Source organism: Pseudomonas crudilactis (assembly GCF_013433315.1).
GTDB classification, from domain to species: Bacteria; Pseudomonadota; Gammaproteobacteria; order Pseudomonadales; family Pseudomonadaceae; genus Aquipseudomonas; species Aquipseudomonas crudilactis.
This window is the reverse complement of sequence record NZ_WXVV01000027.1, coordinates 1-57,671: the sequence shown is the minus strand read 5'-3', so window position 1 is coordinate 57,671 and position 57,671 is coordinate 1. Positions and strand designations below refer to the sequence as shown.

Here is a 57,671-nt window from a genome sequence, read left to right as displayed (position 1 = left end):
ATACGCTGGGCGCTGTCCGCGACGATGCCTTGCAGCAGATTCGTCCAGTGTTGCGACAGACGCTCGATAGTCTCGACGTCGAACAGGTCGGTGGCGTAAGTCAGCTCGGCCCAGACATTGTCGGTCGATTCAAAGGTGTTCAGGGTCAGGTCGAACTGCGCGGTATTCGACGCCCAGGGCAAGCCTTCGATATGCAATTGCGGCAGGCGTGTCGCGCCCTGCGCCTGACGCGCCTGGCTCTGGTGGTTGTGCATCACCTGGAACAGCGGGCTATGGCTGAGGCTGCGTTCCGGTTGCAGCGCGTCGACCAGTTGCTCGAACGGCAGATCCTGATGGGCCTGAGCGCCGAGCACGGTGTTCTTCACTTGCTGCAACAGGCTGCGGAAGGTCTGCTGACTGTCGAATTCAGCCTTGAGCACTTGGGTGTTGACGAAGAAGCCAATCAGCCCTTCCGTCTCGACCCGATTACGGTTGGCCACGGGCACGCCAACACGGATGTCGGCCTGACCGCTGTAGCGGTGCAGCAAGGTCTGGAACGACGCCAGCAACAGCGCGAACAGGGTGACGTTTTCACGCTGCGCGACTTGCTTGAGGGCAGCGGCCAGATCGAGGCTCAGCGGGATGTCGCGACGCGCGCCGCGATAGCTTTGCTCGGCCGGGCGTGGACGGTCGCTCGGCAGCTCCAGCAACGGCTGATCGCCATCGCCGAGTTGCGCGGTCCAGTAGCTCAACTGACGCTCGCGCTCACCAGCGTCCATCCACTGTTTCTGCCACACGGCGTAGTCGGCGTATTGCACCGGCAGTGTTGGCAATTGCGCGGTCTGGCCCTGGCTGTAGGCGGCATAGAACGCCACCAGTTCATCGACCATGATGTTCATCGACCAACCGTCAGAGACGATGTGGTGCAAGGTAATCACCAGCGCATGGTCATCGGCGGCCAGGCGCAGCAGTTTCACTCGCAGCAACGGGCCTTGCTGAAGATTGAACAGGTGCAGGGTTTCTTCGGCGACCAGCGCTTGCAGCGCTGCATCGTCCAGCCCGGCAACGTCCTGCACTTGCAGATCCAGCGTGCCTTGCGTCTGAATCACTTGCAGGGTTGTGCCCTGCTCTTCGACGAAGCAGGTGCGCAGGGATTCGTGGCGCTCAATCAACGTATTGAAGCTTTGCTGCAATGCCGGCAGATCCAGTTCGCCACGCAGACGCAGTGCGGCCGGAACGTGATAAGCGCTGCTGGTCGGTTCCAGTTGCCAGAGGAACCACTGGCGTTCCTGCGCATAGGAAAGCGCCAACGGTTGCAGACGCGGCAGCGCGACAATCGCCGGTTCCTGCGTCGCCTGATCGACACCCAATGCAGCAACGAAATCTTCCAGCGTGCTGTGTTCGAACAGCGTGCGCAGCGGCACCTGAACGTTCAGCGCCTGACGCACACGGGAGACCACTTGCGTTACCAGCAAGGAATGGCCGCCCAATTCGAAGAAGTTGTCACTGAGACCGACACGTTCAAGCTTGAGCACTGCTTGCCAGATCTCGGCGACGGCATGTTGAGTCGCGGTTTGCGGCGCGATGTAGCTTGATTGCAACTGGCTGGCATCGGGGGCCGGCAAGGCTTTGCGGTCGACTTTGCCGTTAGGGGTCAGCGGCAGTTGCGCGAGGAACAACAGCTGTGCCGGCACCATGTATTCCGGCAGTTCAGCCTTGAGGCTGGCTTTCAGCGCGGCACGCAGTTCGACTTCATCAGTAACGCTGGCGGATGGCACCACATAGCCGACCAGTTGCGCACCGGTCGGGCCGTCCTGAGCGACGACGACGGTTTCACGCACGCTGTCCAATGCAAGCAAACGCGCTTCGATCTCGCCAAGTTCGATACGGAAACCACGGATTTTCACTTGATGGTCGATGCGCCCGATGTACTCGATCACGCCTTCTGCGCGATAACGGGTCAGGTCGCCGGTGCGGTAAAGACGTGCGCCGTTTTTCGCGAACGGATCCGGTACAAAACGTTCAGCGGTCAGGCTCGGACGCTGGAAATAACCGCGCGCCAGACCATCACCGCCAATCAGCAATTCACCCGGTGCGCCGAGCGGATTCAGCTCAAGGTCGCTGCCGAGGATGTACAGCGCGGTGTTGTCGATCGGCGTGCCGAGGAACGGACGGCTGTGGTCCGCGCTCAGTGCGTGTTGCGCCGACCAGATCGTGGTTTCGGTCGGGCCATACAGGTTCCACACGCTCGGCGTCAGCGCCAGCATGCGCTTGGCCAATTCCTGCGGCAGCGCTTCACCGCCACAGAGGAATGTGCGGCCATTGAGAATCGCCGCGTGTTCGTTGTCGAGCAGCATGCGCCAGGTCGATGGCGTGGCTTGCAGCACGCTGACGGCGTGACGTTCGATCAACGCCAGCACCGCTTGCGGATCCTGATGCACGTCCTTGCCGGTCAGCACCACGCAGGCGCCAGCCAGCAGCGGGCCATAGATTTCCAGGCCAAAAATATCGAACGAGAACGTGGTCAGCGACAGCATGCGATCCGCAGCGGCAATCCCCGGCTGCTTGATCATGCTCGCGACAAAGTTGCTCAGCGCCGCGTGGCGCACCATCACGCCTTTCGGTTTGCCGGTGGAGCCGGAGGTGTAGATCGTGTAGGCCAAGTGCTCGCCATTGACGGCGACGCTCGGCGCGGTCTGTGGATAAGCCGCCAGCCAGGCACCTGGCTGATCGAGCAACAGGGTTTGCACACCCGCCGGGATCGGCAACTGCGCTTGCAAATGCGTTTGAGTCAGCAGCAATTGCAGGCCGCTGTCCTCGATCATGTAAGCCAGACGATCTTCTGGATACGCTGGGTCCAGCGGCACATAAGCGCCGCCGGCCTTGAGGATCGCCAGCAGGCCGACGATCATTTCGACGCTGCGCTCGACCGCGATGCCGACCAGCTGATCCGGGCCGACGCCGGCCTCGATCAGATGATGCGCCAGTTGATTGGCCCGGGCATCCAGCTCGCCATACGTCAGTACATCGTCGCCGATGATCAGCGCCGTCGCCTGCGGGTTTTGCTGCGCCTGCAAGGCAAAGTCCTGCTGCACGCACTCGGCCTGCGCGCTGTGATCCGCTGCGCGGAACCAGTCCTGCAACAACACGCCGTGCTCGGCACTTTCCAGCAGCGGCAGTTCGCCAACCCGTTGAGTCGGTGCGGCCACAATTCCTTGCAACAGGTTTTGCCAATGACGCGCCAGACGCTCGACCGTTTCCGGCTTGAACAGATCGGTGGCGTAGGTCAGCTCGGCGGCGAAACCATCCTTCGATTCGTAAGTATTGAGGGTCAGGTCGAACTGCGCGGTGCGCCCTTCCCACTGCACATCCTCGACACTCAGTTGCGGCAGTTGCACCGCGCCACGCCCCTGATCACGGCTGGTCTGGTGGTTGAACATCACCTGGAACACCGGGCTGTGACTCAGGCTGCGCTCCGGTTGCAGCGCTTCGATCAACTGCTCGAACGGCAGATCCTGATGCGCCTGGGCGGCCATCGCCGCTTGCTTGACCTGGGCCAGCAATTGATTGAACGGCAACTGCCCATTCACTTCGGCATTCAAGACCTGCGTGTTGACGAAGAAGCCGATCAGGCCTTCGGTCTCGACCCGGTTACGGTTGGCCGTGGGCACGCCGACACGAATCTGCGCCTGGCCACTGTAGCGATGCAGCAACGCCTGGAACGACGCCAGCAACACCATGAACAGGCTGGCGCCTTCGCGCTGGGCCAATTGCTTGAGCGCATCGCCGAGGGCGACTGGCAGGTCCAGTTGCAGACGTGCACCGCGCAGGCTTTGCACTGCCGGACGCGGGAAATCGATCGGCAATTCCAGCACCGGCTGCTCGCCGTCCAGCGTCTTGATCCAGTAAGCCAGTTGCCGCTCGCGCTCACCTGCTTCCAGCCAGTGACGCTGCCAGATCGCGTAGTCGGCGTATTGCACCTCCAGTTCCGGCAGGCTCAACGGCTGCCCGGCGGTGTCGGCGGCGTAATGCTGGATCAGCTCGTTGACCAGCACTTTGATCGACCAGCCATCGGCGATGATGTGGTGCTGGATCAACACCAGCACATGATCGTCATCGGCGACCTTGAGCAATGCCACGCGCAGCAGCGGGCCTTGTTGCAGATTGAACGGGCGCGCGGTTTCGCTTTCGACAAACGCCTTGATCGCCGCCTCTTCGCCAGCGCTGTCGAGGCCTGCCGGCAGCGGTGCCATGGAGATGCTCAGCGGCAACTGAGGGTGAATCACCTGGCAGAAGGTTTCGCCGTGCTCGGCAAACGTGGTGCGCAAACTTTCATGGCGCGCGGCCACGGCATTGAAGCTGCGTTCCAGCGCCGCCACGTCCAGCTGGCCCTTGAGGCGCAAGGCGCTTGGAATGTGATACGCGGTGCTGTGCGGGTCCATTTGCCAGAGGAACAGTTGGCGTTCCTGAGCGTAAGACAGAGGAATGGCGGCGAACCCGGAGCGTGTTTCCGGAATCGGCAGGTTGGCCGGGGAGACGCCCTCTTCGAGCATCTTTTCCAGGTACAGCTTACGTTTGTCCAGCGGCAGAGTGATAAAGCGCTTGGCTACCCTCAAAGCAACACTCTTGTCCATCAGACTTCCTCCATATCGTCAAGCAGGGCTTCCAGCTTGCTCAGTTTCTGTTCGTTGATTGCCCCGCCTCCTGTATCGAGTCGAGCGACAAAGTCACTCAGGACGGGGTGCTGGAATAACAGTTGCGGGGTCAGCGTCAGGCCCAGTTCGAGGGCGATGCGCGACACCACGTTGACCGCCAGCAGCGAGTGCCCGCCCAGTTCGAAGAAGTGATCGTTCAGACCAATGCGTTGAACCTCGAGCACTTGCTGCCAGATCGCCGCGACCTGCTGCTCAAGCTCACTCTGCGGCGCGACGTACGCGGCCTGCATCTGGCTGGCATCCACCGCCGGCAGGGCCTTGCGGTCGAGTTTGCCGTTGGGAGTCAGTGGCAACTGCTCAAGGAACAGCAGGTGCGCGGGAATCATGTAGTCAGGTAACGAAGACTTGAGGCCAGTCTTTAGTCCGTCGCGCAGTTGCCGCTGCGCTTCGCCGTCGTACAGATCCAGTTGTGGTGCGACCACGTAGGCCACCAGTTGCGCACCGGTTTCGCTTTCGATGGCCAACACCGCTGCTTCGGTGACTGCCGGTTGCGCGAGCAATCGTGCCTCGATCTCCCCCAGTTCGATGCGGAATCCACGAATTTTCACCTGATGGTCAATCCGGCCCATGTACTCCAGCTCGCCCTCTTCGCGTTCACGAATCAGGTCGCCGGTGCGGTACATGCGCTCGCCGTTGCTGGCGAGTGGATTGGGCACAAAGCGCTCGGCGGTCATCGCCGCACGCCCCAGATAACCACGGGTGATGCCGGCGCCCGACAAGTACAGCTCCGCCGAAATCCCTTGCGGCACCGCTTGCAGATCGGCGTCGAGCAAGTGGCTGGCGCTGTGCTCGAGCGCACGACCGATGCGCGGCTGGCCACCGGCGATGCGACGGGTCCAGGTCGAATAGGTGGTGTCTTCCGACGGGCCGTACAGGTCATAGACGTGCTCGACCGTCGACTGCTGATACAGCGTGTCGACCAGGCCTTGCTTGAGCGGCTCACCGGCCAGATTGATGATGCGCACACTCGGCGGAATCTGACCGGCGCGTTGCAGTGCAGCAATAGCCGACGGCACGGTGTTGATCAGGCGTACCTGATCACGCGCTGGCAGGCTCGCCAGCTCCAAAGCATTACGCGCAATGATCAGCGAACCGCCGTTGGCCAATGTGACAAACAGCTCCCATACCGACAGGTCGAAGCAAACCGAGGTCGAGGCCAGCACGCCTTGAATATCGTCGTGGCTATAGACCTTGGCCGACCAGTCGATCAGCGCCATGACGTTGCGATGGGCAATCGCCACGCCTTTCGGTTTGCCGGTGGAACCGGAGGTGTAGATCACGTAAGCGAGGTTGTCCGGTGTGACCGATGTTTGAGGTGCGCTAGCCGGATAAGCGCTCAGCGAAACCAGATCCATTAGCAGCACTTGCGTGTCACCCGGCACGCTCAGGGTTGCGGCGACCGCTTGCTCAGTGAGCAGCACCCGCGCGCGGCTGTCTTCGAGCATGTAGGCAACGCGGTCAGCCGGGTAATCCGGGTCCAGCGGCACGTAAGCGCCACCCGACTTGAGCACCGCCAGCAAGGCAATCAGCAACTGCTCGGAACGCGGCATCGCCACGCCCACCCGCACTTCCGGGCCGACACCCAGTTCGATCAATTTGTGCGCCAGGCGATTGGCCTGCGCATCCAGTTCGGCGTAGCTCAGTTGCGTATTGGCGAAGGTCACCGCCAGCGCGTCCGGGGTTGCTGCCACTTGGCGGGCAATGCCTTGATGAATGCACAGTTCGGTGACGAAGTCGGTCTCGACGTTCGTGACGTGGTCAATCAGGTTCAACTCACTCAACGAGTGCTCACCTGCTGCAGCCATCTGCGTCAGCAAACGCTGCAAATGGGCGCCCAACTGCGCCACGCTGGCCGCCGCAAAACTGTCGCGCTGGTAACTGAAATGCACCGACAGTTGCGCGCCCATGCTCACCAGCAAGGTCAACGGATAGTTGGTCTGTTCCTGATTGACCACCGCGCCGAAACGCAAACCCTGCGGCGCGCCGCGCTCCAGCGCTTCGCCAATCGGATAGTTCTCGAACACCATCAGGCTGTCGAACAACGCGTCACCGCCCTGCCCGGCCCAACGCTGAATGTCCGCCAGTGGCGTGTGTTCGAACTCACGGGACGCGAGGTTCTGCGCCTGCACGGCTTGCAGCCAACTGGCCAGACTCTGCTGCGCTTGCGGCGCGGCCACCACTGGCAAGGTGTTGATGAACAGACCGATCTGTTCTTCAGCCCCCGGCAGATCCGCCGGACGTCCGGCCACGGTTGCACCGAACGCCACGCAGTCTTTGCCGGTGTAACGCTGCAACAGCAACAGCCATGCGGCTTGCACCAGGGTGTTGACGGTGACTTTCGAGGCACGGGCGAATTCACCCAGACGCAGACTCAGATCAGCGTCGAGAACTTGGTAATGGTCGCCATAACCGACACTTGGCAAACCGTCGACTGGCCGCGCGAGCGCATTGGCCAGACGCGTCGGCTCTTGCAGATGTTCCAGCGTTGCCAGCCAGTAACTCTCGGCAGCCGCCGCATCCTGACGTTGCAGCCAGCCAATGTAATCGCGATAGCGACCCGCCGGACGCGGTACCGCTTCGCCGCGATAATGCTGCAACACTTCGCCAAGCAACTGCGCGCTGCTCCAGCCGTCCATCAAAATGTGATGGTTGGTGTAGATCAGGTGATGACGATCAGTCGCCGTGCGCACCAGCACCAGACGCAGCAGCGGCGCACAGGTCAGGTCCAGGCCCAGTGCGCGCTCCTCGTCAGCGAGGGTTTGCAACGCCGAATCCAGATTAGCCTTGCCGTTCCAGTCGAGCACGCTGAACGGCACCTCGACCTGGCGCTGCACCACTTGCACCGGTTGCGGCAAGTCGCCCTGCCAGAAGAACCCGGTGCGCAGAATGTCGTGGGCATCCACCACCGCTTGCCACGCGGCGTGGAAGCGCTGCGGCTCGACGCCCTCGACGTCCAGACGCATCTGGTTGATGTAGTCGCCATTGCCATGTTCGAGCAGGGTGTGGAACAGCATGCCCTGCTGCATCGGCGACAGCGGGTAAATGTCATCGATACCTTGCGGCTCCAGCACCAGCGCATCCAGTTGCAGCTGCGACAGTTGCGCCAGCGGGAAGTCCGATGGCGTCACGCCACGGTTGCCGCTGTCGCAACAGTGGCCGATCAGTGCTGTCAGCTCCTGCACATAATCATCAGCCAGACGCTGGATGGTCGCCGCGTCGAACATGGCGCCGCTGTAGGTCCAGCTCATGTCCAGTTCGCCGCCGAAGACTTTGCCGTTCAGCGCCAGCGGATTTCCCAGCGGCCCTTGCATATTGACTTCAGCGCCACCGGATTCGCTGGTCGGTGCGAACAAGGCTTGATCGGCCGCATCGAAGCTGCCATCGAACTGGCCCAGATAGTTGAAGGTCAGGCGCGGTGCCGGCAAGGCCTGCAGCGTTTCGCGAGCCTGCTCATCGCCCAGATGTGCCAGCGCACCGAAACCGATACCTTTGTGCGGAATCGCCCGCAGTTGTTCCTTGACCTGTTTCAGCGAAGCGCCCAGCTCAGCCAGCGGCGACAGTCGCGCCGGGAACACACTGGTAAACCAGCCCACGGTGCGGGTCAGGTCGATGTTGTCGAAGAGGTCTTCGCGACCGTGGCCCTCGAGCAGAACCAGCGCATGGTCGTCACCGGTCCAGCGCACCATCACTCGCGCCAATGCCGTCAGCAGCAGATCGTTGACCTGTGTGCGATAGGCGGCCGGCGCATCCTGCAGCAACTGGCGGGTGAGGTTTTTGTCGAGGTTACGGCGGATCGTCAGCGCCTGATCATGTTGCTGCCCACCGTGCGGACGGTCGTAAGGCAAGGCAGCCGAAGCGCCCTGCAACTGTTGTTGCCAGAAGCCCAGTTCGGCCTGCAATGCAGGGCTTGCTGCGTAGTCCTGCAAGGCTGCCGCCCAGGCTTTGACGGCACTGGTTTTCGCCGGCAAGTGCGCGGACGCGCCAGCGCTGAGCTGGCGATAAGCGTTCTGCAGATCCTCGAACAGAATCCGCCACGACACGCCATCAACCACCAGGTGATGGACGATCAGCAACAGACGTTGCGTGCCGTCAGCCAGGTTCGCCAGCACCGCGCGAATCAGCGAACCACCACTCAATTGCAAGCTGCGCTGAGCCTTGTCACCCAGCGCCTCAAGGGCAGCAAGATCAGCCACCTCGACGTGCCAGAGAATGGTCTCGCCGGCTTGCACTGCAACGTCGCGGTACTGCGCGACCCAGCCTTCAGTCTGCTCGACAAACTCCAGACGCAAGCTGTCGTGATGCAGTACCAAAGCATCCAGCGCCTGTTCCAGCAGCTGCGCGTCCAGCGCCTGCATCGGCTTGAGCATCACCGACTGATTCCAGTGATGACGATCGGGAATCGTCTGCGCGAAGAATTCCTGATGAATCGGCAACAGTGCGGTCGTGCCGGTCACCGGTTGCTGATCGATCAATTGCAGCGCTTCGCCGGTCTGTGCCACAACGGCCAACGCCGCGATGGTCTGATGCTGGAACAGGTCTTTCGGTGTAAAGCGAATCCCGGCCTGCCGCGCACGGCTGACCACTTGAATCGAAATGATCGAATCGCCGCCCAGCTCGAAGAAATTGTCGCTGATGCCCACCTGCTCAAGCTTGAGCACGTCTTGCCAGATCGCCGCCAGTTGCAGTTCCAGCGCACTTTGCGGTGCAACGTAAGTTTGTTGCAGTTGGCTGACGTCCGGTTTCGGCAGGTTCTTGCGATCGAGTTTGCCGTTCGGTGTCAGCGGCATGCGCTCCAGACGCAAGACATACGCCGGCACCATGTGCCCCGGCAACGTCGCCTTGAGTTGTGCACGCAGATCGTCGGTGAAGTCGGCACGGCTGGAATCGCCGACCACATAGGCCACCAGACGCTTGCCACTGCCGGCGCTGCCTTCCTGCGCGACGACCACCGCTTCACGCACGCCGTCGAGGGCTTGCAGCGCCGCTTCGACTTCGCCCAACTCGATACGGAAACCGCGAATTTTCACCTGATTGTCGATTCGGTCCAGATAGTCGAACGTGCCATCGACACGCTGACGCACCAGGTCGCCAGTGCGATAAAGCAAACCGCCGTTGGTGCTGAACGGGTCAGCCACAAAGCGCTCGGCGGTCAGCCCCGGACGGTTCAGATAACCCCGCGCCAAGCCCGTGCCACCGAGGTACAACTCGCCGGCCATGCCTTGCGGCAGCAGATTCAGATCGGCGTCGAGCACGTAGGCGCTGCGGTCACCGATGCGGCTGCCGATTGGCGCGTACGCGGCGCCGCATGGCACCTCGCGACCGGCCTTCCAGATCAGCGGCGTGACCACGGTTTCGGTCGGGCCGTAGCCGTTGATGATGTAGTCCGGATCGAGCGCGCGTTTAACCCGCTCGAAACTGGCATTCGGCACTGCATCACCACCGAAGCAATAGATGCGCACTTTCGGCGGGTTACCGACGCGCTCGGCGTGTTCGGCCAGTTGTTGCAGGTAAACCGGCGGGAATGCGACGACGGTCACGCCGTGTTCGATCATCGCGTTGTAGGTCTGCTCCGGCGTCCACAACGTGTCGTCGCGAATCAGCAGCGACGCACCGTGGGTCAGGCTGGTCAGCCAGCGCTCGTGGGCACCATCGAAGGCGAACGACATGAAATGGAATTCACAGTCGCTGTCACGCATTTCATAGCGCTGACCGATGGCCTGGCAGTGCATGGCCAACGGACCGTGGGCGACGCTGACGCCTTTCGGATTGCCGGTAGAACCGGAGGTATAAATCACGTAGGCGAGGTTGTGCGGATCGAGCTGCACGTGTGGCGCCTTGATCGGCAACTCGCGCAAATCGAGACGATCCAGTTCCAGCAGCGGCACCGATTCATCGACCGGCAATTGCGCCGATACCGACGAGTCGCTGATCAACAACGCCAGCCCGGAATCTTCGATCAGATAGGCCAGGCGTTCGCGCGGATAACTGGTGTCCAGCGGCACATAAGCACCGCCAGCCTTGAGCACCGCCAGCAGCGCGACGATCACCGACTCACTGCGTGGCAGGGCTACACCGACGCGGGTTTCCGCGCCGACGCCACGGGCGATCAGGGCATGCGCCAGTTGATTGGCACGCTGGTCGATCTCGCCGTAGCTGAAATGCTCACCGTTGAAGATCACCGCCGTGCGCTGCGGATTTTGCGCAGCCAACGCGGCAATGCGCTGATGTACGCCGATGTCCACCGGGTACGGCTGCGGGTGGTTTTCGGCTTGCTGGCGCGCCTGCTCTTGGGCATCTGCCAAGGCGATTTCACCGAGGTTGCGCTCCGCCGACAGGGCAAACTGCTCAAGCAATTGCAACAGGTGCGCACTGATACCTTTGATGACATCGCTGGCGAACTGGCCGCGATCAAAGCTGTAGTGCAACGCCAACTGCTGACCGAGGGTGACCGCCACGCTCAGCGCGTAATGGGTTTGTTCGAGATTGCCGACATCACCGAATGTCAGCCCTTGCCCGGCCTGACTCAGCGCCTGGGCAATCGGGTAGTTTTCGAACACCAGAATATTGTCGAACAGCGCTTCACCGCCCTGCCCGGCCCAACGCTGGATGTCCGCCAGTGGCGTGTGCTCGAAGTCGCGCAGGCTGAGGTTCTGCGCCTGAACCGCTTGCAACCAGCTGCCAACGGTTTGATCCGGACGCGGCGCGCCGATGACCGGCAAGGTGTTGATGAACAGGCCGACCTGCTGCTCGATGCCCGGCAGATCCGCCGGCCGCCCGGCCACGGTCGCACCGAACGCCACAGCTTCGTGGCCGGTATAGCGTTGCAGCAACAGCAGCCACGCCGCTTGCACCAAGGTGTTGACGGTGACTTTTTGCTGGCGGGCAAAGGTTTCCAGCGCCTGGGTGCGCTGCACGTCCAGCGTCAGGTAGTGATCGCCATGGCCGCTCTGCTTCTCGCCAGCGGTGGCCGCGCGCGCCAGCCGGGTCGGCTCTTGCAGGGCAGCCAATTGGCCGCTCCAGAAATCTTCACTGAGTTGGCCGTCCTGACGTTGCAGCCAGGCGATGTAATCGCGATAACGTCCGCCGCCATTCGCGGGCGTGCGGCCGCTGTAGCGCTGTAACACTTCGCCGAGCAACTGCGAGTTGCTCCAACCGTCCATGAGGATGTGGTGATGGGTGTAAATCAGGTGCCATTGCTCGGCACCGGTTTGCACCAGCAGCAGTCGCAGTAACGGTGCACTGCTCAGATCGAAACCTTGCTGACGCTCGGCATCGGCCAGCGCGGCGAGCGCTGCCGGCTGATCGTCGCGGTCGCGCCAGTCCAGCGTGCTGAACGGCAGTTGCACCTGCTTGTGGACGATCTGCACCGGCTGCGTCAGCTCACCCTGCCAGACGAATCCACTGCGCAGAATGTCCTGCGCATCGACGGTGGCCTGCCACGCGGCGCGGAAACGCTCGGGATCGAGACCTTGCACGTCGACGCGCAACTGGTTGATGTACTCACCCGCCGCTTGTTCATAAAGGGTGTGGAATAGCAGGCCCTGTTGCATCGGCGACAGCGGATAAACATCATCGAGTTGACCTGCCGGCACCGGCAACCCATCCAGTTGTGCCTGGGTCACGCGGGCCAGCGGGAAGTCCGATGGCGTTGCTTGCGCGGCATGCAACGTGCAGCAATGTTCAATCAGCGCATGCAGTTCCAGCGCGTATTGATCGACTAGATGCTGCACGGTCGCGCTGTCGAACATCTCGCGACTGAAGCCCCAGCTCATCGACAGCTCACCGCCATAGACCTGGCCTTCCAGCGTCAGCCAGTTGGCCAACGGCGCGGCCGGATCCTGCGCAACGCCGCTGGTTTCAGCGGACGGCACGAACAGCGCCGCGTCGTCGAACTGACGGTCGAACTGGCCGAGGTAGTTGAAGGTAATCCGTGGCGGCGCCAACGCTGCCAGTTCGGTGCGCACCGATGGCGCCGCCAGATAACGCAGCACGCCGTAGCCCAGACCTTTGTCCGGCACCGCGCGCAGTTGCTCCTTGATCGCCTTGATCGAACCGTCGAGATCATTGGTGGCCGTCAGATTGACCGCGAACAGACTGGTGAACCAGCCCACGGTGCGGGTCAGGTCGATGTCATCGAACAGGTCTTCGCGGCCATGCCCTTCCAGTTCGATCAACGTGCCGGGCTGGCGGGTCCAGCGACTGATGGTGCGTGCCAGTGCAGTCAACAACAGATCATTGACTTGCGTGCGATACGCCGCCGGCGCCTGTTGCAGCAACTGACGGGTACGCTCGGCGTCGAGGCGCCATTCGATTTTCTCGCCATGCAGGTTTTGCAAGCTGCCATCGGGACGCTCGCACGGCAGGTCCGTCGCGCCCTGATGCTGGATTTTCCAGTAATCCAGTTGTTCATCGAAGCGTGCAGCAGCGCTTTCCAGACGCGCGGTCCAGCTCTGGAAGGCATTGGTTTTGGCCGGCAACTGAATGCCGCCGCCCGCCGCCAATTGCTCGTACGCCTGCTGAACGTCTTCCAGCAACACCCGCCAGGAAACGCCGTCCACTGCCAAATGGTGAATGATCAACGCCAGGCGCTGAGTGCCATCGGCCAGCGTCACCAGCAGTGCGCGCAGCAGCGGACCGTTTTGCAGATCGAGACTGCGTTGAGCCTGATTGCACAGCGCCTGCAACTGTTCCGCCGACTCGGCGTCACGCAACCACAGATCAACACTGTCCACCAGCGGGCCATGGTTTTGCTGCCAGCCTTCGGCGCTTTCGACAAAGCGCAGGCGCAAGGCGTCGTGATGATTGATCACCTGAGCGAGTGCGGCATCGAGCCACTGCGCGTTCAATGTGTCGCGTGGGGTCAGCAGCAGCGATTGGTTCCAGTGTTCACGCAGCGGCATCGCGCGGCTGAAGAAATGCTGTTGAATTGGCCCGAGCACGGCGTCGCCGGTCACCGGCCCTTGATCCACCGAGGTCTGATTATCCAGCGTGGCAACCAGCGCGAGGCTGCGCACGGTCTGGTACTGGAACAGGTCGCGCGGGCTGATACGAATCCCGGCCTGCCGCGCACGGCTGACCACCTGAATCGAAATGATCGAGTCACCGCCCAGTTCGAAAAAGTTGTCCTCCAGACCCACGCGCTCGAGTCCCAGCACGTCTTGCCAAATCGCCGCCAGGGCTTTTTGCAGCGCATCCTGCGGCGCGACGAACGCTTCTTGCGGCGCCGCATCCGGTTGCGGCAAGGCTTTACGGTCGAGTTTGCCGTTGGCAGTCACCGGCAGTTTGGCCAGCGTCATCAGGTAGGTCGGCACCATGAATTCCGGCAGGCTGCCGAGCAGCCACGCCTTGACGTCCTGCTGCCACTGTTCGTCCGGCTGAGCCTGTTCCAGCACAAGGTACGCCACCAGGTGCTTGCCACCCTGCACCAGCACCACCGCTTCGCGCACCAGCGGATGCTGCATCAGGCGGGTTTCGATTTCACCCAGCTCGATGCGCAGACCGCGCAGTTTCACTTGATGGTCGAGACGACCGAGGTATTCGATCACGCCGTCGGCACGTTGGCGCACACGGTCACCGGTGCGGTACAGGCGCGCGCCGTGGTGAAACGGGCACGGTACAAATCGCTCGGCGGTCAGCGCCGGACGCTGGTGATAACTGCGCGCCAGACCGGCGCCGCCCAGATACAGTTCGCCAGCCACGCCACTTGGCACCGGCAGCAACTCGGCGTCGAGGACGTGGGTGCGCAGGTTGGCGATTGGCCGGCCGATCGGCACGCTGTCCGAGCCTTCGTCAACGCAGGTCCAGTGGGTCACGTCGATCGCCGCTTCGGTCGGGCCGTAGAGGTTGTAGAGGCCGGCGTTCGGCAGTTTGGCGAACACTTGCAGTTGCGCATCCAGCGGCAGTGCTTCACCGCTGCAGACGATGCGCTTGAGGCCCACGCAGCTTTCGACACCCGCCTCGTGGATGAACGCCTGCAACATCGACGGCACAAAGTGCAACGTACTGATGCCGTGGCGATTGATGATGTCGATCAGTTGTAGCGGATCGCGGTGCGCACCTGGCGCAGCAACCACCAGACGCGCGCCGGTCAGCAGCGGCCAGAAGAATTCCCAGACCGACACGTCGAAACTGAACGGGGTTTTCTGCAACACCGAATCGCTGGCGTCGATCGCGTACGCTTCCTGCATCCAGCACAAGCGATTGACCAGCGCCGCGTGGCTGTTGCCGGCGCCTTTCGGTTTGCCGGTGGAACCCGAGGTGTAAATCACATAAGCCAGGTTCAGCGGATCGACACTGACGTTCGGGCGGCTATCGCTGTAGCGGTCGAGCAGGCCCGATTGATCCAGCGTGATGACCTGCACGCCGTCAGTCGGCAGCGATGCCCGCAAAGCATCCTGGGTCAGCAGCAAGGTGATGCCGCTGTCCTCGATCATGTACGCCAGACGTTCCTGCGGGTACTCCGGATCCAGCGGTACATAAGCGCCGCCAGCCTTGAGAATCGCCAGCAGCGCGACAACCATTTCCACCGAGCGCAAGGCGCAAACACCGACCAGACTGTCGGCCCGCACGCCTTGTTGACCCAGCAGATGCGCGAGGCGGTTGGCGCGGGCATCCAGTTCGGCGTAGCTCAGGGTCTGCTCGCCGAACACCAGCGCCGGCGCATTCGGCGTGCGCGCGACCTGCGCTTCGATCAGTTGATGGATCGGTGTTTCGGTCGGATAAACCGCGTGAGCGTTGTTCCAGTCGTGCACCAGCGTGTGCTGTTCCTCGGCTTCCAGCAGCGGCAATTCGCCGACGCGTTGCGCCGGATCGGCGACCATGGCCGAGAGCAAGCGCAACCAGTGGCGGGCCATGCGCTCGATGGTCGAAGCCTCGAACAAGTCGCTGGCGTACGTCAGCGCCGCGTGCAACTTGCCGCCCTTCTCATAGGTATCGAGGGTCAGGTCGAACTGGGTGGTGCGGCTCTGCCAGTCGAGGCTGTCGAGCACCAGGCCGGACGCCGTGCTGAGACTGGCGATATCGGCCACTTGCGGCTGGTGGTTGTACATCACCTGGAACAGCGGCGTGTGACTGAGGCTGCGCTCCAGTTTCAGTGCCTCGACCAGTTGTTCGAACGGCAGATCCTGATGCGCCTGAGCGCCAAGCGCGGTTTCCTTGATCGCGCGCAGCAGGTCATCGACCCGCGTCTGCCCGTCCAGTCGGGTACGCAGCACCTGGGTGTTGACGAAGAAGCCGATCAGCCCTTCGATTTCGCCACGGTTACGGTTGGCAATCGGCACGCCGACGCGCAAGTCGGTCTGGCCGGTGTAGCGATGCAGCAACGCGTTGAAGGCGCCGAGCAACAACATGAACAACGTGACTTGATGCTGCTGCGCGGTGTTGCGCAGTTGCTCGGCCAGTTGTTCATCGACAGCGAATTCATAGCGAGTGCCGCGATAGCTCGGCATCGCCGGACGCGAATGATCCAGCGGCAGTTCCAGTACCGGGTGTTCGTCGCCCAGTTGTGCTTGCCAGTAATCGAGTTGGCGCGCCTGTTCGCCCGCTTCGAGCCAGCGGCGCTGCCACAAGGCGTAATCGCTGTACTGGATCGGCAACGCGGCCAGTTGCGGCTGCTGACCGGCATCGAATGCGTCATAGCAACGGATGAATTCGTCGATCAATACGTTCATCGACCAGCCATCGGAAACGATGTGGTGCAGGGTCAGCAACAGGACATGTTCCTGCTCGGCGAGCTTGAGCAAAGTCACCCGCAGCAGCGGACCGACGGCCAGATCGAACGGCAATACCGATTGCTGTTCGGCGGCCTGCACCACGGCCTGCTCACGTTCGCCGGCCGGCAATGCACTGAAATCTTCATGCCTGATCATCAGCGGCGCCGTGGCCGGCACCTGCAACAGGCTGTCATCAGCCTGGCGCTGGAACACCGTGCGCAGGGTTTCGTGACGCTCGACCAGGCTGGCGAAGGCTTGCTCCAGCGCGGCAAGGTTGAGGCGACCGCTCAGGCGCACTGCGCCCGGCAGGTTATAGGCGCCGCTCTGCGGATCGAGTTGCCAGAGAAACCACATGCGTCGCTGCGCGTAGGACAACGCCTGACGATCCTCGGCTTCGATCCCGGCCGGGATCGGAAACCGGGCGAAATCCACGCCCTCCTTTTGCAGGGCCGCGAGGAACATCTGGCGCTTTTCCAGGGGCAACCCGATAAACCGGCGAGCAAGTTTCAAGGAGTCTTCAGCATTCATTTCTCAGCATCCGGATCAGTAGGCAGGAAGCACAAAGGCACGTCATCCCTATAAAACGAATGCAGACCGGAAAAATTAGCGAATGAGAAGAACTGTCAGGCGGGAGGCAGAGCGGGGAATTTCGGATCTGCAAAACACCCTGTGGGAGCGAGCTTGCTCGCGAATGCGGTATGTCTGCCAATACAGATGTTGACTGACATTGCGTCTTCGCGAGCAAGCTCGCTCCCACAGGTTCTGCGGTATTCAGGCGGTTGCGGCCATGGCATGCCGGCGGTGATGTACGTCGAGCTGATCCTTGATCACCTTCAATACCTTCGCTTCATGCTCATGGATAAAGAAGTGCCCGCCCGCGAGCATGTCCACCGAGAAGCTGCCGCGGGTTTCCTTGCTCCAGCCGATCAGTTGCTCGGTGGTGGCGCGGTCAGCCTTGCCGCCGAGCACATGCACCGGGCAGTTGAGCAGCGGTCGCGCCAGCGGCTCGAACTTGCCGCACAGTTGAAAATCCGCGCGCAGGATCGGCAGGGTCAGGCTCATCAACTCTGCGTTGGCCAGGACTTCTTCGCTGGTGCCATTGAGCGTGCGCAGTTGCTCGATCAACTCGGCGTCGGTCTTCGGATCGGCAAAGCCGCGATCGTAATCGGCACGCATCGTCGGCGCCGCGGTTCCCGAAGCGAACATCGCTACCGGCTCCGGACAACCCAGCGCACGCAAGGCATGAGCAATTTCGCAGGCCAGCAACGCGCCAAGGCTGTGGCCGAACAGCGCATAAGGCGCTTTGAGTGTCGGGCGCAATTCCTTGGCCAACTGCATTGCCAGTGCACGCATGTCGGTGTGCAGCGGCTCACCAAAACGCGCGCCACGCCCCGGCAGCTCAACCGGTTGCAAATGCAGCCATTGCGGCAGTTTCGGCCGCCAGCGGCTGTAGACCATGGCACTGGCGCCGGAATACGGCAGGCACAGCAGGGTCAGCTTGGTCACCACGCTTTCCTCGAAAAATTCATCTGTAGAGAGAGACGGATCCGGCGCCAGGCAAATTAGTCAGCGACCAGTAAATTCCCCCCACAGGCGCTCGTTAACTGTTCAGGCTAAAACCAATAATGAGGGATCACCGTGGACCTGCAGAGCATCCTGGGCAAACTGTTCGCCAATGCCGGCGCCGTCGGCATCGAAGGCGTTTTTCAATTCGTGTTTGGTCCGCAGCAGGCCTACTGGTCCGAGGTCAAGGCCAGCAGCCGCACCGTGCCCGGACGCCACGCCAGCCCGGACGTGACCATTGAAGTCGCCGAGCGCGATTTCCTCGGGATCATGAGCGGCATGGCCAACGTTGAAGAGCTGTTCGCCAGCGGGCGCCTGAAGATCGGCGGCAACATGGGCCTGGCAACGATGCTGCCGCAGATCATCGAACATGCGATGCACGGTCGCGCCGTGGCGGAAAAAGTCGACATGAACAAGCGCTACCCGACACCGCCGCGCTTCAGCGAAAAACTCACCGCCAGCCTGCCGACCCAAAGCAGCGTCGAACGCCTTGCGCGCAGTGATCTGTCGGTCAACGAGTTCAAAAGCCGCTATCTGCCCAATGGCATTCCGGTGGTGATCAGCAATGCGCTGCACGACTGGCCACTGTTCAAGCTCAGCCGCGAAGAATCGCTGGTGCATTTCGCCGAGCTGCAAGGCATCACCCGCCATGGCGATTACGTGAAGAAAACCTTCTCCACCGAGCGTGATTTCCGCTCCACGTCGATGGCCGACTTCATCGCCTCGCTGGACAAACCGGCGGTCAAGGGCGCCGATGGCGAGCCGCCAGCCTACATGGGCAACAACATCCTGCCGGCGCAGTTGATGCAACAGATCAAGTACCCGCCCTACTTCGACACCGCGCTGTTTATTCCGCCGCGAATCTGGATCGGGCCGAAAGGGACGCTGACACCCCTGCATCGCGATGACACCGACAATCTGTTTGCGCAGGTCTGGGGGCAGAAGACCTTCACCCTCGCCGCGCCGCATCATCGTGAAGCCTTGGGCACCTGGTCGACGGCGCCCAAGGGAGGTCTGGATGGCTGTGATTTCAACCCGGATGCGCCGGACTACGAGCGCTTCCCCGCCGCTCGGGACGTGACATTTCTGCGGGTGACGCTGGAGGCCGGGGATTTGCTGTTCCTGCCGGAAGGCTGGTTCCATCAGGTGGAGTCGGTGTCGACTTCACTGTCGGTGAATTTCTGGGTGAATTCGGGACGGGGCTGGTAACACTGCAAATCCTGTGGGAGCGAGCAGGCTCGCTCCCACAATGACATTCTCATTTCAGATGGCGATAACTCTGTACCGCTGAGCACAACACCACCGCCCCAGCCGCAATCGCCAGCCAGAAACCGCTGCGTGCACCGAAGGCATCCACCAGCCAACCGGAACCGGCAGCCCCGACGGCCACGCCGATACTCAAACCAGTCACCAGCCAGGTCAAACCTTCGGTGAGTTTGGCCGGCGGCACGATGCGTTCGATCAACGCCATCGCCACAATCAGCGTCGGCGCGAAGAACAGCCCGGCGATGAATACCGCCACCGACAAGCCGAAAATATTGCTCGCCAATAACAGCGGCAACGTCGTCACCGCTGTCGCCACGCCGCCGTACAAAAACAATCGCGGCAACGGCAGTTTCGAACGCATGGCGCCGAAGGCGATACCGGCCAGGCACGAGCCGATGGCGTAAACCGACAAGACGATGCTCGCCGCCGCTGGCTGCCCTTGTTGCTGGGCAAACGCGACGCTGACCACATCGATGACACCGACGATAACGCCCATGGCAATCATCAAGGCCAGCAACAACTGAACGTCAGTCGAACCAATGATCGAGGCGTGATGTTCAGACGTATGCGGGTGCACCGGTGGCTCGGTGCTGCGCTGGGCGACAAACGCCGTCACGCCAATCGCCAGCGCCAGCAAAGCCGCCAGCGGCCCGGCCTCGGGAAACACCGCCACGCACAAGCCCACCGACAGCGGCGGGCCGACGATGAAACACACTTCATCAAGCACCGATTCCAGCGCATACGCGGTCTGTAGTTGCGGCTGACCGCGATAGATTTCCGTCCAGCGCGCCCGCACCATCGCCGACATGCTCGGCATGCACCCGGCCAGCGCGGCGAAAATGAACAACGTCCAGGTCGGCGCCTGCAACCGTGTGCACAGCAGCAACATCAACAGCGCGCCACCGCCGAGCAGCGCCGACACCGGGAGAATTTTTCCCTGCCCGAAGCGGTCCACGAGCCGTGAAACCTGCGGCGCGCAAAACGCCGTGGCCAAGGCAAACGTCGCCGCCACTGCACCGGCCAGTGCATAGCCGCCCTTGAGTTGCGAAAGCATGGTGATCACGCCGATACCGGTCATGGAAATCGGCATGCGCGCAATCATCCCGGCCAGCACAAAATTGCGTGCGCCGGGGGCAGAGAATAATTCGCGGTAGGGGTTTGCCATCGGTTGCAGCCTCATCAAGGGCCGCCAAGTTGCCATAGCGCCGGGAGGCGTGGAAGCAGGGAATTGTTGGTGGAATGTGAAGGCCTGAAATGCAAAAGCCGGAAGCCGGTGCCGTTTTTTCACCCTTGAAGCTTCAGCCGCCTGCTGTTGGCAACGCAACCATTCGTCGCAAATCATGCGTACCTGTCAGACCTGACAGGTGCTTCGTCTCCCAACAAAGCGCATTCATATACCCAACGTTACCCAGGCAGGAACTCGCAGGTTGAGAACATTGCTCAGACCCGACGACTGCATCCAGTGTCCCGAGGCAAGCGCTGTAAAAGGAGCAGACCATGAATCGACCCACCTTCACGTCACAACCACGCAGCGCCGTTTCGCCCTTTGTCGTGCGCAGCCTTTTCTGTCCTTCCCCAACACGCAGTGATGAGGCGCTGGGTCAGGAAGTCAACGAGCGTCTTATGGCGTGGATACCGAGCGTGGGTATCTTTGCCGGTAAACACGAAAAACTGCGCGCCAGTGACTTCGGCCGCTACGCGATGTTGTGCCATGCCGACACGGACGATCCGGACAGGTTACTGCTCGCTGCGCAATGTTTCGCGGCACTGTTCGCCGTGGACGACCATTATTGTGACGACCCATCGCTCGGTGGCCGCCCCGAGAAAGTGGCTGAAATGCTGTCGTTCGCCATTACGGCAATCGATCCGGTGTATTTGCCTGCGCCTTTCGGTGAAGAACTTTCGCAACAACAAACGCGCGACCCGGTGATCAGGGGCTTGCTGTCTTACATGAAACGCGTGGGGCAATTTTCCACCCCATCACAGGTGGCTCGAGTACGGCAAATCACCATTGCCATGTTTGTCACCATGGCTGCCGAAGCCCCGTGGCGTATCTACGGTACCCAGCCCACCATCGCCGAATATCTGGCCAGCCGACAGGTCAACAGTTTCTGGCCTTGTCAGGTTCTGATTGATGTTATTGGTGGCTACGAAGTACCCGCCAACCTGTATTCCCACCCAAAGATTCATCGCATCAGCGCCTTGGCGGCACTGGCCACGACTTTGGTCAATGACTTGTATTCCGCGTACAAGGAGCACCTCAAGGAAACGGGAGACTTCAAGCTTCCCTACCTTCTGGCGGCCAGACATCACTGCTCGCTGCAAGAGGCCATCGATAAAGCGGCGGATATTCATGATGCCGTCATGCAGGAATACTCAACGCTCGAAAAGCAACTGCTGAACAATGCCGCACCTTTGACCAAACGCTATCTGAAGGGCTTGACCACTTGGGTGGCGGGTAACCTGGAATGGCATAAACACAGTGCGCGCTATCACATCTGAGTGGTCGCTTTAAAACGCTCTACTCCCTCACAGCACATTTGGGCCAGGAGGGTGTAGAGACTTTTCACTGAACTCTCGCCTGCGCTGGCCAGTCAGCTATTGAAGACGAAGCTTCAGGCCCAGACACTCATGCAGATATCCCTTACCCGCCAGGTAGCCCTCATCACCGGCGCCAGCTCCGGCATCGGTCACGCTGCCGCCAAAGCCCTCGCCGCTGCCGGCGCCGCAGTGGTCATCAACTACAACCGTCAGGCCGAACCCGCCGAAGCCTTGGCCCGGCAGATCATCGCCGACGGTGGCCAGGCCATCGCCATCCGCGCCGACGTATCAAAGGAAGACGAGGTTGAACGACTGTTCACCGAAACCCTCGACGCCTTCGGCTCACTGGATATTCTGATCGCCAATTCCGGGATGCAAAAAGACGCCGCCGCTGTGGACATGACGCTCGACGACTGGAACGCAGTCATCGGCGTCAATCTCACCGGACAGTTTCTCTGCGCCCGCGCCGCCCTGCGCATCTTCAATCGCCAGGGCGTTCGCGAAGGCGTGTCCCGCGCCGCCGGCAAGATCATCCACATGAGTTCGGTGCACCAGCGCATTCCCTGGGCCGGGCATGTCAATTACGCCGCGTCCAAGGGCGGTGTCGATCAGTTGATGCAGACCCTCGCGCAGGAAGTCAGCCACCAACGCATTCGCATCAACGGCATCGCGCCGGGGGCGATTCGCACGGCAATCAACAAAGACGCGACCGAAGGCGCTGCCGGCGAAAAGCTGCTGGAGCTGATCCCCTACGGGCGTATCGGCGACGCGGAAGACGTCGCCAACGCGGTGGTCTTTCTTGCCTCCGACGCCTCCGATTACATCGTTGGCACCACCCTGTTCATCGACGGCGGCATGAGCCTCTATCCGGAGTTTCGCGGCAATGGCTGAGCATCACCTGGAACGACAAAGCCCGATCGACGCCCACGGCATCATCGGCGACATGCGTAGTGCAGCGCTGGTCAATGATCGCGGCAGCGTGGATTTTTTCTGCTGGCCGGAGTTCGACAGTCCGTCGATTTTCTGTTCGTTGCTGGATACCCCCGACGCGGGGATCTTCCAGTTGGCGCCGGACTTGCCCGATGCTCGCCGCGAGCAGATTTACCTGCCCGACACCAATGTCCTGCAAACCCGTTGGTTGAGTGAGCGCGCGGTGGTGGAAGTGACCGATCTGCTGCCCATCGGAGACAGTGACGACACTCTGCCGCTACTGATGCGGCGGGTTCGCGTCGTGAGCGGCTCGGCGACTTTCACGATGCGCTGCGCCGTGCGCCACGATTACGCACGAGCCGACACCCGAGCACAGTTGGATCAACAAGACGTGACGTTCAGCGCTTCTGGCCAACCTTCACTGCGCCTGGCTTCGGACCAGTCGATGCAGATCGACAAGCAAGCGGCGGTGGCGCAATTCACGCTCAAGCAAGATGAAACGGCGGCGTTCATGCTCGGTGCGACCGATGATCCACGATTCGCCGAAGGCGCCGGACACTTGTGCATGGAACGCACGCTGAAGTTCTGGCGCGACTGGATCGGTCAGTCGATTTATCGCGGACGCTGGCGCGAAATGGTCAACCGCTCGGCCCTCGCGTTGAAACTGCTGACGTCGCGCAAACACGGCGCGATTCTCGCCGCCGCCACTTTCGGTCTACCGGAAACGCCCGGCGGCGAACGCAACTGGGATTACCGCTACACGTGGATCCGCGACGCCTCGTTCACCGTCTACGCGTTCATGCGTCTGGGCTTTATCGGCGAAGCCAATGCCTATATGGGCTGGCTGCGCGGACGGGTCAGCGACTGCCACGGGCAACCGATGAAACTGAATATTCTGTACGCCATCGACGGACAACAGGAATTGCCGGAAACCGAACTTGATCATCTGTCGGGACACGGCGGCGCGAAACCGGTGCGCATCGGCAATGGCGCGTATGAGCAGATCCAGCTCGACATCTTCGGCGAGCTGATGGACGCGGTGTACCTGGTCAACAAATATGGCGATGCGATTTCCCACGAAGGCTGGAAACATGTGCGCGAAGTCGTCGATCAAGTCTGTGAGACCTGGCAGACCACCGATGTCGGCATTTGGGAAATGCGCGGTGAACAGCACCACTTTCTGCACTCTCGACTGATGTGCTGGGTGGCGCTGGACCGGGCGATTCGTTTGGCGTCGAAGCGCTCGCTGCCGGCACCGTTCGCCCAGTGGGACCAGACCCGACAGGCGATCTACGCCGACATCTGGGACAACTTCTGGAACGAGGAGCGCGGGCATTTCGTCCAGTACAAGGGCGGCACGGCGCTGGATGGCTCGATGTTGCTGATGCCGCTGGTGCGCTTTGTCAGCGCCAAGGATCCACGTTGGCTGTCGACGCTTGAGGCGATTGAAAAGACCCTGGTGCGCGACGGCATGGTTTATCGCTATCGCAATGACGACAGCAATATCGATGGCCTGGCCGGCACCGAAGGCGCGTTTGCCGCGTGCTCGTTCTGGTACGTCGAATGCCTGGCTCGCGCGGGGCAGGTAGAAAAAGCGCATCTGGAGTTTGAGCAACTGCTGCGTTACGCCAACCCGCTCGGGTTGTATGCCGAAGAGTTCGACGCCCATGGCCGGCATTTGGGAAACACCCCTCAGGCCTTGACGCATCTGGCGTTGATCAGCGCGGCGAGCTTTCTGGATCGACGTTTGAGCGGGGAAAAGAGTGAGTGGCAGCCGTAATGTTCGCCAGTGACTGTAGGAAATAGCCCATAAAACGATGACTTTGTAGGATCCCTGTGGCGAGGGAATGTATCCCCGATGGGCTGTGAAGCAGCCCCAAAACCACCCGACTCATTCATCCAGAAGTACCGGAGCTTCTGAGTTTTGGGCCGCTGCGCAGCCTAACGGGGATACATCCCCTCGCCACATTTGGGCACACCTGCGGACTACAGCGGCTCAACATCCCCCACTTCAACCCTTCCCCGCAACTTGCACTTACACGCCGAAATACCCTGTTGCCAGCTGTTACATCCGCCCCTACCATCCACCGCAACGGGCACAGCGGAGCTGTCCAATAAAACCCGAATTCAAGGAACCAGAATGAGCCAGCACGTCCAGCGCACCATCGACACGCCCCTTCGCAGCGGCCTGACCCGCAACCAGCTCTGGGAAGCCGCGGACAAAGGCCTGATCAAATGCTGGGAAATCGGCCGCCAGCGCGCCACCCGCTTCCCCGACCTCGCGCAAAAATGTCTAGCCGGCGAACTGCCCGTGCTCGGCTGGAAAGGTGGCGTGAGCCGCAGCCTGAAGAAAAACGAGAAATATGGCTCGCTGAAATATCTGGCGCAGTGGCAAGGCTTGCGTGGTGAGGATCTGGATATCGATTTGAGTGAAGAGCGTTCGCTGACCTGTTCGCGGACGAAGATGCTGGTGACGTTTACACCGGATCGGACGAAGTATTTCAATCAGGTGGCGGAAGCCGAGGCTTAAGGAGAAGCAGCGATGGTCGATTTGCATCAGGAGTTTCAAAACAGTCGTTTCTTTCACGAAGCGCGGATTGACAGGCGTTCGGCCGACGCACTGGCAGGTATTGCTGTCGGGCTAGCCGCAGACGGAAAGATTAACCAGCAGGAAGCCGAGTTTCTCAAGACTTGGATCGAAACCCACTTGGTGCACTTGGAAGATCCGGTCGTAAACATTCTATATAGACGTCTTGCCAACATGCTCAGTGACGGCGTGCTGGATGCCGATGAGTCTGTTGAATTACTGGGAATGCTTCATCAATTCGCTGGTTTGCCAGCCGGTGCTGCGACCATGACTTACGCGCCTACTAGCCTTCCTTTCGATAACCCCGCCCCGGAACTTAGTCTGCCTGATCGAGTGTTCCTGTTTACCGGCGTGATGTCGTATGGACCACGCAAGGAATGTGAATCCTTGATCGTCGAGCGAGGCGGACTGATTGGCGGTTCCGTCAGCAAAAAGGTTCATTATCTGGTCGTTGGCAATATCGGCAACGAACAATGGTTGCACAGTAGCTATGGAACCAAGATAAAAAAGGCCGTTGAGCTCAGAGATAACGGCGTACCAATCGCCATTGTTGGCGAAGATCATTGGTTAAAAGTGTTGTTCGGTTAGGCATTTCCTTAAGGCATTGCTGGATCTGTTAAAGCGCTGACCGAAAACCGCTCCCGATAAGCCTGCGGCGTCACGCCCATCGCCCGCAGGAAACTGCGCCGCAGCGTCTCTTCGCTACCAAACCCGCAATTGGCAGCAATGCGTTTGACCGGCAACCCGGTATCACTGAGCAAGCGCCGCGCCGTCTCGACGCGGATCAACTCAATCGCCCGCGCCGGAGTCTGGCCGGTGTCGGCGCGGTAGTGGCGGACGAAACTGCGTTCGCTCATGCCAGCCTGCTCGGCGAGCGTAGGGACGCCGAGGTCGCAGGTGAGATTCTCGGCGATCCAGGCGTGCAACTCATCAAAGCGATTGCCCTGATTCTGCAAGGATAAGGTCACGCTGAATTGCGATTGCCCGCCCGGACGTTTCAGAAACACCACGAGGTGCCGGGCGACGTCCAGGGCGATGTCGCTGCCCAAATCCTCTTCAACCATGGCCAAGGCCAGATCGATGCCAGCGGTGACACCCGCCGAGGTCCAAACCGGGCCGTCGTTGATGAAAATCGGATTGGCTTCGACGCGCAAATTCGGGTGTTGCTGCGCCAGTTGTTCGCAACGGGTCCAGTGAGTAACCACGCGACGACCATCGAGCCAGCCACTGGCCGCCAACAGAAATGCGCCGGTACAGACCGAGGCCACGCGTCGACATTTGCCGGCATGCTCGCGCACCCAATCCACCAGCAGCACATCTTCGGCCGCCGGATAAATGCCCCAGCCGCCAGCGATGATCAATGTGTCGCTGGGCGCTGCGGGCAATGCTTCGGCCAACACCGCCAAGCCTGCCGACGACATCACCGCCCCGCCACCGCTGGCGATCACGCTCGGCGCATAAGGCATCGGCAAGCCGCGCTGACGGGCAATGTCATTGGCCGAGGCGAACACCTGCAACGGCCCGGTGACGTCGAGGATCTGCATATTGGCAAACGCGAGTACGTGGATGGCTTTGGGCATTTGGCGTAATTCGTGGGGTGATTGGCGTATGCGCCAGAACCTACGCGCCTACAGTGAAGCCGTCCACCCCTTTTCATGGAGCAAGAACGATGACGCTGCAGATCGGTTTTCTGTTGTTTCCACAGGTTCAGCAACTTGACCTGACCGGCCCTTATGACGTGCTTGCCTCGTTGCCGGACGTGCAGGTGCATCTGATCTGGAAGGATCTGATGCCGGTCACCGCCAGTACCGGGCTGCTGCTGAAACCGACCACCACGTTCGAGGATTGCCCGGATCTGGATGTGATCTGCATCCCCGGTGGTGGTGGCGTCGGAGCGTTGATGGAAGACGAGGTAACGCTGGCCTTCATCAAGCGTCAGGCTGCTCAGGCGAAGTACGTGACATCGGTGTGCACCGGTTCGCTGGTGCTCGGCGCGGCGGGCTTGCTGCAAGGCAAACGCGCGACCACGCATTGGGCGTATCACGATCTGCTGCCGACGCTGGGGGCAGTTGCGGTGAAGGATCGGGTGGTGCGTGACGGCAATCTGTTTACCGGTGGCGGGATTACGGCGGGGATCGATTTTGCCTTGGTCTTGGCTGAAGAGTTGGTGGGTGCCGACGCGGCGCAACTGATCCAGTTGCAATTGGAATATGCCCCGGCGCCGCCGTTCAATTCCGGCAGCCCGGAGACTGCGCCGGGAGCGGTTGTCGATGAGGCGCGTTTGCGTGCAGCGCCATCGCTGAAGCTGCGCACGGAAATTACCGAACGTGCTGCCGCGAAACTTAACCTGCACTGATTTCCAGCCATCCACAAAACCCTTGCTGGAATACTAATCCCCTGTGGGAGCGAGCTTGCTCGCGAATGCGGTGTATCAGTCGAAACAACTATTGCCTGTCACACCGCTTTCGCGAGCAAGCTCGCTCCCACATTGGGATTTATGTTTGGCCAACGGTATCGGAGCTGTCCCGCTTTACCGCCACACCTTCACTTGTCCCCACGCCCCCACCCGTGTAGAAAGCCCTTCCACAAAACTTGCACAGGGACTTTCGATGAAGGCTTTGCCATGGCTCTATCTGGCGCTTCTCAGCCTCGGTTATGGATGGGCGCTGAGCTACGGTCACCTCGGCTGGCTGGCGCTGATTTCCATTGGGCTGCTGGTATTCGCAGGCTTTGCCGTGCGCCAACAACAGGTGCCGGTCGCGCGTTTTCTTGGTCATGGGCTGTTCATCGTGCTGGCTTTGGCACTGGCACTGCACTGGCTACCGGGTTTCGCCAACGGTCGCGCCATTGACCCGCAACGTTTCACCGACGACGCCGTGCCGTTCTCGATGTACCTCAATCTCGACAAACCGCTGATTGGCTTCTGGCTGCTGCTGGCATGCCCGTGGATTGTCGCGCGGCGGTCGTTGCGCCTGAGCGTCTACGCCACCGCCCTCGCCCTGACCCTGAGCGCGGTTCTGGCCCTCGGTGGCGCGCTGTTGCTGGGTGTGATTGCCTGGGCGCCGAAGTGGCCGGATCAAGCGTGGCTCTGGGTGCTGAACAACCTGCTGCTGGTGACCTTGGTCGAAGAAGCGCTGTTTCGCGGCTATATACAGGGCGGCCTCAGCCAGCGTTTCAAACATCTGCCTTACGGTGAAAACCTCGCCCTGCTGCTGGCCTCGTTGCTGTTTGGTCTGGTGCATGTCGGTGCCGGCTGGACCTGGGTGTTGCTGGCAGGGCTGGCGGGGGTCGGCTATGGTCTGGCCTATCGTTTTGGCGGGCTCGGCGCGGCGATCGCCACGCATTTCGGCCTGAACCTGCTGCATTTCGGTTTGTTCACCTATCCGATGCTCGCCGGCTGAAGCAAGCGCCGTTTTGCGACGCCGTGCTGATTATTGAAAAAAAATTTCAATAAAAAGCTGTCACCGCCGACAACCTTTCAAAGCCTTGCGGATTGAAAAACCATGCGTAACAACCAGCCCATTACACAACGCGAACGGACTTTCCCGGCTCAGCAGCGGTTGATTTCCACAACCGACGCCAAGGGCGTGATCACCTACTGCAACGACGCTTTCGTCGAGATCAGCGGGTTTTCGCGTGAAGAGCTGATCCGTGCACCGCACAACCTGGTCCGTCACCCAGACGTCCCGGCGGCGGTGTTTTCGCACATGTGGGGCACATTGAAACAAGGCTTGCCATGGATGGGCATTGTCAAGAATCGCTGCAAGACCGGTGACCACTACTGGGTTAACGCCTATGTCACACCGGTGTTCGACGGCAATCAGGTGGTCGGTTACGAGTCAGTGCGGGTCAAACCCACTGCCGAACAGATCCGCCGCGCCGAAGCGCTCTACCAACGCATCAACCAGGGCAAGTCGGCGATCCCTTCCAGCGACAAATGGCTGCCGGTGCTGCAGGACTGGCTGCCGTTCATTCTGGTCAGCCAACTGAGCTTCGTGATCGGCGCGACGCTGAACTCGCACTGGGGCTTCGCCCTCGCTGCCGGTTTGTCGGTGCCGCTGGGCCTGATGGGCCTGCAATGGCAGCAACGCGGGCTGAAACGCCTGCTGCGCCTGGCCGAGCAGACCACTTCCGACCCGCTGATCGCGCAGATGTACACCGACAGCCGTGGCGCCCAGGCGCGTCTGGAAATGTCGATCCTCAGCCAGGAAGCACGCCTGAAAACCTGCCTGACCCGTCTGCAGGACACCGCCGAACACCTGACCGATCAGGCCAAGCAGTCCGACGTCCTGGCGCACAACAGTTCCAGCGGCCTGGAACGTCAGCGCGTGGAAACCGAACAGGTCGCCACCGCCGTCAACCAGATGGCCGCGACCACTCAGGAAGTGGCGAGCCATGTCCAGCGCACCGCTGACGCCACTCAGGAAGCCAATCGCCTGACCGGTCGCGGTCGTGACATCGCCGGCGAAACCCGCGAAGCCATTCAGCGCTTGTCCGTAGTGGTTGGGGAAACCGGTTTGACCGTGACCCAACTGGCCAAGGACAGCGACGAAATCGGCGGCGTGGTTGATGTGATCAAAGGCATCGCCGACCAAACCAACTTGCTCGCCCTCAACGCCGCCATTGAGGCAGCCCGTGCCGGTGAGATGGGCCGTGGCTTTGCCGTGGTGGCCGACGAAGTTCGCCAACTGGCGCAACGCACCAGCGAATCGACCGGGCAGATTCACGCTCTGATCGCCAAGTTGCAGCAGACGGCTTCGAGCGCAGTGCAGACCATGGAGGCCGGGCATCGTCAGGCTGAAGAAGGTGTGGCACGGGTGCTGGAAGCGGATCAAGCGTTGGTCGGGATCAGCGAAGCGGTGGCCAACATCACCGACATGACCACGCAGATTGCTGCGGCGACGGAAGAGCAAAGTGCGGTGGCTGAAGAGATCAGCCGCAACATCAGCAATATTTCGGAGCTGGCGGATCAGACGTCGGAACAGGCGCACAACTCGGCGTTGCTGAGTGAAGAGCTGACCAAAACGGCCAACACGCAGTACTCGTTGGTGGAGCGGTTTAACCGCTGATTGGACTGGCGATAACAAAAAACCCGGATGGCGAGAGCTTCCGGGTTTTTTGTTGCTTGTCTGAAACAGATGTTGTTTGGCAGGCCGCTTTCGCGAGCAGGCTCGCTCCCACATTGGATCTGCGGTGGTCACAGATTATGTGCCCGACAACAATCCCCTGTGGGAGCGAGCCTGCTCGCGATGAGGCCATAACAGCCAGCGAAATTACTGAGGCAACTTCAGCTTATCCAGCAGCCGATTGACCAACAGTTCGTTGAGCATGATCACCTGTTGCAGCGCCAGCAGCGGTTTGCGTTCCGGGCCGCCGATTGAGTTGGCGATATTGCCGGCCATGGCATGGGCGTATGAGAGCGACTCGCTCGCCTCGACCAGCAGGGTTTCATCATCCAGCGTGGGGTCGACGAGATAGACGGGGCGAAATTTTGGCGAGCTTGGTGGGGCTCCCAGTGCTTCTGGTCTGAGGTAATAGTCGAGGGCGCGGTCGGTTGCTTCTTTGATCTTTTGCGGATCAAGTGAGGGATCGTGCGGGACTGGGTCGGTGACTGGTGGGTTTGGTGTGATTTTGAACATAGATAAAGCTCCAATTTGAAAAAACGGGAGCCATCACCCTCGCTACCAAACGGCGGGTGGCGGCCATGCGCGGGTTGGTAGACCGGTCAAATTGGGTAACCCGGCGCTCACAGAGGAGCCCCACGCATGCCCACCATACAAAGCCATATCTCAAAAAAGGAGACAGCATCGACGGTGTCGCAACAACGACAATTTAAAGCGGGCTACCAAACCCGATCACTGTTTTTCAGTGACAAGGAAACGATATAGCCCGGCCCGTAGCCGTGTAAGCCGGCGGATTCTGGCGTACGCGTAGGTAACGGCGCAAGGTGTTGTAGGCCCCGCGGCGTAACGAGCTGTGTACTTTAAACGCGCTCACGGAATCATGTTTGCGCACAGGAAATGCTGGACAGTGATCGCTTCCAGTTTTTTATCGTGTCAGCGAAATCGCCCCTCACCCTAACCCTCTCCCAGAGGGAGAGGGGACTGACCGAGGTGTTTGGGCGAGGTACGCCGACGTGAAATACCCAGTCGAACTTAGATTCTGAAACAGATCAAAAGCCCCTCACCCTAGCCCTCTCCCGGAGGGAGAGGGGACTGACCGTGGTGTTTGGGCGAGGTACGCCGACGTGCGATACCGCGTTGAACTCAAATTCTGAAAAGCCCAAAAATCGGCTCCCTCTCCCTCCGGGAGAGGGCTGGGGTGAGGGGAAAATCCACCACAACACTAAAGCCGAACATCCGCTCTTCACCACTCAATAGGCCGAGTGTCAGCTTGCCGGCTTTTGATCCTGATCCACCGGCGACTTCGGAAGGCTGAGTGGAGGGATTGATCCGGGCGTGGGAGCGTAGCGACCGTTTGGCGCAGCCAAACACAGCGAGAGGAGGTGCAGCGAAGCAAACCGTAGGCGCTGCGCCCGGATCGATCCCGCAGCGAAGGAACCCCGAGCCCCAGCGAGCGGGCCGGACGTAGGAGCAAGCGTTTTTGGTTACTTTTTAGGCGTTTGGAAAAAGTGACCCGCCGTAAGGGCGGACCCCTAAGTGGCCGTTACCGCAGCAATGGATATGTACCCAAAAAATATGTCGTAGCTGAAATCGATCCCCCTCACCCCAGCCCTCTCCACCAAGGGGGCGAGGGGAAAGGGAGCAGATCTTCATGCAGTTCAAAATTTCAGCCCAGCTCGGTCAGTTGCTGAGAAACTCGGCTACTTTCTGCGCGGCGCTGGCCAAATGCTGTTCATGGGTAAAACCTGAAGCCTTGAGCGGTTTCAAATCATGATCCCCGGCCACCAGCCAAAAAACCTTGATACTCGGCGATAACGTATACGCCTCAACCGCCTCCCGATTGCCCAGCGCATCCCGCTCGCCTTGCACAATCAACGTCCGCGTCTTCAAACCAGCCAAATGCTCAACCCGAGGTTTCTCTGGTTTACCCACTGCATAAAACGGATAGCCCAAACACACCAACGCATCGGCACCCAATTCGTCAGCCAAAAGACTGGCCATCCGCCCGCCCATGGACTTGCCGCCAACGGCCAAAACCCCAGTGACATGACGCCGCACCTCGGCATAAACCTCACGCCAACATTCCTGCAGTTTCGCAGCAGGATTCGGCGGCCGCTTCACCCCATCCACCCGCCGCTGCGCCATATACGGAAACTCAAACCGCAACACGTTCACACCCAGTGCAGCAAGGCGCCGAGCCATATCGTTCATCCAGTCACTGTCCATCGGCGCACCAGCACCGTGGGCAAGGATCAACGTCGCGAAAGTCTCACCACTGGCGGCATCCCAAAGCCATCCATGATCGAGCACGCACTGCGCCCATTGATCCCCGTCAATACTGGCCTTGTGCTGTTTGTCCATGCTTGCCTCGCTTTTAGTCTGCCTATAACTCCAGACGAAGGATTCGCCGCGTGTCTTGCGCGCGCTCACTTCGGCTGAACCGTGGATGGGGAACCATGAACACTTCTATCAGTACCGCCTACAACTACAAGGTGGTCCGCCAATTCGCCATTATGACGGTGGTGTGGGGCATCGTCGGCATGGGGCTCGGGGTTTTTCTCGCGGCCCAATTGGTCTGGCCCGAACTCAACTTCAATTTGCCCTGGACCAGTTTCGGCCGCCTGCGCCCGCTGCACACCAACGCGGTGATCTTCGCGTTCGGTGGCTGTGCGCTGTTCGCCAGTTCGTTCTACTCGGTGCAACGTACCTGCCAGACGCAATTGTTTGCACCGAAAATCGCCGCGTTCTGCTTCTGGGGCTGGCAGTTGGTAATCCTGCTGGCGGCGATCAGCCTGCCACTGGGTTACACCAGTTCCAAGGAATACGCAGAGCTGGAATGGCCGATCGACATCCTGATCACCATCGTCTGGGTCGCCTACGCCATCGTGTTCTTCGGCACGATCATGCAGCGCAAGACCAAACACATTTATGTGGGCAACTGGTTCTTCGGCGCGTTCATCATCACCGTGGCGATTCTGCACATCGTCAACAACCTTGAGTTGCCGGTGAGTTTCACCAAGTCCTACTCGGTGTACGCCGGTGCAACCGACGCGATGGTGCAATGGTGGTACGGCCACAACGCCGTAGGCTTTTTCCTCACCGCCGGTTTCCTCGGGATGATGTACTACTTCGTGCCGAAACAGGCCGAGCGGCCGGTGTACTCGTATCGTCTGTCGATCGTGCACTTCTGGGCCTTGATCACCCTGTACATCTGGGCCGGTCCGCACCATTTGCACTACACCGCGCTGCCGGATTGGGCGCAGTCGCTGGGCATGGTGATGTCGCTGATCCTGCTGGCACCGAGCTGGGGCGGCATGATCAACGGCATGATGACCCTCTCGGGCGCCTGGCATAAGTTGCGCAGCGACCCGATCCTGCGCTTCCTCGTGGTCTCGCTGGCGTTCTACGGCATGTCGACCTTCGAAGGTCCGATGATGGCGATCAAGACCGTCAACGCCCTCTCCCACTACACCGACTGGACCATCGGCCACGTACACGCCGGCGCTCTCGGTTGGGTAGCGATGATCTCGATCGGCGCGCTGTACCACATGATCCCGAAAATCTTCGGCAAGGCGCAGATGCACAGCGTCGGCCTGATCAACGCGCACTTCTGGCTCGCGACCATCGGCACCGTGCTCTACATCGCTTCGATGTGGGTCAACGGCATCGCTCAGGGCCTGATGTGGCGCGCAGTCAACGAGGACGGCACGCTCACCTACTCCTTCGTCGAAACCCTGGTGGCCAGCCACCCAGGCTTCGTCGTGCGGCTGATTGGTGGGGCGATCTTCCTCAGCGGCATGTTCCTGATGGCTTACAACACCTGGCGCACCGTGCGGGCCTCGCAGCCTGCTGACGTCGTCGCTGCCGCGCAGATGGCCTGAGGAGTCCGCCATGAAACACGAAACGATTGAAAAGAACGTCGGCCTGTTGATGTTGCTCATGGTCTTCGCCGTGAGCATCGGCGGCCTGACCCAGATCGTCCCGCTGTTCTTCCAGGACGTCACCAACAAACCGGTCGAGGGCATGAAGCCCTACACCGCGCTGCAACTGGAAGGCCGCGACATCTATATCCGCGAAGGCTGCGTCGGTTGCCACTCGCAGATGATCCGCCCGTTCCGTGCAGAAACCGAACGCTACGGGCATTACTCGGTAGCCGGTGAAAGCGTTTGGGATCACCCGTTTCTCTGGGGCTCGAAACGTACCGGGCCGGATCTGGCCCGGGTCGGCGCGCGCTACTCGGATGACTGGCACCGCGCGCACTTGTACAACCCGCGCAACGTCGTGCCGGAATCGAAAATGCCGGCCTACCCGTGGCTGGTTACGCAGGCGGTCGACAGCAGCCACACCGAAACCAAGCTCAAGACCATGCGCACCCTCGGCGTGCCGTACACCGACGACGACATCAGCGGCGCGGTGGCCAGCGTCAAGGGCAAGACCGAAATGGATGCCCTCGTCTCCTACCTGCAAGTGCTCGGCACTGCGATCAAGAGCAAGAGGTGAGCACGATGATCATTGAAATGAGTGCAGGCCTGATTCGCGGCCTCGGCACGGTCGTGGTGTTCGTCGCCTTCGTCGGTTTGACGCTTTGGGTGTTCAACCGCAAGCGCACCCCGGAATTCGCCGAAGCGCGCCTGCTGCCGTTCGCCGACGAGCCGCAGCCCGACACAACCCCAGTAAATGAAACAAGGAGTACCCGGCCATGACCACCTTCTGGAGTACGTGGATCTGCGTACTGACCATCGGCAGCCTGATCGGCCTGACGTGGCTGTTGATCGGCACTCGCCGGGGCGAAACCAAGGGCAGCGTCGACCAGACCATGGGCCACAGCTTCGACGGCATCGAGGAGTACGACAACCCGTTGCCGCAGTGGTGGTTCATGCTGTTCGCCGGCACGCTGGTGTTTTCCGTGGGCTATCTGATCCTCTATCCGGGCCTGGGCAACTGGAAAGGCATCCTGCCGGGTTACGAGGATGGCTGGACCGGCGTGCACGAGTGGGAAAAGGAGATGAACAAGGCCGACGCCAAATTCGGGCCGATCTTCGCCAAATTCGCCGCCATGCCGGTGGAAGAAGTGGCGAAGGACCCGCAGGCGCTGAAAATGGGTGGCCGCTTGTTCGCCTCCAATTGCTCGGTGTGCCACGGCTCGGACGCCAAGGGCGCGTTCGGTTTCCCTAACCTCGCCGACAGCGACTGGCGTTGGGGCGGCGACGCCGACACCATCAAGACTACCATCATGGGTGGCCGGATGGCGGCGATGCCGGCCTGGGGCGAAGTGTTGGGCGAGGCCGGGGTGAAAAACGTGGCCGCTTATGTGCGTCACGAATTGGCCGGCCTGCCGCTGCCCGCCGACAGCAAAGCTGACCTGCAAGCCGGACAGCAAGCGTTCAGCACCACGTGCGTCGCCTGTCATGGGGCAACCGGCCACGGCACTGAAGCCATGGGGGCACCGAATCTGACGCACCCGGCCGGGTTTATCTACGGCACCAGCCTGACCCAACTCGAGCAGACCATCCGCCATGGTCGTCAGGGTCACATGCCAGCGCAGAACGAGTTGCTGGGCAACGATAAAGTGCAATTGCTGGCCGCTTATGTGTACAGCCTGTCGCACGGATTGAATACAGAAAAACTGATTACTGAAGACAACAAGAAGTAATCATTGCATACACCCCTGCCGCACCATTCTCGGTGCGGCAGCATCCAGCCCCTTTGCGACGCATTGTCGCACCCCTTCACACCCTCTCCTTTCGGTTCCCCGGATTCGGGTCTACGCTTGCTCGATGCGGACTGGCTTGCGCCGGTTCCAGGTCAACGCTAACTGCTGTGTTCCGCGAACCGGCTGACTGATGTGGCCGCAAACGCCGGTAGATACCGGCTGTCGTGCCATTTACCGTCCGTCACCCGAACCGAGCGTTTGAACACACCCCGTTACAAGCGACCTGAACCCCTCGCTTTTTTCGTCCGCTGCGACATTTTGTCCGAGGCCGATTTTGTCCTTACGCGGCGCATGGAAAGGCCGCAGAATCAGCGTTGGAAAGCATTGACCCAGGTCATGGCGCGTTGCAATGACCCCCTGCTCTCTGCATACTTGCGGCCGATTTTAATCCTAATAAAACACCCAAACCGTGGAACCTTAGAATGAGCACAGCAATCAGTCCGACTGCTTATAACTATAAGGTAGTCCGCCAGTTCGCCATCATGACGGTGGTCTGGGGGATCCTTGGCATGGGGCTCGGTGTCTTCATCGCCTCGCAACTGGTCTGGCCGGAGTTGAACTTCGGTCTGCCGTGGACGAGCTTTGGACGCTTGCGCCCGTTGCACACAAACCTGGTGATTTTCGCCTTCGGTGGTTGTGCACTGTTTGCCACTTCCTACTATGTCGTGCAGCGAACCTGCCAGACGCGACTGATTTCCGACAGCCTCGCGGCCTTCACCTTCTGGGGCTGGCAAGCGGTGATCGTCGGCGCAATCATTACCTTGCCGCTGGGTTACACCACCACCAAGGAATACGCGGAACTGGAATGGCCGATCGCCATTTTGCTGGCCATTGTCTGGGTCACCTACGGTCTGGTGTTCTTCGGCACCATCACCAAGCGCAAAACCAAGCACATCTATGTCGGTAACTGGTTCTATGGTGCGTTCATCGTCGTCACGGCGATGCTGCACATCGTCAACCACATGTCGCTGCCGGTGAACCTGTTCAAGTCCTACTCCGCCTACTCCGGCGCGACCGACGCAATGATCCAGTGGTGGTACGGCCACAACGCCGTAGGCTTCTTCCTCACCACCGGCTTCCTCGGGATGATGTACTACTTCGTGCCGAAACAGGCCGAACGTCCGATCTACTCCTATCGCCTGTCGATCGTGCACTTCTGGGCACTGATCACCCTGTACATCTGGGCCGGCCCGCACCACCTGCACTACACCGCACTGCCGGATTGGGCACAATCGCTGGGCATGGCGATGTCGATCATCCTCCTGGCACCAAGCTGGGGCGGCATGATCAACGGCATGATGACCCTGTCGGGTGCCTGGCATAAGCTGCGCACCGACCCGATCCTGCGCTTCCTCGTGGTCTCGCTGGCGTTCTACGGCATGTCGACCTTCGAAGGCCCGATGATGGCGATCAAGACCGTCAACTCGCTCTCGCACTACACCGACTGGACCATCGGCCACGTACACGCCGGCGCTCTCGGCTGGGTAGCGATGATCTCGATCGGCGCGATCTACCACATGATCCCGCGTCTGTTCGGCCGTGCGCAGATGCACAGTGTCGGCCTGATCAACGCGCACTTCTGGCTCGCGACCATCGGCACCGTGCTGTACATCGCGTCGATGTGGGTCAACGGCATCACTCAGGGCCTGATGTGGCGTGCAATCAACGACGACGGCACCCTCACCTACTCGTTCGTTGAAGCGCTGCAAGCCAGTCACCCGGGTTACATCGTTCGTGCCTTGGGCGGTGCATTCTTCGCCAGCGGCATGTTCCTGATGGCTTACAACGTCTGGCGCACCGTGCGCGCCTCGAACCCGGTTGAAGCTGAAGCCGCTGCCCAGATCGCTGTCGTTGGAGCTCACTGATGAAGCATGAAGCTGTCGAGAAGAATATTGGCCTGCTGGCCTTCTTCATGGTCATCGCCGTCAGCGTCGGCGGCCTGACCCAAATCGTTCCGCTGTTTTTCCAGGACGTCACCAACAAACCGGTCGAAGGCATGAAGCCGCGTTCGGCGCTGGAACTGGAAGGCCGCGACGTTTACATCGCCAACGGTTGTGTCGGCTGCCACTCGCAGATGATCCGTCCGTTCCGCGCTGAAACCGAACGCTATGGCCACTACTCGGTCGCCGGTGAAAGCGTCTGGGATCACCCGTTTCTGTGGGGTTCCAAACGTACCGGTCCGGATCTGGCTCGCGTCGGTGGTCGTTACTCCGATGACTGGCAACGTGCGCACTTGTACAACCCGCGCAACGTGGTACCTGAATCGAAAATGCCGGCTTACCCGTTCCTCGTGGAAAACAAGCTCGACGGCAAGGAAACCGCCAAGAAAATGGAGGTTTTACGCACCCTCGGCGTCCCTTACACCGACGAAGACATCGCCGGTGCACAGGCTGCCGTGAAGGGCAAAACCGAAATGGACGCGCTGGTGGCCTATCTGCAAGGCCTGGGCACCATCATCAAAAGCAAACGGTGAATTAGATGGATATCGGGATGATTCGTGGCCTGGGCACCGTTGTCGTGATGGTGGCCTTCATCGGTCTGGCGTTGTGGGTGTTCAGCCCCAAGCGCAAGTCGGAGTTTGAAGACGCGACCTTGTTGCCTTTTGCGGATGATCCCGAAGCCATCAAGCACGTCGAGCAAGCTTCTAGGAGTAACAAAGAATGACTACATTCTGGAGTCTGTACGTCACAGTCCTCAGTCTCGGTACGATCTTCGCCCTGACCTGGCTGCTGCTGTCGACCCGCAAGGGCCAGCGCAGCGAGCAGACGGACGAGACGGTCGGGCACTCCTTCGACGGGATCGAGGAGTACGACAACCCACTGCCGAAATGGTGGTTCATGCTGTTTGTCGGCACGATCATTTTTGCCTTGGGTTATCTGGTGCTGTACCCGGGCCTGGGCAACTGGAAAGGCCTGCTGCCGGGTTACAACTACCTCGATAACGACAAGCAGACCGCGTTCGCTAACGGCCAGACCGGCTGGACCGGCGTGCACGAGTGGGAAAAGGAAATGGCTCGCTCGGACGCCAAGTTCGGTCCGATCTTCGCCAAGTTCGCCGCCATGCCCATCGAAGAAGTCGCCAAGGATCCACAAGCGCTGAAAATGGGTGGCCGTCTGTTCGCCTCCAACTGCTCGGTGTGCCACGGTTCCGACGCCAAGGGCGCTTACGGCTTTCCTAACCTGACCGACGCCGACTGGCGCTGGGGCGGCGAACCGGAAACCATCAAGACCACCATCATGGGCGGGCGCCACGCGGTGATGCCGGCCTGGGCTGAAGTGATTGGTGAGCAAGGCGTTGCCGACGTGGCAGCGTTTGTCGTGACCAATCTGGATGGCCGCAAACTGCCGGAAGGCACCAAGGCTGATCCGGCCAACGGTGGCAAACTGTTCGCCGCCAACTGCGTGGCTTGCCACGGGCCGGCCGGCAAAGGCACCCCCGCCATGGGCGCGCCTGATCTGACCCACCCGGGTGCGTTCATCTACGGTTCGAGCTTCGCGCAACTGCAGCAGACCATCCGTTACGGCCGTCAGGGCCAGATGCCGGCGCAGGAACAACTGCAAGGCAACGACAAGGTTCACCTGCTGGCGGCGTATGTTTACAGCCTGTCCCACGGTGAAAAAGCACCGGAAGCGAACGCCGAGTAAGGCCGACGCTCCAGACAAAGAACGGCCCCGCCAATTCTCTTTGGCGGGGCCGTTTTGTTTTAACGCATTCGCATCGACAGTGGGAGCGCTTGCTGCACTGCAAAGGTTGCCGGAGTGCAACTGTCGCCACTCGCCGCACTCGCCTGTCGTCTCACGCACCCGGTCGCGAAAAGGCACCACTGACGGCCACGTTCGACACCAGGCAAAAAAACCTCGCCGAACTCCACGAGCCCGCTTTCAGGGACGATTGGCCCAAATGGATTGCACCGGAACGGTGTCGATCAACTCGCGGTTTCGCCATTGATTGTTCTTCACCAGATAAATCTGCAACTGCTTGCGATCTTCAGTAAAACTGGTGATCAGGTAAGTTTGTTGAGAAGTGGCGCCACTCAGGTACATCGGCACATTCCCCAACCAATACGAACTACCGCCATCCTTGTGCAGATGACCGGCAAATACTGCGGTGACCTTATAGGTCTTGAGCATTTCGATAAAGCGCTTCTGCTGGCTGGGACTGCCCTTCATCTCAAACGGTTTGTGCATATTGATGATGATGGCGTGACCCTGAACTCTCGCCAAGCGAAGATCCTTCTCGAGCCAGTCCAGTGCACTGTTTATTTCGAACGTCGTCGGATTCAAAAAATGAGCTATCCGTGTTGTGTAGGTCGGCTCATTATTGAGTTGAACCAAATGGACGTCACCGATAGTCTTTGAATAAGCAAGACTCCCCGAATAAAGTCTGTTGACCACACTGCCACTAATCGTCAGATCAAAACTATCCACCTTGCCTTCATGATACTCTTTGAATTGGACAATGCTCCCCGCTGCACAGCTGTTACTGAAGCAGTCATCTACATTATTTTCATAATCATGATTGCCCAGGCCATACAGATAATTCGTACCGAAGTGCCGCTTCAATGCCGCCGCCATATAGTCACGCTGCCAGCCATGGCCGAACGCAGTGATATCACCGTTAATCATCAAAGGGATAGTCGACTGCGATCCATTACGAGTTCGAAAGTCTGCAATACTTGCCAGCTGACTTTCTACCAACCACTTCGAACGCGTGGTGAACTCCTCATCGGATTCAGGTGTTCTGCTGTCCGTCTTGTCTGTCCAGGGATATTGCGTGTCCGATGCGAACACCATGTGCTTCGGTGCATCAGGCACTGCGTGGGCCATGAATACCGAAAACAATAAATACGCACCCACAAACAAACTTGCCACTTTATTATTAGCCATCACATAACACTTCCATTTAGTCGAATAAACTGACGACCTCGCGCCGTCAACTTCACGCTATTCGAAAATCTTATAGTCCTCAAACATACAGCGCAGATTAATTAATTTATTTTATTTCCAGACCAACATCATCCCACTTGCAAAGCGCAACTAAGGTTAACTTCCTCCTTACACAAGACGCTCATAAAATGAGACGAATGTCCGCTGGACTCGACTTTCAGCGAGCAGTAACTTTTATTGGCGCCTGACGCACATTGTCAGAGCGCCTCATACATCAATAGATTCCAAGGAAGATAACCATGCGAGAAGCTGATCATGATTGTGTGCAATCCCATGAGGATTTCACCTATGTCAACTCTGACACCGACACCTTCAATACGCAGCACCAGGACAGTGATGACGCCACAACCGTCGACGTGGTCAAAAAAAAACCCGAAAGCGGGCTCGACAGTCTCGGCGGCGGACGGCTGATCTGAACAAGGCAGGGACTCGCTCGTCAGAGCGAGTCTCATGCATCGTCTATAGTCAATTGATCTGGATCATGACTTGTTCCATCTGCTACACCATTTACACCCTTCCCCCAACGCGACCAAAGGTCGCACCCGTTCGTCGGCGTGACAGGCGTATCATTGCGCCACTGCAACGCCCCTTTTTGACCTTGGTTGGCACGTATCGACCGAGGCATTTTTCCACTGCCGTGGGATGCAATGATGAGCAACCAGATTCCGGTACACGACGTCACACCACCGAGCAAAAACGCGAACAACAGCGTTGATCTTTACGCCTCTCGAGAAAAAATCTACACCCGCGCTTTCACTGGCCTGTTCCGCAATCTGCGGATGATGGGCGGTGCCGCATTGTTCCTGCTGTATTTCGGTACGGTGTGGCTGAACTGGGGCGGCCATCAGGCCGTGTGGTGGAACCTGCCGGAACGCAAGTTCTTCATCTTCGGCGCGACCTTCTGGCCGCAGGATTTCATTCTGCTTTCAGGCCTGTTGATCATTGCCGCGTTCGGCCTGTTCTTCATCACCGTGTATGCCGGCCGGGTCTGGTGCGGTTACACCTGTCCGCAAAGTGTGTGGACGTGGATTTTCATGTGGTGCGAGAAGGTCACCGAAGGCGACCGCAACCAGCGCATCAAGCTCGACAAGGCGCCGATGAGCGCCAACAAGTTTCTGCGCAAAGCCGCCAAGCACTCTATGTGGCTGCTGATCGGTTTCGTCACTGGCATGACCTTCGTCGGCTACTTCTCGCCGATCCGCGAACTGGTCTTTGAGTTCTTCACAGGGCAAGCCGATGGCTGGTCGTATTTCTGGGTCGGCTTCTTCACCCTCGCCACTTACGGCAACGCCGGCTGGCTGCGCGAGCAGGTGTGCATTTACATGTGCCCGTACGCACGCTTCCAGAGCGTGATGTTCGACAAGGACACGCTGATTGTTTCCTACGATCCGCGTCGCGGTGAAAGCCGTGGCCCGCGCAAGAAAGGCGTCGACTACAAGGCTCAGGGACTCGGTGACTGCATCGATTGCACCATGTGCGTGCAGGTCTGCCCGACCGGCATCGATATCCGCGACGGCCTGCAAATCGAGTGCATCGGCTGCGCCGCGTGCATCGACGCCTGCGACAGCATCATGGACAAGATGGATTACCCGCGCGGCCTGATCAGCTACACCACCGAGCACAACCTGTCAGGGCAGAAAACCCATAAACTGCGGCCGCGCCTGATCGGTTATGCCGTGGTGCTGCTGGCGATGATCAGCCTGTTGGTCACCGCGTTCGTCATGCGCTCGCTGGTCGGTTTCGACGTCAGCAAGGACCGCGTGCTGTACCGCGAAAACGCCGAAGGCCGGATCGAAAACGTCTACAGCCTGAAAATCATGAACAAGGATCAGCGCGACCACACTTACGTGCTGGAAGCCGCCGGCCTGCCCGACCTGCGCCTGCAAGGCAAACGCGAGATCAAGGTCGCGGCCGGCGATATCGTCAGCATGCCGGTGGAGTTGTCGAGCGCACCGGAACAATTGCCATCGAGCACCAACGAGGTGAAATTCATCCTCAAGGATGCCGATGACGACAGCGTCCACGTTGAAGCCAAGAGCCGATTCATCGGCCCACAAATCCGTTGAGAGAACTGAACATGCCCGCAGCAAACGCCGCAAGTCCTTGGTACAAGCACCTTTGGCCTTGGATCATCATCGGGATTCTGGCCTGTTCGGTGACCCTGACCCTGTCGATGGTGACCATCGCGGTGAACAACCCGGACAACCTGGTCAACGACAACTACTACGAGGCGGGCAAAGGCATCAACCGTTCGCTGGACCGTGAATTGTTGGCGCAGAATCTGAAGATGCGTGCGGCTGTGCATCTTGATGGCGTCACTGGCGAGGTCGATCTGCGCTTGAGCGGTGACAGCCAACCGAAGACGCTGGAATTGAACCTGATCTCGCCGACTCAGCCGGAGAAGGATCGCAAGATCGTCCTGACTCGCAGCGAGACTGAAACGGGCCGCTACATTGGGCAATTGGGCGACAAGGTTGAAGGTCGCCGGTTTGTCGAATTGCTCGGCAGTCAGGATGACCATGTGTGGCGCATGTTCGAAGAAGAACTGGTCAGCCATGACAAGGATTTGCTGCTGGGTGATGAGCCGCTGCAAGGTGCCGAAGACTTGAAGAAGTAAACAACTTCAAAAGCCCCCTCACCCTAGCCCTCTCCCCCAGGAGAGGGAACTGATCTCGAGCGTTTGCACGTTTTGTGTATGACAGTGAAAATCCAGGCTCACACCGATCGGCTCCCTCTCCCTCCGGGAAAGGGCTGGGGTGAGGGCAAGCGGACAACTCCAATGCAAGGGCTTACCCCCTCAACGATGCCATGACCACCCCACTCCCCTGTTACCACTGCGCCCTGCCCGTCCCGACCGGTAGCCGCTTCACCGCTGTCGTACTCGGGGAGTCCCGCGAGTTCTGCTGCCCGGGCTGTCAGGCCGTGGCCGAAGCCATCGTCGCCGGCGGCCTGGAAAGCTACTACCAACATCGCAGCGAAGCTTCAGCCAATCCGCAAGCGCTGCCGGTGCAACTGACCGACGAACTGGCGCTGTACGACCGCGCCGATGTGCAGCAACCCTTCGTCCGTCACGAAGGCGATCTGGCCGAAACCACCCTGTTGATGGAAGGCATCAGTTGCGCCGCCTGCGGCTGGCTGATCGAGAAACACTTGCGCACGCTGCCCGCCGTGGCCGAAGCGCGACTGAACCTGTCCAACCATCGCTTGCACGTGAGCTGGGCCGACGCGCAATTACCGCTGAGTCAGATCCTCGCCGAACTGCGCCACATCGGCTACGCCGCCCACCCATATCAGGCCGACCGCGCCAGCGAACAACTGGCCAGCGAAAACCGTCTGGCCCTGCGCCAACTCGGCGTGGCTGGATTGCTGTGGTTCCAGGCGATGATGGCGACCATGGCGACATGGCCGGAATTCAACATCGACCTCAGCCCCGAACTGCACACGATCCTGCGCTGGGTCGCGCTGTTTCTGACCACACCGATCGTGTTCTACAGCTGCGCGCCGTTCTTCAAAGGCGCGATGCGCGATCTGCGCACGCGTCACCTGACCATGGATGTCTCGGTGTCGCTGGCGATCGGCAGTGCCTACATTGCCGGGATCTGGACCTCGATCACCGGCGTTGGCGAGCTGTATTTCGATGCGGTCGGGATGTTTGCGTTGTTCCTGCTCGCCGGGCGCTATCTGGAACGCCGCGCCCGCGAACGCACCGCCGCCGCCACGGCCCAGCTAGTGAATCTGTTGCCCGCTTCATGTCTGCGTCTGGACAACAACGGCCAGAGCGAGCGCATCCTGCTCAGCGAATTGCGCCTGGGCGACAAGATTCTGGTGCAAGCCGGATCGATCCTCCCGGCCGACGGCAAAATCATCGACGGCCAGTCGAGCATCGATGAATCGCTGCTCACCGGCGAGTACCTGCCGCAACCGCGCACCCGGGGCGATACGGTCACCGCCGGTACGCTCAACGTCGAAGGCGCATTGACCGTGGAGGTTCAGGCGCTGGGACAAGACACACGCCTGTCGGCCATCGTCCGTCTGCTCGATCGCGCCCAGGCGGAAAAACCGCGCCTGGCGGAAATCGCCGACCGCGCTGCGCAATGGTTCCTCCTGCTGTCGCTGATCGCCGCAGCGGCCATTGGCCTGTTGTGGTGGGAACTGGATTCGTCGCGCGCGTTCTGGATTGTCCTCGCCATGCTCGTTGCGACCTGCCCTTGCGCGCTATCGCTGGCGACGCCGACCGCGCTGACGGCCGCCACCGGCACCCTGCACAAACTCGGGTTGCTGCTGACGCGCGGGCATGTGCTGGAAGGTTTGAATCAGATCGACACAGTGATCTTCGACAAGACCGGCACCCTTACCGAAGGTCGACTGGTGCTGCGCTCGATTCGCCCTCTCGGCGCGCAGGACAGCGATCAATGCCTGAGCCTCGCCGCCGCGCTGGAAAACCGTTCGGAACACCCGATTGCCCGCGCCTTTGGCCGTGCGCCGCTGGCTGCCGAAGAAGTCCACAGCACACCGGGGCTTGGCCTCGACGGGCTGGTTGGCGGACAGCGCCTGCGCATCGGCCAGGCGGAATTTGTCTGCGCCCTCAGCGGCACTGCAACACTGTCGATGCCGGATGAGGCCGGCCAATGGCTGCTGCTCGGCGACATTCAAGGGCCACTGGCGTGGTTCGTCCTCGACGACCGCTTGCGTGATGACGCCCCCGCGCTGCTCGCCGCGTGCAAGGCACGTGGCTGGCGTACGTTGCTGCTGTCCGGCGACAGTTCGCCGATGGTCGCCAGCGTCGCCGCCGAACTGGGCATCGACGAGGCCCGTGGCGGCTTGCGCCCGGACGACAAACTGCAAGTGCTGCAACAACTGCACAAGGAAGGCCGCAAGGTGCTGATGCTCGGCGACGGCGTCAACGACGTGCCGGTGCTGGCTGCCGCTGATATCAGCGTGGCCATGGGTTCAGCCACCGATCTGGCGAAAACCAGCGCCGATGCAGTGCTGCTGTCCAATCGCCTCGACGCCCTGGTCCAAGCCTTCTCGCTCGCGCGGCGCACCCGCCGGGTAATCATCGAGAACCTGCTGTGGGCGGCGCTGTACAATGGCCTCATGTTGCCGTTCGCCGCCCTCGGCTGGATCACTCCGGTGTGGGCCGCCGTCGGCATGTCGATCAGTTCGTTGACCGTGGTGCTCAATGCCCTGCGCCTGACTCGCCTGCCGAGTTCGCCGCCCGTCAGCACCCGGTCAGAAACCCGTCCGCTGCCGGCCTGAGCCGCGCGGGCGCCTGGAGTACAGATGCCAGCTCTCTACGTGATGATCCCGGCCGCCCTGCTGATCGTGGCCATCGCCGTTTACATCTTCTTCTGGGCAGTGGACAGCGGCCAGTACGACGACCTCGACGGCCCGGCGCACAGCATCCTCTTCGACGATCAGGATCCTAACCACACCGCCGCCGTGGACGAAGCCAACCCCAACAAACCGGACGACAAGGCCCCACCCCATGCTTGAACTGGCGCCCTTGCTGGTATCGGCATTGATCCTGGGTCTGCTCGGTGGCGGGCATTGTCTGGGCATGTGCGGCGGTTTGATGGGCGCGCTGACCCTGGCGATTCCCAAGGAACAGCGCAGTCGACGCTTTCGTTTGCTGCTGGCGTACAACCTGGGCCGAATCCTCAGTTATGCCACCGCCGGATTGCTGATTGGCCTTGCAGGCTGGGCGGTGGCTAACAGTCCAGCCGCATTGTTCATGCGTGTGCTGGCCGGGTTGCTGCTGATCGCCATGGGTTTGTATCTGGCCGGATGGTGGAGCGGGCTGACGCGCATTGAAAGCCTCGGGCGCGGTCTGTGGCGTTACATTCAACCGGTCGCCAACCGCTTGCTGCCGGTGTCGAGTCTGCCTCGGGCGCTATTGCTTGGCGCATTGTGGGGCTGGCTGCCCTGTGGGCTGGTTTACAGCACGTTGCTGTGGTCGGCGAGTCAGGGCAATGCGCTGGACAGTGCATTGTTGATGCTTGCGTTTGGCCTCGGCACCTGGCCGGTGCTGCTCGCCACGGGCCTCGCGGCAGAACGCGTCACCGCCATTTTGCGCAAGCGCAGCGTGCGCATGGCCGGAGGTTTGCTGGTAATTCTGTTTGGCATCTGGACATTGCCCGGGCCGCATCAGCATTGGTTGATGGGGCATTAGATCGGCGGCGCGGCCTTCGCGAGCAAGCTCGCTCCCACAGGGGATTTAAGGCGTACACAAAATCTGTGGGAGCGAGCTTGCTCGCGAAGAGGCCTGCATGATCAACACACCTCTCCCCGTTGATGCAAATCAACAGCCCCATCGCCGCCCCCCGATAGACTCGCTCACACTGCCAGCCTATCCGGGGGAATGCCCGCATGCTCGACGCCATTCGTTGGGACTCTGATCTGATCCGCCGCTACGACCTGGCGGGGCCGCGCTACACCTCTTATCCGACGGCTGTGCAATTCCACAGTCAGGTCGGCACCTTCGACCTGTTCCATGCCCTGCGCGACAGCCGCAAGGCCCTGCGCCCCTTGTCGCTGTACGTGCATGTGCCGTTCTGCGCGAACATTTGCTACTACTGCGCCTGCAACAAAGTCATCACCAAGGATCGCGGCCGCGCGCTGCCGTACTTGCAGCGGCTGGAGCAGGAAATCCAGCTGATCGCCTGTCATCTCGACCCGGCACAGAAAGTCGAACAACTGCACTTTGGTGGCGGCACGCCGACCTTTCTCAGCCACGACGAACTGCGGCAGTTGATGGCGCACCTGCGCAAACATTTCAATCTGCTGGATGACGACTCCGGCGACTACGGCATCGAGATCGACCCGCGCGAAGCCGACTGGTCGACCATGGGCCTGCTGCGCGAACTCGGTTTCAACCGGGTCAGCATCGGCCTGCAAGACCTCGATCCGGCCGTACAGCGCGCGGTCAATCGCCTGCAAAGCCTGGAAGAAACCCGTGCGGTGATCGATGCCGCGCGCACCCTGCAATTTCGTTCAATCAATATCGACTTGATCTACGGCTTGCCCAAACAGACCCCGGAAAACTTCGCCCGCACCGTCGAGGAAGTGATCAGCCTGCAACCGGATCGACTCTCGGTGTTCAACTATGCGCACTTGCCGGAGCGCTTCATGCCGCAGCGGCGGATCAATGGCAATGAGTTGCCGGCGCCGGCGCAGAAACTGGAAATGCTCGAGCGCACCATCGAACAGCTCACCGCCGCTGGCTATCGTTACATCGGCATGGATCACTTCGCCCTGCCCGATGATGAACTGGCGATTGCCCAGGAAGAGCAGACCCTGCAACGCAACTTCCAGGGTTACACCACCCACGGTCATTGCGATTTGATTGGTCTGGGGGTGTCGGCCATTAGTCAGATCGGCGACCTTTACTGCCAGAACAGCAGCGACCTCAACGCCTATCAGAACACCCTCGCTGCCGCGCAACTGGCGACCAGCCGGGGTCTGGTGTGCAACGCCGATGATCGCTTGCGGCGTGCGGTGATCCAGCAACTGATCTGCAATTTCAGCCTGGAATTCGCCGAGATCGAGCAGCAGTTCAACATCGATTTTCAGGGTTATTTCGGCGCGCTGTGGCCGCAACTGCAAGGCATGGCCAGCGATGGCCTGATAGAGCTGGATCGCGAACGAATCGAGGTGTTGCCGGCGGGGCGTCTGCTGGTGCGCTCGGTATGCATGGTGTTTGATGCCTACCTTGAGCAGCAGAACCGCCAGCGTTTCTCGCGGGTGATTTAGTTTTTCATCAGCAGCGAGCCGACTTTCATATTCTGATCCGCAGTCAGGCCCGACTGCCCGACCACTTTGGACAGGGCAAGATTGGCCGTGATCAACCCGGTGTTCAACGCGGCAATGGCGCCGCGCAGACTGGCAACCTTGATGATTTTTTCTTCGTTGGAAAGACGCTTGTCGGCCATGATCGCTTCGATAAGCGCCTTTTTCTCGGCGATCTGTTTTTGCAGTTTGCGGATCATCTTCAGCAATTGCTGGATGTTCTCAGGCAATCCGCTATCGTCGATGTCGCTGTTTTCGCCACCGACACTGGCGGCTTTTTCAATCGATGCACCGGACAGCGACACTTTGACGCCCTCGACCAAGGTCGGGGTTGCCTCTTCGGTCGAGCTGGGGTCGTGTGCATTGCCTGACGAAGTTTTAAACGTGTCCGGCACTGCCACAACGTCGCTGTTACCGGGGCCCAGCGTGCCAATGGCGGCCATCGAATCGTTCCTTGTATGCACTTTGTTACCTGTTTATCGGCTGCTGGCCCTGTGGCTTTATGGCTGTAGGGCAAAGTCGCCCCAGACTGGCCTGAATGTCCTCCCGTGGGTTACCCTTACGTCTTATGTGTGTTTTCCCACAAGGATCTAAGAAATGTCCGAGCCAGTTAAACTGCGCGCTCACAACCAGGCCCATTGCAAGGATTGCAGCCTGGCCCCTCTCTGCCTGCCACTTTCTCTGAATCTGGAAGACATGGATGCGCTGGACGAAATCGTTAAACGCGGCCGCCCGTTAAAAAAAGGCGAGTTCCTGTTCCGTCAGGGCGACACGTTCGATTCCGTTTATGCAGTACGCTCCGGCGCCCTGAAGACCTTCAGCCTGAGTGACAGCGGCGAAGAACAGCTCACCGGGTTCCATTTGCCGAGCGAACTGGTCGGTCTGTCCGGCATGGACACCGAGAAACACCCGGTCTCCGCCCAGGCACTGGAAACCACCTCGGTCTGCGAAATCCCTTTTGAACGTCTCGATGAACTGGCCCTGCAACTGCCGCAGCTGCGCCGCCAGTTGATGCGCGTGATGAGCCGGGAAATCCGCGACGACCAGCAAATGATGTTGTTGTTGTCGAAAAAAACTGCAGACGAGCGCATCGCCACCTTTCTGGTCAACCTCTCGGCACGCTTCCGCGCTCGCGGTTTCTCCGCCAATCAGTTCCGCCTGAGCATGTCGCGCAACGAAATCGGCAATTACCTCGGCCTGGCGGTGGAAACCGTGTCCCGCGTCTTCACCCGCTTCCAGCAAAACGAGCTGATCGCCGCCGAGGGCAAAGAGATTCATATCCTCGACCCGATCCAGCTCTGCGCACTGGCCGGCGGCTCGATCGACGGCTGATCTCGATCCGCGGTTGAGCGAAGCGTTTCAGCCGCGGGTATACTGCGCCGTTTGCAGCCCTGCCAGGACACCTCGACGATGGTCTTCGACTCCTTCGACATCAAATCGCTTATCCGCCCTGTGATCGACTTCCCGAAACCGGGCGTGATCTTTCGCGACATCACCCCGCTGTTTCAATCGCCCAAGGCCCTGCGCCTGGTGATGGACAGCTTCGCCCACCGCTACGTCGAAGCCGACTTCACCCACATCGGCGCGATGGACGCCCGTGGTTTCCTGATCGGTTCGGTGCTGGCCTATCAGTTGAACAAGCCGCTGGTGCTGTTTCGCAAACAAGGCAAACTGCCGGCGGACGTGCTGGCCGAGGGTTACGCAACCGAGTACGGCGAAGCGTTCCTGGAAGTGCACGCCGACAGCCTGTGTGAAGGCGACTCGGTGGTGATGTTCGATGACTTGATCGCCACGGGCGGCACGCTGATTGCGGCGGCCAACCTGATTCGCCGCATGGGCGCGCGGGTGCATGAGGCGGCGGCGATTATTGATTTGCCGGAGCTGCAAGGTTCGCAGCGCCTGCAGGACATGGGTATCCCTACTTTCTGCCTGACGCAGTTTGCACTGACTGATAAGTAAGCGGCGCCTGTTCCATCGCTTTCGCGAGCAAGCTCGCTCCCACAGGGGAACGCATTCCAACTGTGGGAGCGAGCTTGCTCGCGAAGGGGCCGGCAGCCTCACCGCAAAACCTAAAGCCCCATCTGCTTGCTGATGATCTCGTTCATCACCTCCCGCGTCCCGCCGCCAATCGACAAGATGCGGTTATCCCGATACAGCCGCTCCACCAGACTCTCGCGCATATAACCCAACCCACCAAGAATCTGCACCGCCTCGGTGGTAATCCGGTCGGAAGTATCCGTAGCAAAATTCTTCGCCATCGAAATCTCCTTGATCACACTCTGCCCCGCCGCCATCTTCGCCGCTTGCCGGTAAGTGAATTCCCGCGAGACCTCCAGCGCGGTCGCCATCTCGGCGAGGCGATGCTTGATCACCTGAAATTTGCCGATCGGCTTGCCGAACGCCTCACGCTCGCGCGCCCATTTCAGGCTCTCTTCCAGTGCAAGCTGTGAGGTCATGTTGGCCATCAATGCCAACGCCAGCCGTTCGCTCTGAAAGTTGCCCATGATGCAGGCGAAGCCCATATTCTCGGCTCCGATCAGGTTGCCTACAGGTACACGACAATCGTCGAAGAACAATTCAGCCGTGTCCGACGCCCACCAGCCCATTTTCTTAAGCTGACGGCCAATGGTGAAGCCCGGCGTGCCCTTCTCGATCAACAACAGGCTGATGCCGCCGAAACCCGGCGCACCGGTACGCACCGCGACGGTGTAGAAATCGGCGCGTACGCCACTGGTGATAAAGGTTTTGCTGCCGCTTACCCGGTAGAACTCGCCGTCACGTACGGCGCGGGTTTGCAGGTTGGCAACGTCGGAGCCACCGCCGGGCTCGGTGACTGCCAAGGCACTGATCTTTTCGCCGCTGAGCACTTGTGGCACGACGCGGTCACGCACGTCGGGGCGAGCCCATTTGACGATCGGTGGCAGGCCGATATCCAGCGAGCCCAGCCCCGCTACCAGGCCGCCAGAGCCACAGCGCATCAATTCCTCACTGGCGGCGACCTTGGCGAACAAATCGCCTGCATGGCTGCCTCCCAGTGCTTCGGGGTAGCCAATACCGAGGATGCCCGCCGCCCCAGCCTTCAGGTACAACTCGCGGGGGAAGCTTTCGGCTTCTTCCCACTGATCGATGTCCGGCAGAATCTCGCGTTCGACGAAACGTCTGACGCTGTCGCGGACCAATTGGTGGCTGGGGTCGAAGTATTCCTGAAAGGCAGGCATGGGCGAGCTCCACGGAAGGGTTCGCCGAACTTAACCGAGCGCTTGCTTGGTTTACAAGATGCAGAAGATCAAAAGATCGCAGCCTTCGGCAGCTCCTACATTGGAAATACGCGTTTCCCTGTAGGAGCTGCCGAAGGCTGCGATCTTTTGATTTTTATCAGAGGGAAATCGGTTTACGCCCGGCAAACGAATGCGCCAGCGTGCCGCCATCAACCAACTCCAACTCACCACCCAACGGCACGCCGTGGGCAATCCGCGAAGCGATCAGGCCTTTGTTGCTCAGCAGCTGAGCGATGTAATGCGCCGTCGCTTCACCTTCCACCGTCGGGTTGGTCGCGAGGATGACTTCGGTAAACGTGCCCGCCTCTTCGATCCGCGTCATCAACTGCGGAATACCGATCGCCTCCGGCCCCAGGCCATCGAGCGGCGACAAATGCCCCTTGAGCACGAAGTAGCGGCCACGGAAACCGGTCTGCTCGACTGCATATACATCCATTGGCCCTTCCACCACACACAGCAACGTGTCGTCACGGCGGGTATCGGCGCATTGCGGGCACAGATCGTCTTCGGTCAGCGTACGGCACTGGCGGCAGTGACCGACGCCTTCCATGGCCTGGCTGAGTGCCTGGGCCAGGCGCAAGCCGCCGCTGCGGTCACGCTCGAGCATCTGCAACGCCATGCGCTGGGCGGTCTTCTGACCCACGCCCGGCAAGGTGCGCAGCGCGTCGATCAGTTGGCGAATCAAAGGGCTGAAGCTCATGGGTAAAAAGTCCGACAAAACAACGAGACGCGGTTTATACCCGCGCCTCTGGCCAGCGTCAAATACTCAGTCCTGCGCAACCCGCACCACCAGTTTGCCGAAGTTGCGCCCCTCGAGCAGACCGATAAACGCCTCGGGCGCCTGCTCCAGGCCATCGACCACGTCCTCGCGGAATTTCACCTTGCCGTCGCGCACCCACGGCACCATGTGGCTGATGAATTCCGGCTGACGATCACCGTAGTCGTCAAACACGATGAAGCCCTGAATCCGCACGCGTTTGGTCAGCAGCGTGCGTTGCAGCAGCGGCAGACGATCCGGGCCTTGCGGCGCTTCGGAGGCGTTGTAACCGGCGATCAGGCCACACAACGGGATTCGCGCCTTGGCGTTAAGCAGCGGCACTACCGCGTCGAACACGTGACCACCGACGTTCTCGTAATAGATGTCGATGCCATCGGGGCAGGCCTTGGCCAGTTGCTCGGCGAAATCGGCCGCCTTGTGATCGATGCAGGCGTCAAAGCCCAGTTCCTCAATCACGTATTTGCACTTTTCGGCACCGCCGGCCACGCCGACCGTACGCAGGCCTTTGATCTTCGCCACTTGGCCGACCACCGAGCCCACTGCACCGGATGCAGCGGCTACGACCAGCGTTTCGCCTTCTTTAGGCTGACCGATGTCCATCAACCCCATGTACGCGGTCATGCCCGGCATGCCCAACACACCCAGCGCCATCGACGGGCTCGGTAACCCGGCAGGGATCGGAATGATGTTGCGCCCGTCGCTGATGCTGTGGCTTTGCCAACCGGTGGCGCCGACCACCAGATCGCCTTTGTGGAATTTCGGATGACGCGAATCCTCGACACGGCTGACGGCACCGCCGGTCATCACTTCGCCGATTTGTACCGGCGCAGCGTAGGACGGTGCGTCGCTCATGCGTCCGCGCATGTAGGGATCGAGGGACAGATAGAGGGTTTTCAGCAGTACCTCGCCATCCGCAAGATCCGGCAGCGCTTCGCGTTCGAGGCGGAAGTTTTCCGGGGTCGGCGCGCCGACCGGGCGCGAGGCGAGGACGAAGCGTTGGTTGAGCGTGAGAGGATCGGACATGTCAGCGTCTCCTGTGAATAGTGAATTCAGCGGGTATAGGGAGCAGACCGTTGTGGCTTTTGCGCGTTCGATGTTTATTCAGTTGTACCGAGGTGAGTTCATTCGCGAGCAGGCTCGCTCCCACATTTGGGAAGCATTCCCCTGTGGGAGCGAGCCTGCTCGCGAAGGCGGCCTCACAGACACCGCACCTCCAAGGGCCAGAAACAAAAATGCCAGGCGCAATGCCTGGCATTTTGTGTAGCTCATCTGTCGCCGAATGGCGAATCAGAATGGCAGTTTCATACCCGCTGGCAGGTTCATGCCGGCGGTCATGTTGCCCATTTTGTCCTGGCTGTTCTTTTCAATCTTGCGCACGGCGTCGTTGACGGCGGAGGCGATGACCGCTTCCAGCATTTCTTTGTCGTCTTCGCTCATGCCTTCAACCAGGCTCGGGTCAATGCTCACGCTTTTGACGTCGTGACGACCGGTCATCACCACGGTGACCATGTCGCCGCCGGCCTTACCGGTGACTTCGGCGTTGGCCAGTTCTTCCTGCATCTTGGCCATTTTTTCCTGCATCTGCTGCGCCTGCTTCATCAGGCCGGCCATGCCACCTTTCATCATGGGAATCACCTCAAAGTACTTGGATCAAAACAGCGCCCGGCCAATGAAGCCGAGCACCTTCAGTTATTAGCCTTGGGCGACCAAGGCATCGACAGGTTCAATAGTATCGTGTCGCACCACCGCACCGAACTGCTGAACCATCTGCTGGATGAACGGATCGCCGTGGATCGATTCCTCCGCCTCGCGCTGACGGTTGGCGCGGCGACGGGACGCGGCTTGGGCCGGGGTTTCCTGCTCGGGCTTGATCAGCTCGATGGTCAGGCTCAGCGTGCGGCCGTGGAACTGGTTCAACGCATCGTTGAGACGTCGCTGCTGCGTGGCGTTGAACAGTGCGCTGTGCGCCGGGTCGAGGTGCATCAGCCAATGATCGCCATCGACCGCAATCAGCGTGCAGTTGGCGGCGATGCTGCCGGTCATGCCGGAGATCGGCAGTTTCGGGAACAGCTCCAGCCATTGCAGCGCAAGACCTGTGGCCGGTGCCGCAGCCGGTTCCGGCTCAGGTTCCGGGGCAGGCTCGGCGGCGTGTTCGCTGGCCAGCTCGTCGAGGTAGCTGTAGGCCGAGTCGATGTCCGGCTCGATGTAATCCTCGTCCAGCGGCGGTTCGTCGTCCATGTCCATGCCCGGGGTAGCGGCATCGACCTCGGCGACCGACGGCTCGGGAATCGGTGCGGCGGCCCATTCTGGCGCCTCCGGAACGACGCTGTCCGGGGTCGGCAACGGCATCGGCGGCAAATCAGGTTGCTCGGCGGTGGTTTCCAGCACCGGTTCGACCGCAGGTTGCTGCGCGGGTTCGGGCTCTGGCTCCGCCTCGGGCTCTACCGGGTCATTCCACGGCAGGTCGACGTCGGCTTCGGCGACGACGGGCGCAGGCTCAGGTTCTGGCGCGGCAACAGGAGCGACCGGCGCGGGCTCGGGAGCCGGTGCTGGTATTGCCACGGGTGCCGGAGCTGGGGCCGGCGCAACCGCCGCAGCGACTACCGGCGCAGGTTTAGGCGCGGCAGCCACTGAGTTTGCGGAATCAACTGTGGCCTGGCTGATCCCCACTGGCTTTAGCGGTTGCCTCGGGGCGTCCGCGGTATCGGCGGGTCTGAAGGCGAGCATCCGCAGCAAGACCATCTCGAAACCACCACGCGGATCCGGCGCCAGCGGCAAATCGCGGCGGCCGATCAGGCCCATCTGGTAATAGAACTGCACGTCTTCGGCCGGCAAGGCCTGCGCCAGTGCCAACACGCGATCGCGGTCGCCATGCCCGTTGTCGACACCTTCCGGTAACGCCTGAGCGATGGCCACGCGGTGCAGCACGTTGAGAATTTCCGAGAGCACGCCGTTCCAGTCCGGGCCTTGTTCAGCCAGGTGACGCACGGCTTCGAGCAACGCTTTGGCATCACCCTCGATCAAGGAATGCAGGACGTCATAAACCTGACCGTGATCCAGCGTGCCGAGCATCGCCCGTACGTCGGTGGCGAGCACCTTGCCTTCACCGAAGGCAATCGCCTGATCGGTCAGACTCATGGCGTCCCGCATCGAACCGTCAGCGGCGCGACCGAGCAGCCACAGCGCATCGTCTTCGAACGGCACGTTTTCGGCGGTCAGTACGTGGGTCAAATGCTCGACCACGCGCTCCGGCGTCATGTTCTTCAGCGAGAACTGCAGGCAGCGCGACAAAATCGTTGCCGGAAGTTTCTGCGGGTCAGTGGTCGCGAGGATGAACTTGACGTACGGCGGCGGCTCTTCGAGGGTTTTCAGCAGCGCATTGAAGGAATGGCTGGAAAGCATGTGCACTTCGTCGATCAGGTAGACCTTGAAGCGCCCACGGCTTGGCGCGTACTGCACGTTGTCGAGCAGCTCGCGGGTGTCTTCGACCTTGGTGCGGCTCGCGGCGTCGATCTCGATCAGGTCGACGAAACGGCCTTCGTCGATCTCACGGCATACCGAGCACTCGCCGCAGGGGCTGGAAGTGATACCTGTCTCACAGTTCAGGCATTTGGCAATGATCCGCGCAATCGTGGTTTTACCCACCCCGCGCGTACCGGTAAACAGGTACGCGTGGTGCAGCCGCTGGCTGTCCAAGGCATTGATCAGAGCCTTGAGCACATGGGTCTGGCCGACCATTTCGCGGAACGAGCGCGGACGCCATTTACGTGCAAGAACCTGATAACTCATCGAAAACCGTCGCAACGAAGGAAGCTGAAGCGGCTAATGCTAGCGGAGCAAGGGCAAAATTGCATCCGGTGTCCTCGTCTAATATGGCTAAGCTGCATCAGCAGAGGCTTTTATCGGCTCGGGATCGGGAATTACCGGAGCGTTTATGCGGTGGGCCGTGGGGGCGTTGCTGGGAATCAGCCTGAATGTGACGGCAGCGGAAACCCCGTTGCGCTTCGCCATGCCCGACAGCTGGGCGATGCCGATGGTGCAATATGAACGCGGCCGTCCGACGCAAGGCATTCTTTACGACCTGATGCTCAGCCTGGCCACGCAGGTCGGCGTACCGGCCGAGTTTCACGTGCTGCCCCGCGCCCGCGTGCAAACGTCGATGGAACATGGAGAGATCGACGTGCGCTGCTATGCCGCGCAGTCGTGGCTGCCGAATCAGTCGGGGGATTACATCTGGAGTCTTCCGCTGCTGTTTCAACGTGATCTGCTGATCAGCCGCAAGGATCAGCCGGCCAGTGCCGATCCCGCTCACCTGCCCCGCCAATCCATCGGCACCGTTCTTGGCTACACCTACCCGACTCTGCAACCGCTGTTCGATGCCGATCACCTGCAACGCGAAGATGCGCGCAATCAGGAACAGGTGTTGGAGAAGCTGCTGGCCGGGCGTTATCGCTATGCGGTGAGCAATCAGTGGACGCTGGACTGGTTTAACCAGCGCTTGATGCCTGAGCAGCAACTGCAGGGTGTCGCCGTGTTGCAGGAGCAGAAGGTGGGTTGCTATGTGAGGAATGATCCGAAGGTGCCGGTGCAACGGATATTGCGCACGTTGCTGCGGATGAAAATGTCGGGGGAGATTGATGAGATTATCCGGCTCTATACCGGGTCCTCTGAAGCCACCCCATAACCCCTGTAGGAGTGAGCCTGCTCGCGATGGCGGTGGGTCAGTCAACTCATGTTTGGAAGACAGGACGCC

General features: G+C 60.5%; 41 protein-coding genes (1 of these 41 running past the window's edge). 27 read left to right on the top strand and 14 right to left on the bottom strand.

The window, feature by feature from the left end; translation table 11 throughout:
- From GTU76_RS25205 to GTU76_RS25195, 3 genes are all read right to left on the bottom strand, one after another.
- Positions 1–4,613, bottom strand: the start of a protein-coding gene (locus tag GTU76_RS25205; protein WP_180699862.1) for a non-ribosomal peptide synthase/polyketide synthase. It extends 8,914 nt beyond the left edge of the window; the window shows 4,613 of its 13,527 coding nt (coding positions 1–4,613); the start codon lies at positions 4,611–4,613; the stop codon falls past the left edge of the window.
- Positions 4,613–16,933 (bottom strand): non-ribosomal peptide synthetase, encoded by a 12,321-nt coding sequence (locus tag GTU76_RS25200; RefSeq protein WP_180699861.1) that lies wholly within the window; start codon positions 16,931–16,933, stop codon positions 4,613–4,615. Before GTU76_RS25200 ends, GTU76_RS25205 begins: the two co-directional genes overlap by 1 nt.
- A gap of 243 nt (positions 16,934–17,176) precedes the next feature.
- The gene (locus tag GTU76_RS25195; RefSeq protein ID WP_180699860.1) at positions 17,177–17,914 is read right to left on the bottom strand and encodes an alpha/beta fold hydrolase; all 738 of its coding nucleotides are present in this window, start codon (positions 17,912–17,914) and stop codon (positions 17,177–17,179) included.
- 129 nt (positions 17,915–18,043) lie between these two features.
- Between GTU76_RS25195 and GTU76_RS25190 the strand changes: the two genes are divergently transcribed.
- On the top strand, positions 18,044–19,177 hold the full coding sequence (locus tag GTU76_RS25190; RefSeq protein ID WP_016983509.1) for a cupin-like domain-containing protein: 1,134 nt from the start codon (positions 18,044–18,046) through the stop codon (positions 19,175–19,177).
- A 49-nt stretch (positions 19,178–19,226) separates the two neighbouring features.
- On the opposite strand, the gene GTU76_RS25185 is transcribed toward GTU76_RS25190, so the two are convergent.
- Positions 19,227–20,399 carry an MFS transporter gene (locus tag GTU76_RS25185; RefSeq protein ID WP_175554869.1) on the bottom strand — a complete coding sequence of 391 codons (1,173 nt, stop codon included), beginning with the start codon at positions 20,397–20,399 and terminating at the stop codon, positions 19,227–19,229.
- 332 nt (positions 20,400–20,731) lie between these two features.
- Between GTU76_RS25185 and GTU76_RS25180 the strand changes: the two genes are divergently transcribed.
- The 5 genes from GTU76_RS25180 to GTU76_RS25160 all read left to right on the top strand — a co-directional run bounded on the left by GTU76_RS25180 (position 20,732) and on the right by GTU76_RS25160 (position 25,880).
- Complete coding sequence (locus tag GTU76_RS25180; RefSeq protein ID WP_180699859.1) at positions 20,732–21,736, top strand: terpene synthase family protein; 1,005 nt, start codon at positions 20,732–20,734, stop codon at positions 21,734–21,736.
- A gap of 129 nt (positions 21,737–21,865) precedes the next feature.
- Positions 21,866–22,666: a glucose 1-dehydrogenase gene (locus GTU76_RS25175; RefSeq protein WP_180699858.1), complete on the top strand. Its 801-nt coding sequence runs from the start codon at positions 21,866–21,868 to the stop codon at positions 22,664–22,666.
- The gene (locus GTU76_RS25170; protein WP_180699857.1) at positions 22,659–24,485 is read left to right on the top strand and encodes a glycoside hydrolase family 15 protein; all 1,827 of its coding nucleotides are present in this window, start codon (positions 22,659–22,661) and stop codon (positions 24,483–24,485) included. Before GTU76_RS25175 ends, GTU76_RS25170 begins: the two co-directional genes overlap by 8 nt.
- A gap of 360 nt (positions 24,486–24,845) precedes the next feature.
- Entirely contained in the window at positions 24,846–25,235 is a 390-nt protein-coding gene (locus GTU76_RS25165; protein WP_175554872.1) for a hypothetical protein, read from the top strand.
- 12 nt (positions 25,236–25,247) lie between these two features.
- Entirely contained in the window at positions 25,248–25,880 is a 633-nt protein-coding gene (locus GTU76_RS25160; RefSeq protein ID WP_116032112.1) for a BRCT domain-containing protein, read from the top strand.
- A gap of 8 nt (positions 25,881–25,888) precedes the next feature.
- Here the strand turns inward: GTU76_RS25160 and GTU76_RS25155 are convergent, their stop codons facing one another.
- On the bottom strand, positions 25,889–26,872 hold the full coding sequence (locus tag GTU76_RS25155) for a GlxA family transcriptional regulator (protein WP_180699856.1): 984 nt from the start codon (positions 26,870–26,872) through the stop codon (positions 25,889–25,891).
- Positions 26,873–26,961: 89 nt separating this feature from the next.
- On the opposite strand from GTU76_RS25155, the gene inhA reads away from it, so the two are divergent.
- The 3 genes from inhA to GTU76_RS25140 all read left to right on the top strand — a co-directional run bounded on the left by inhA (position 26,962) and on the right by GTU76_RS25140 (position 30,361).
- Positions 26,962–27,648 (top strand): isonitrile hydratase, encoded by a 687-nt coding sequence (inhA, locus tag GTU76_RS25150; protein WP_016983502.1) that lies wholly within the window; start codon positions 26,962–26,964, stop codon positions 27,646–27,648.
- A gap of 253 nt (positions 27,649–27,901) precedes the next feature.
- Positions 27,902–28,693, top strand: coding sequence for a CPBP family intramembrane glutamic endopeptidase (locus GTU76_RS25145; RefSeq protein WP_180699855.1), 792 nt, complete (start codon positions 27,902–27,904; stop codon positions 28,691–28,693).
- A gap of 102 nt (positions 28,694–28,795) precedes the next feature.
- Positions 28,796–30,361, top strand: a complete 1,566-nt coding sequence (locus GTU76_RS25140; RefSeq protein WP_180699854.1) for a methyl-accepting chemotaxis protein — start codon at positions 28,796–28,798, stop codon at positions 30,359–30,361.
- 204 nt (positions 30,362–30,565) lie between these two features.
- Here GTU76_RS25140 and GTU76_RS25135 read toward each other — a convergent pair whose 3' ends face one another.
- Both GTU76_RS25135 and GTU76_RS25130 read right to left on the bottom strand, forming a co-directional pair.
- A complete protein-coding gene (locus GTU76_RS25135; protein WP_180699853.1) occupies positions 30,566–30,931 on the bottom strand; it encodes a DUF6124 family protein in 366 nt (121 codons plus the stop codon).
- A 1,164-nt stretch (positions 30,932–32,095) separates the two neighbouring features.
- Positions 32,096–32,776, bottom strand: a complete 681-nt coding sequence (locus GTU76_RS25130; RefSeq protein ID WP_016987594.1) for an alpha/beta family hydrolase — start codon at positions 32,774–32,776, stop codon at positions 32,096–32,098.
- Positions 32,777–32,871: 95 nt separating this feature from the next.
- Between GTU76_RS25130 and ccoN (GTU76_RS25125) the strand changes: the two genes are divergently transcribed.
- From ccoN (GTU76_RS25125) to ccoP (GTU76_RS25090), 8 genes are all read left to right on the top strand, one after another.
- Positions 32,872–34,296, top strand: a complete 1,425-nt coding sequence (gene ccoN / locus GTU76_RS25125; RefSeq protein ID WP_008082029.1) for a cytochrome-c oxidase, cbb3-type subunit I — start codon at positions 32,872–32,874, stop codon at positions 34,294–34,296.
- A 10-nt stretch (positions 34,297–34,306) separates the two neighbouring features.
- On the top strand, positions 34,307–34,915 hold the full coding sequence (gene ccoO / locus GTU76_RS25120) for a cytochrome-c oxidase, cbb3-type subunit II (protein WP_180699852.1): 609 nt from the start codon (positions 34,307–34,309) through the stop codon (positions 34,913–34,915).
- A gap of 5 nt (positions 34,916–34,920) precedes the next feature.
- On the top strand, positions 34,921–35,118 hold the full coding sequence (locus tag GTU76_RS25115; protein WP_180699851.1) for a cbb3-type cytochrome oxidase subunit 3: 198 nt from the start codon (positions 34,921–34,923) through the stop codon (positions 35,116–35,118).
- Positions 35,115–36,068, top strand: coding sequence for a cytochrome-c oxidase, cbb3-type subunit III (ccoP, locus tag GTU76_RS25110; RefSeq protein ID WP_122854371.1), 954 nt, complete (start codon positions 35,115–35,117; stop codon positions 36,066–36,068). The genes GTU76_RS25115 and ccoP (GTU76_RS25110) overlap by 4 nt, the downstream gene beginning before the upstream one ends.
- 482 nt (positions 36,069–36,550) lie before the next feature.
- Complete coding sequence (ccoN, locus tag GTU76_RS25105; RefSeq protein ID WP_034152833.1) at positions 36,551–37,993, top strand: cytochrome-c oxidase, cbb3-type subunit I; 1,443 nt, start codon at positions 36,551–36,553, stop codon at positions 37,991–37,993.
- Positions 37,993–38,601 (top strand): cytochrome-c oxidase, cbb3-type subunit II, encoded by a 609-nt coding sequence (ccoO, locus tag GTU76_RS25100; RefSeq protein ID WP_034152834.1) that lies wholly within the window; start codon positions 37,993–37,995, stop codon positions 38,599–38,601. The genes ccoN (GTU76_RS25105) and ccoO (GTU76_RS25100) overlap by 1 nt, the downstream gene beginning before the upstream one ends.
- A 5-nt stretch (positions 38,602–38,606) precedes the next feature.
- Positions 38,607–38,792: a CcoQ/FixQ family Cbb3-type cytochrome c oxidase assembly chaperone gene (locus GTU76_RS25095; protein ID WP_003175465.1), complete on the top strand. Its 186-nt coding sequence runs from the start codon at positions 38,607–38,609 to the stop codon at positions 38,790–38,792.
- Positions 38,789–39,772, top strand: a complete 984-nt coding sequence (ccoP, locus tag GTU76_RS25090) for a cytochrome-c oxidase, cbb3-type subunit III (protein ID WP_007917163.1) — start codon at positions 38,789–38,791, stop codon at positions 39,770–39,772. The genes GTU76_RS25095 and ccoP (GTU76_RS25090) overlap by 4 nt, the downstream gene beginning before the upstream one ends.
- A 237-nt stretch (positions 39,773–40,009) precedes the next feature.
- On the opposite strand, the gene GTU76_RS25085 is transcribed toward ccoP (GTU76_RS25090), so the two are convergent.
- Complete coding sequence (locus tag GTU76_RS25085) at positions 40,010–41,014, bottom strand: metallophosphoesterase family protein (protein WP_180699850.1); 1,005 nt, start codon at positions 41,012–41,014, stop codon at positions 40,010–40,012.
- 299 nt (positions 41,015–41,313) lie between these two features.
- Here GTU76_RS25085 and GTU76_RS25080 point away from each other — a divergent pair, with 299 nt between their 5' ends.
- From GTU76_RS25080 to hemN, 7 genes are all read left to right on the top strand, one after another.
- Positions 41,314–41,490, top strand: coding sequence for a hypothetical protein (locus tag GTU76_RS25080; protein ID WP_180699849.1), 177 nt, complete (start codon positions 41,314–41,316; stop codon positions 41,488–41,490).
- Between the two features lie 234 nt (positions 41,491–41,724).
- Positions 41,725–43,140, top strand: a complete 1,416-nt coding sequence (ccoG, locus tag GTU76_RS25075; protein ID WP_016985337.1) for a cytochrome c oxidase accessory protein CcoG — start codon at positions 41,725–41,727, stop codon at positions 43,138–43,140.
- Between the two features lie 11 nt (positions 43,141–43,151).
- The gene (locus GTU76_RS25070) at positions 43,152–43,691 is read left to right on the top strand and encodes a FixH family protein (protein WP_016985336.1); all 540 of its coding nucleotides are present in this window, start codon (positions 43,152–43,154) and stop codon (positions 43,689–43,691) included.
- A gap of 191 nt (positions 43,692–43,882) precedes the next feature.
- Positions 43,883–46,333 carry a heavy metal translocating P-type ATPase gene (locus GTU76_RS25065; protein WP_180699848.1) on the top strand — a complete coding sequence of 817 codons (2,451 nt, stop codon included), beginning with the start codon at positions 43,883–43,885 and terminating at the stop codon, positions 46,331–46,333.
- A gap of 24 nt (positions 46,334–46,357) precedes the next feature.
- Complete coding sequence (ccoS, locus tag GTU76_RS25060; RefSeq protein ID WP_016984738.1) at positions 46,358–46,570, top strand: cbb3-type cytochrome oxidase assembly protein CcoS; 213 nt, start codon at positions 46,358–46,360, stop codon at positions 46,568–46,570.
- On the top strand, positions 46,563–47,246 hold the full coding sequence (locus GTU76_RS25055) for a sulfite exporter TauE/SafE family protein (protein WP_016984739.1): 684 nt from the start codon (positions 46,563–46,565) through the stop codon (positions 47,244–47,246). Before ccoS ends, GTU76_RS25055 begins: the two co-directional genes overlap by 8 nt.
- 197 nt (positions 47,247–47,443) lie before the next feature.
- Positions 47,444–48,826 carry an oxygen-independent coproporphyrinogen III oxidase gene (hemN, locus tag GTU76_RS25050; protein WP_175554882.1) on the top strand — a complete coding sequence of 461 codons (1,383 nt, stop codon included), beginning with the start codon at positions 47,444–47,446 and terminating at the stop codon, positions 48,824–48,826.
- Here the strand turns inward: hemN and GTU76_RS25045 are convergent.
- Positions 48,823–49,305, bottom strand: coding sequence for a hypothetical protein (locus GTU76_RS25045; protein ID WP_175554883.1), 483 nt, complete (start codon positions 49,303–49,305; stop codon positions 48,823–48,825). The two genes, hemN and GTU76_RS25045, sit on opposite strands and share 4 nt — an antisense overlap.
- 154 nt (positions 49,306–49,459) lie before the next feature.
- Between GTU76_RS25045 and fnr the strand changes: the two genes are divergently transcribed.
- Both fnr and GTU76_RS25035 read left to right on the top strand, forming a co-directional pair.
- Positions 49,460–50,194: a fumarate/nitrate reduction transcriptional regulator Fnr gene (fnr, locus tag GTU76_RS25040; protein ID WP_016984742.1), complete on the top strand. Its 735-nt coding sequence runs from the start codon at positions 49,460–49,462 to the stop codon at positions 50,192–50,194.
- A 78-nt stretch (positions 50,195–50,272) separates the two neighbouring features.
- Positions 50,273–50,821 carry an adenine phosphoribosyltransferase gene (locus tag GTU76_RS25035; RefSeq protein ID WP_016984743.1) on the top strand — a complete coding sequence of 183 codons (549 nt, stop codon included), beginning with the start codon at positions 50,273–50,275 and terminating at the stop codon, positions 50,819–50,821.
- A gap of 110 nt (positions 50,822–50,931) precedes the next feature.
- On the opposite strand, the gene GTU76_RS25030 is transcribed toward GTU76_RS25035, so the two are convergent.
- The 5 genes from GTU76_RS25030 to dnaX form a co-directional block, all read right to left on the bottom strand.
- Positions 50,932–52,080, bottom strand: a complete 1,149-nt coding sequence (locus tag GTU76_RS25030; protein WP_016984744.1) for an acyl-CoA dehydrogenase family protein — start codon at positions 52,078–52,080, stop codon at positions 50,932–50,934.
- A gap of 157 nt (positions 52,081–52,237) precedes the next feature.
- Positions 52,238–52,840: a recombination mediator RecR gene (recR, locus tag GTU76_RS25025; RefSeq protein WP_007918335.1), complete on the bottom strand. Its 603-nt coding sequence runs from the start codon at positions 52,838–52,840 to the stop codon at positions 52,238–52,240.
- Between the two features lie 66 nt (positions 52,841–52,906).
- Positions 52,907–53,941, bottom strand: coding sequence for an NADP-dependent oxidoreductase (locus GTU76_RS25020; RefSeq protein WP_180699847.1), 1,035 nt, complete (start codon positions 53,939–53,941; stop codon positions 52,907–52,909).
- A gap of 264 nt (positions 53,942–54,205) precedes the next feature.
- Positions 54,206–54,544: a YbaB/EbfC family nucleoid-associated protein gene (locus GTU76_RS25015; protein WP_016984747.1), complete on the bottom strand. Its 339-nt coding sequence runs from the start codon at positions 54,542–54,544 to the stop codon at positions 54,206–54,208.
- A gap of 66 nt (positions 54,545–54,610) precedes the next feature.
- Positions 54,611–56,707, bottom strand: a complete 2,097-nt coding sequence (gene dnaX / locus GTU76_RS25010) for a DNA polymerase III subunit gamma/tau (RefSeq protein ID WP_016984748.1) — start codon at positions 56,705–56,707, stop codon at positions 54,611–54,613.
- Between the two features lie 145 nt (positions 56,708–56,852).
- On the opposite strand from dnaX, the gene GTU76_RS25005 reads away from it, so the two are divergent.
- Positions 56,853–57,602, top strand: coding sequence for a substrate-binding periplasmic protein (locus GTU76_RS25005; RefSeq protein WP_180699846.1), 750 nt, complete (start codon positions 56,853–56,855; stop codon positions 57,600–57,602).
- Positions 57,603–57,671: the final 69 nt, after the last annotated feature.

What these genes read in the sequence shown, in the direction of transcription:
- GTU76_RS25115 (WP_180699851.1), top strand. Translation starts at nt 34,921, where the DNA reads ATGATCATTGAAATGAGTGCAGGCCTGATTCGCGGCCTCGGCACGGTC.
- ccoO (WP_180699852.1), top strand. Translation starts at nt 34,307, where the DNA reads ATGAAACACGAAACGATTGAAAAGAACGTCGGCCTGTTGATGTTGCTC.
- ccoG (WP_016985337.1), top strand. Translation starts at nt 41,725, where the DNA reads ATGAGCAACCAGATTCCGGTACACGACGTCACACCACCGAGCAAAAAC.
- GTU76_RS25155 (WP_180699856.1), bottom strand. Translation starts at nt 26,872, where the DNA reads ATGCCCAAAGCCATCCACGTACTCGCGTTTGCCAATATGCAGATCCTC.
- GTU76_RS25095 (WP_003175465.1), top strand. Translation starts at nt 38,607, where the DNA reads ATGGATATCGGGATGATTCGTGGCCTGGGCACCGTTGTCGTGATGGTG.
- ccoN (WP_008082029.1), top strand. Translation starts at nt 32,872, where the DNA reads ATGAACACTTCTATCAGTACCGCCTACAACTACAAGGTGGTCCGCCAA.
- GTU76_RS25045 (WP_175554883.1), bottom strand. Translation starts at nt 49,305, where the DNA reads ATGGCCGCCATTGGCACGCTGGGCCCCGGTAACAGCGACGTTGTGGCA.
- GTU76_RS25185 (WP_175554869.1), bottom strand. Translation starts at nt 20,399, where the DNA reads ATGGCAAACCCCTACCGCGAATTATTCTCTGCCCCCGGCGCACGCAAT.
- GTU76_RS25175 (WP_180699858.1), top strand. Translation starts at nt 21,866, where the DNA reads ATGCAGATATCCCTTACCCGCCAGGTAGCCCTCATCACCGGCGCCAGC.
- GTU76_RS25170 (WP_180699857.1), top strand. Translation starts at nt 22,659, where the DNA reads ATGGCTGAGCATCACCTGGAACGACAAAGCCCGATCGACGCCCACGGC.
- GTU76_RS25035 (WP_016984743.1), top strand. Translation starts at nt 50,273, where the DNA reads ATGGTCTTCGACTCCTTCGACATCAAATCGCTTATCCGCCCTGTGATC.
- GTU76_RS25160 (WP_116032112.1), top strand. Translation starts at nt 25,248, where the DNA reads ATGGTCGATTTGCATCAGGAGTTTCAAAACAGTCGTTTCTTTCACGAA.
- ccoS (WP_016984738.1), top strand. Translation starts at nt 46,358, where the DNA reads ATGCCAGCTCTCTACGTGATGATCCCGGCCGCCCTGCTGATCGTGGCC.
- inhA (WP_016983502.1), top strand. Translation starts at nt 26,962, where the DNA reads ATGACGCTGCAGATCGGTTTTCTGTTGTTTCCACAGGTTCAGCAACTT.
- GTU76_RS25055 (WP_016984739.1), top strand. Translation starts at nt 46,563, where the DNA reads ATGCTTGAACTGGCGCCCTTGCTGGTATCGGCATTGATCCTGGGTCTG.
- GTU76_RS25070 (WP_016985336.1), top strand. Translation starts at nt 43,152, where the DNA reads ATGCCCGCAGCAAACGCCGCAAGTCCTTGGTACAAGCACCTTTGGCCT.
- ccoN (WP_034152833.1), top strand. Translation starts at nt 36,551, where the DNA reads ATGAGCACAGCAATCAGTCCGACTGCTTATAACTATAAGGTAGTCCGC.
- GTU76_RS25080 (WP_180699849.1), top strand. Translation starts at nt 41,314, where the DNA reads ATGCGAGAAGCTGATCATGATTGTGTGCAATCCCATGAGGATTTCACC.
- GTU76_RS25020 (WP_180699847.1), bottom strand. Translation starts at nt 53,941, where the DNA reads ATGTCCGATCCTCTCACGCTCAACCAACGCTTCGTCCTCGCCTCGCGC.
- recR (WP_007918335.1), bottom strand. Translation starts at nt 52,840, where the DNA reads ATGAGCTTCAGCCCTTTGATTCGCCAACTGATCGACGCGCTGCGCACC.
- GTU76_RS25030 (WP_016984744.1), bottom strand. Translation starts at nt 52,080, where the DNA reads ATGCCTGCCTTTCAGGAATACTTCGACCCCAGCCACCAATTGGTCCGC.
- GTU76_RS25085 (WP_180699850.1), bottom strand. Translation starts at nt 41,014, where the DNA reads ATGGCTAATAATAAAGTGGCAAGTTTGTTTGTGGGTGCGTATTTATTG.
- GTU76_RS25015 (WP_016984747.1), bottom strand. Translation starts at nt 54,544, where the DNA reads ATGATGAAAGGTGGCATGGCCGGCCTGATGAAGCAGGCGCAGCAGATG.
- GTU76_RS25145 (WP_180699855.1), top strand. Translation starts at nt 27,902, where the DNA reads ATGAAGGCTTTGCCATGGCTCTATCTGGCGCTTCTCAGCCTCGGTTAT.
- GTU76_RS25140 (WP_180699854.1), top strand. Translation starts at nt 28,796, where the DNA reads ATGCGTAACAACCAGCCCATTACACAACGCGAACGGACTTTCCCGGCT.
- GTU76_RS25065 (WP_180699848.1), top strand. Translation starts at nt 43,883, where the DNA reads ATGACCACCCCACTCCCCTGTTACCACTGCGCCCTGCCCGTCCCGACC.
- ccoP (WP_122854371.1), top strand. Translation starts at nt 35,115, where the DNA reads ATGACCACCTTCTGGAGTACGTGGATCTGCGTACTGACCATCGGCAGC.
- dnaX (WP_016984748.1), bottom strand. Translation starts at nt 56,707, where the DNA reads ATGAGTTATCAGGTTCTTGCACGTAAATGGCGTCCGCGCTCGTTCCGC.
- GTU76_RS25130 (WP_016987594.1), bottom strand. Translation starts at nt 32,776, where the DNA reads ATGGACAAACAGCACAAGGCCAGTATTGACGGGGATCAATGGGCGCAG.
- fnr (WP_016984742.1), top strand. Translation starts at nt 49,460, where the DNA reads ATGTCCGAGCCAGTTAAACTGCGCGCTCACAACCAGGCCCATTGCAAG.
- GTU76_RS25165 (WP_175554872.1), top strand. Translation starts at nt 24,846, where the DNA reads ATGAGCCAGCACGTCCAGCGCACCATCGACACGCCCCTTCGCAGCGGC.
- ccoO (WP_034152834.1), top strand. Translation starts at nt 37,993, where the DNA reads ATGAAGCATGAAGCTGTCGAGAAGAATATTGGCCTGCTGGCCTTCTTC.
- ccoP (WP_007917163.1), top strand. Translation starts at nt 38,789, where the DNA reads ATGACTACATTCTGGAGTCTGTACGTCACAGTCCTCAGTCTCGGTACG.
- GTU76_RS25200 (WP_180699861.1), bottom strand. Translation starts at nt 16,933, where the DNA reads ATGAATGCTGAAGACTCCTTGAAACTTGCTCGCCGGTTTATCGGGTTG.
- GTU76_RS25180 (WP_180699859.1), top strand. Translation starts at nt 20,732, where the DNA reads ATGAATCGACCCACCTTCACGTCACAACCACGCAGCGCCGTTTCGCCC.
- GTU76_RS25135 (WP_180699853.1), bottom strand. Translation starts at nt 30,931, where the DNA reads ATGTTCAAAATCACACCAAACCCACCAGTCACCGACCCAGTCCCGCAC.
- GTU76_RS25005 (WP_180699846.1), top strand. Translation starts at nt 56,853, where the DNA reads ATGCGGTGGGCCGTGGGGGCGTTGCTGGGAATCAGCCTGAATGTGACG.
- hemN (WP_175554882.1), top strand. Translation starts at nt 47,444, where the DNA reads ATGCTCGACGCCATTCGTTGGGACTCTGATCTGATCCGCCGCTACGAC.